This window comes from Tenuifilum sp. (assembly GCF_037481895.1).
GTDB classification, from domain to species: domain Bacteria; phylum Bacteroidota; class Bacteroidia; order Bacteroidales; family Tenuifilaceae; genus Tenuifilum; species Tenuifilum osseticum.
Genome location: NZ_JBBFKU010000006.1, coordinates 57,672 through 106,711, shown reverse-complemented (window position 1 = coordinate 106,711; position 49,040 = coordinate 57,672). Strand labels below are relative to the sequence as shown.

Below are 49,040 nucleotides of genomic sequence, written 5' to 3'. Positions count from 1 at the left end.
CCAATATTTTATCTCAGCCTGTGACCCTCCCGCAACGCGGGATGCTCTGAACCAGCTGAGCTAAGCTCCCAATATTTTATCTCAGCCTGTGACCCTCCCGCAACGCGGGATGCTCTGAACCAGCTGAGCTAAGCTCCCAATATTTGGTCTTTTTATTGGTCATTCCCCGTTGGAAATGCGATGCAAAAGTATGCGAAAGTTTGAAATCTGCAAAATATTTTCGGAAAAAATTAAAGAAAAAATTTTTAAAATCTTTAATTCTATTGATAATCAGCAATCAAAAACTATACAACTTCAGCAACTACAAAAGTGCTTCCACCCACAAAAATTAAATCGTTTGGATTGGAGGCTTCCTTTGCTGCCGCTAATGCCAAAGCGACTTTTGAATATGAGTGACCGTATAGTTGATGTTCTTCCGCCCTCTTTTTTAATTCTTCGTGGTTTAATGCCCTTGGTATTGCAGCTTGGGTAAAGTAATAGGTTGCATTTTTAGGCAGTAGTGCCAACATTCCATCAATGTTCTTATCGGCGACTACGCCAATTACCATGTGCAAGTTATTGTGAGGAATGTGCCTGAGTTGCTTCACAACGTATTTAATACCATCCACATTGTGTCCTGTATCGCAATAGATGAGTGGATTCTCCGATAATTTTTGCCAACGTCCCATAAGCCCGGTAAGCGTTTGAACATTCCTTAAACCATCCATTAGCGCTTCGTTGGAAAGTAAAAACCCTTTACCGCTTAGTATTTCTAATGATTTTAGAACTCCAGGAATATTGTAACGCTGGTAATTGCCTAACAGGTCAATCTCAATTTTTATATCTCTGCCCTTTTCAGTTAGTTTTAATACCTGTAACCCCGTAGTATCTATGTACTGTTCGTAAACCTGAATTTCTTGATCAGCAAAATAGATAGGAGCATTCATTTCCTTTGCCTTTGCTATAAAGACGTTTTCAACCTCAGGTTGATACTTACTTACAACAACTGGTGTATCTGGTTTAATAATTCCTGCTTTCTCTGATGCAATTTTTGGTAATGTATCGCCAAGCAAGTCGGTGTGATCAAACCCAATATTTGTAATTACACTTAGAATGGGGTTAATAATATTTGTTGAATCGAGCCTACCTCCTAAACCCACCTCAATAACTGCAACATCAAGGTTCATTCGAGAGAAGTAATCAAATGCCAGCGCAACTGTCATTTCAAAAAATGACGGCATAATTTGATCAAAAAAATCCTTATGCTGTGAAATGAACTTAGCAACCTCATCTTCGGGAATCATTTCACCATTTACCCTTATTCGTTCTCTGAAATCCCTTAGGTGTGGGGAGGTGTATAACCCAACTCTATATCCAGCTTTTTGAAGAACGGCAGCCAGCATGTGCGATGTGCTTCCCTTTCCATTTGTCCCTGCAATATGTATTGTTTTAAATGTGCGATGTGGATGCCCAAAATACTCATCAAGTTTAAGGGTATTGCCTAGGTCAGCTTTGTATGCTGCTTTCCCAACCCTTTGAAACATAGGTAGATGTGAGTAGATGTAATCAAGCGCCTCGTTGTACGTCATTTTACTTGGTTTTGGGTGCAAGTTTAGTGATTTTCTCGCTCAAAACTTATTAGCTCTCGGTTAACAAATATTTAGGGTGATAATGATTGTTTTGATTGAGCTTTTCTTATATTTAGATGAATTTTTAAATCGCAAAACTATGGCAAAGAGTAAAGTGAATAAGATTTTCGTGATTGATACTAATGTCATTCTTCACGACTTTCAGTGTTTGTATAAATTTCAGGACAATGATATTGTTATTCCAATAGTAGTACTTGAGGAACTTGACAAGTTTAAGAAGGGGAACGAAATGATTAATTATCATGCCCGGGAGTTTGTTAGGGAGTTAGATAAAATTGCCGGCGATAAGCTTTTTAACGGGGGCTTGCCTTTAGGGAAAAATCTAGGGAAACTCAGAATTGAAACCGGTAAGCCAATGCCCCCTGAAATGAAAGAATCATTTGCTGAGTTCACGCCTGATAATAGGATTTTAGCCATTACCATTCATTTGGTTAAGCATAATCCTGATCGTCCGGTTATACTTGTTACTAAGGATATCAACCTTAGAATGAAAGCCAAATCGTTGGGCATTGTTGCACAGGATTACCTTAACGATAAGGTTGAGGATATTGATAGCTTGAAGAAAGAGATTGAGCTTATTGAAAAGGTTGATGATGCATTAATTCAAAAGCTTTACAATTCCGAGGAGAAACTTTTAGCAAAGGATTTAAAGTTAAAGCCTTACGCTAATCAGTACTATATTTTAAAAGGGAACAAATCGAGTGCACTTGCTCATTACGATAAGGCAACCGATACCCTTGATCGTGTTGAAAAGGTTAGAGCTTATGGTATTGATCCCAGAAATGCGGAGCAAACGTTTGCCCTGGATGCACTCTTGAGGCCCGAGATTCAGCTAGTTGCGCTTACCGGAAAAGCAGGGACAGGCAAAACCCTACTTGCGCTAGCGGCGGCATTACAACAGGAAGAGCAGTTCGATCAAATTCTACTTGCCAGACCAATTGTTGCGCTTTCCAATAAAGATATTGGCTTTTTACCGGGTGATGTTGATGAAAAAATTGGGCCATACATGCAGCCCCTATTCGACAACCTAGGTGTTATAAAAAATAGGTTTAAGCCAACAAGCAAAGATTACATGCATATTGAAGAGATGCAACGTGCCGATAAGCTTGTAATTACACCATTGGCATATATAAGGGGACGAAGCCTTTCAAATGTTTTCTTCATTGTTGACGAGGCTCAAAATCTCACGCCACACGAGATTAAAACAATCATTACCCGGGCAGGTGAAGGTACTAAGTTTGTATTTACAGGCGATATACATCAAATTGACCACCCTTACCTCGATATGAAATCGAATGGGTTAACCTATTTAAGCGATAGAATGCATGGCCAGGAGATATTTGCCCATATTAATCTTGTAAAGGGCGAACGTAGTTACTTGGCCGAGCTGGCTAGCGATTTGCTTTAACTTAAACCGGTTTATAAATGGCAAAAACGTTGCTCATACTCCGTCATGCCAAATCCTCCTGGGCCGAGGCCGATAAAGCAGATAAGGATAGGGCATTAAAAGCCAAAGGTATAAGCGACATTGTTAACACCGCGAGGGCTATTGCACCCAAGGTGCAAGGGTTAGATCTGATTATTACCAGTTCTGCTAACCGTGCGGTGCATACAGCAATACTTTTTGCCGAAACCATTGGGTTTCCGCATGATAAAATCCGGATAGAGCCAATGGTTTACCAGGCCGATGAAAGAGAGTTGGTGGAGATGATTAAATCATTACCCGATGAATACAAAAGTGTAATGGTGGTAGGGCATAATCCAACACTTACCTATTTGGTAAACACTTTTGTAGCCAATCGCATTCATGAACTACCAACATCGGGACTTGTTGGGGTTAAGTTTGACATTAACAGGTGGATAGAACTTTCTACTGAAAAGGTTTGTTCTGTTTTTCAGAGCTTTGATTGGTAGTTTAACAATTTCTTAACATCAGTGTTTAACCTGTAATCGGTTAATCAATTAATATTGCCCGAAATACTAGATTTGAATGGCACCAAAAAAAATTCCTCTTGTTAACCGTGAGCTAAGCTGGTTGGCATTTAATGGCAGAGTGTTGCAGGAAGCCGCAAATCCATCAGTCCCGTTAATTGAACGTATTCGTTTTCTTGGAATTTTTTCGAACAACCTCGATGAGTTTTTCCGTGTGAGGGTTGCCACCCTACGCCGTTTATTGGTAGTTGAAAAGGGGGCAAAAAAGATTATGGGCGATAATCCCCGTAAAATTCTCGAAAAGATCCAACGGATAGTCATTGACTATCAGAAAAAGTTTGACAATACATTTCAGGAAATTATTGATGAGCTAAGAAAGGAGAATATCTATCTCATTAACGAAACACAACTGTCAGCTGGGCAAATTGATTACCTTAACAGCTATTTCGACGATTACATCTCGGAATTTGTGGCACCGGTAATTTTAAAGCGGAACAATAAATTCCCTGAACTGGTCGATCAATCCATTTACCTAGCGGTTAAGCTTACTAACAGTCAAAAACCCAATACAAAGGAGTTTGCACTCATCGAAATTCCTTCGAGGTTTGTAAAGCGTTTTATACAGTTACCGAACGAAGGCGATAAAAGTTATATTATCCTCCTCGACGATGTAATCAGGCTTTGCCTATCCAAGGTATTCAAGATACTTCCTTTTGATACTTTTGAAGCATACACAGTAAAAATTACCCGCGACGCAGAGCTTGACGTGGATAACGATATTTCTGAGAGCCTTTTGGAGAAGATATCAAAGGGAGTTAAGAATAGGAAACGTGGCGAACCGGTAAGGCTTGTTTACGATGAGAAAATTCCTACTGACTTACTAAAGTTCATTGTGAAAGGACTTAATTTGGACGAGGATGATTATGTTATTCCGGGAGGTCGGTATCACAACTTCAAGGATTTTATCCGATTCCCCAGCCTGGGACGAAACCACCTTATAAATTTACCGCTTGAGCCCGTTAGTGTCAAGGAATTAGATGAGGCTGTTCGTATTATGGATGTTATGTCCGATCACGATTTCATGCTTCATTATCCTTTCCATAGCTTCCAGTATTACATTCGCTTGTTACGTGAGGCAGCCCTCGATCCTGCCGTTAAATCAATTCATATTACCCTTTACAGGGTTGCCACTGAATCGCGTGTTGTGCATGCATTAATCAATGCTGCTCAAAACGGTAAAAAAGTTACAGCCATAGTTGAGTTGCGCGCCCGTTTCGATGAGAATGCTAATATATATTGGTCTAAGCAAATGCAAGAGGCCGGCGTTCAGGTGATATTTGGGGTGCCCGGTTTAAAGGTGCATAGTAAAATGACACTTATTACCCGTCAGGAAAAAAACAAGGAACGTAAATATGCAGTGGTGAGCACCGGTAATTTTCATGAGGGGAACGCAAACATCTATACTGATGTTAACCTTTTTACTGCCGATTCAAGAATAACCTCTGAAATACTTAAGGTTTTTACTTTTCTTGAAACAAATTACAAGACATTTTCATACAAGCATTTGCTAGTTGCTCCATTCAACATGCGTAGGCGCTTATACTCATTAATTGATACTGAAATTGAGAATGCTGCCAAAGGACTCCCTGCCTACCTTATTGGAAAAATAAATAACCTGGTTGACGAGGAGATGATAAAGAAACTATACCAGGCGAGTAAGGCAGGTGTAAAGATTAAACTTGTGGTAAGGGGAACATGTGCACTTGTGCCAGGCGTAAAGGGCATTAGCGAAAATATTGAGGTATATGGGATTGTCGATAGGTTTTTGGAGCACTCTCGCATTTTCATATTTGCTAATGGGGGTAGTGAAGTATGCTATATTTCATCGGCCGACTGGATGACCCGTAACCTTGACTACCGCATTGAAGTGGCAACCCCTATTTACAGTAAACCCCTAATTGAGGAGATGAAAACGGTGGTTAACTATGCGCTTCGCGATAATGTGAAAGCCCGTTTGGTTAACCAAGGCGGTTGCAATGAGTTTAAGCCATGTAAAGAGGGAGAACCCGAGTTTCGTTCACAACTGGAACTTTATAGTTATTATCATAATATTGAAAGGCACAAGAACGGAGAGGTAAAATGAAGATACTAAAGTTTGCCGCAATTGACATAGGTTCAAACGCAGCCCGATTGCTACTTACAAACGTGGTGGAGGATGGAGAAACTGTAGTTTTTAGCAAGTCCTCGCTGGTGCGAGTTCCTATCAGGTTAGGCGAGGATGCTTTTTCTATTGGTTATATCAGTGAACATAGAGCTCAGAAACTGCTCAAAACCATGATTGCTTTCAAAAACCTGATGGAAGCGCAGGATGTGGTTGCCTATAGGGCATGTGCCACATCGGCAATGCGCTCGAGCAGCAATGCGCCTGAACTTGTTAGTATGGTTAAGCAGCATGCAAACATTAACATAGAGATTATTGATGGATCACGCGAAGCCGAAATAATTTACGCTAATGGTATTGCAGAGATGCTTGACCATGATAGACCTTATATATATGTTGATGTGGGTGGTGGTAGCACTGAAATTACTGTTTTTGAAAAAGGTGAAATCAAGGCATCAAACTCTTTTAATATTGGAACTATTCGCATTCTTAAGGGAATGATTGGAAAGCCCGATTTTGATCAGGTACGCGACTGGATTAAAAGCATAGTAAAAAAGAAGAACCAACCAAAAATTATTGGGTCAGGTGGAAATATCAATAAGCTTTACAAACTTGCACGTAAGCCAATAGGGGAGCCTTTATATCACAAGGAAGTGAAAAATCTATACGATTCTTTGGACAGTTACTCTGTTGACGATAGGATTAAGTTACTTGGCTTAAACCCTGACCGTGCAGATGTTATTATACCGGCAACCAAAATATTTCTCAAGGTGATGAAATGGTCTGGTGCAAAGGAGGTGATAGTTCCTACAATTGGTATTTCCGACGGTATTATTCGTACGCTTTACGCTGATTATAAGCAGAGTCTTGCGTTGCAACAATAGCACCATCTGTTACAATCTAATATTCATTTGGTGTAAACCTTAATGGTTTTCATTTGTTACCTTTGCAAAAATTTTTTACAATGAACCAGGGGAGAAAGCGTGTTGCATTCTACACGCTGGGGTGCAAGTTGAATTTTTCAGAATCATCTACCATTGCCCGTCAGTTTGCCGATATGGGCTACGAGCGTGTTTCGCCCGATTCGGAGGCCGACGTTTATGTAATTAATACCTGTTCAGTAACCGAGCATGCCGATAAGAAATGCCGTCAGGCAATCCGGAAGTTCACAACCAAATCGCCCAACGCTATGGTTGCAGTGGTGGGTTGCTATGCTCAGCTCAAGCCCGATGAAATTGCACAAATAGATGGGGTTGACATTGTGCTTGGAGCAGCTGATAAGTTCAACCTCCCTCATCTGATTGGGAATGATGCTAAAAAGACAAATGTAAAAGTTTATAGCTGCGATATCGATTCGGTAAGTGATTTTTTCCCGGCATACTCAACTGGCGATAGAACACGATCGTTCCTGAAAGTACAGGATGGTTGCGATTACCATTGCAGCTACTGCACAATACCCCTTGCGCGAGGGAAAAGCCGCAATATGCCCATTAGTCAAATAGTGGAGCAGGCCAAAGCTATAGCCAGTCAGAATGTTAAAGAGATTATTCTTACAGGTGTCAATACAGGCGATTTTGGCAAGTCCACTGGCGAAACATTCCTGGAGCTCATCCAACAGCTCGATAGGGTAGAGGGAATTGAGCGCTTCCGAATTTCGTCCATTGAGCCAAATCTTATTACCCCTGAAATTGTCGATTTTGTGGCAAAATCGGCTAAGTTCCTTCCCCACTTCCATATACCGCTTCAATCGGGTTCAAATAGGATACTTGCGCTTATGCGCAGGCGCTACCGCCGCGAACTTTTTGCTGAACGCATTGAACTGATCCGAAGTCGAATGCCCGATACCTTTTTCGGTGTAGATGTAATCGTTGGCTTTCCAGGCGAAACCGACGACGATTTTAGCGATGCATTCCGTTTTATTGAGCAGGTGAAACCATCATTCTTACATATTTTCCCTTATTCAGAACGTCCAAATACCCCTGCCACCGAATTTGAAGGTAAGGTAAGTCCAAAGGTGGTTAAGCAAAGGGTAACACTTTTAGCCGAGCTATCCGATAGGTTACATAAGGAATTTTTCCTGAAACATATTGGTCAAATCCGTCCTGTCCTTGTGGAATCGTCACGTAAAGGCGATTACATGTTCGGTTTTACCGATAACTATATTAAAGTAAGTATTCCTTTCGATAAAGGGCATGCAGGCAAAGTTGTAAAAGTGCGGTTAGAAAAGTTTACCCCCGATGGGTTTGTTGAAGGTTTAGTGATTTAGTGTTGCCAATCCGTTTGGAATAAAAGCAAAGAGCCGGAGTATCTCCGGCTCAAATTTTTAAAGAAACAAGTATTGGGTTAAAGATCGAAATTACCGGAGTATGAATCAACATACGATGGGGCAACAGTTAGTCCCCTAGCCGATGCCCAGCTTTTCATTTGTGTGCAAGCGTAGCTGCAATCAGGCTCAAGGTAAATGTAACCCTTATAGTCAAAGCCATACATCTGGTAGTAGGTAAATACTCCGTTCTTCATGGTAGCATCTCCATCGTAGGAGTATGTAGTGGTGCTTGAAGCCACAGCAACAACTCTACCAGTAGCATTAAGGGCGGTTTTCATTGCACCTATTTGGCAAGCATCAAAGCAGAACATCATCTTGGTGCTCTTGGCTGTTGAGAATTTTGTTTTGAACCATGAGCTGCTTATGTAGTAAAGGTCAGTGGTAACAATATTACCGCTACTGCCGTGACCTGAGTAGCAAAATGCAATTTCAGTACCTGCAGCAGCCTTGCTAACCAAACTGTTAATTGCCGATTGAATATTGGCTGAGGTTGCATTGCGATCAAGAAGAATGGTAACTGAGTATCCTTCCTTTACAAGCCTGTTTTTCCAGTCGGTTGCGTCATCGTCGCAGTATTGAAGGTCATACTGAGTTCCAGAGTAATCGGAAATACCAATAACCAAGGCATACTTTGCACCTTTAGGGGTGTTTTCATCAACTTTAACAAGATCAGCATCCTTCTCGGTTAGGGTGAACTGCTCAATAATGTCCTGTGGACGTGTGTCGAGCGTAGCAAAATCGGGGCGAACTGTCCATTGACTTTCATTGGGTTTCTGAACCAATTCGTCATCTTCCTTTGAACAGCTTACAGCAATTGCTGAAGCAAAAATTGCCAAAACGGCAAATCTTAAAATTTTGTTTCTCATAGGTTTTGGTTTAGTTGGTTTGTTATTTTTTTAAAGGCAAAGGCAAGTTAAACCTTGTTTTACCTGAAGTCAATTAAAGTCGACAAAAAGCTGATATTGAAGCATATAAAGCAAACAACAACCAACCAACAACCTATTCTTATGTTTTTTAGTGGAATAACCAGAAAATTACTCAAGTGCAAATTTTACTTTTGTAGAAAAGCCCTAATTGGCGCTTACTAAAATATGTCTTTACTGTTGTTGTAATAAAATCTTAGTTCTTGTACCGGCTGTTCACTCCATTCAGCCCTACTAATCGCCAATACCTTACCCCTTGCGATTTGTAGTAAACAAGAATATTGTAAGCGTTTTCAGTTTCAAAAAAATTCGCCTCAATGCGGTTAAAGTCAGCTGTAACCAAAACTTGGGAAACAAAAACATACTTGTAGTTATAAAAGCCTTGTTTTAAAAGCAATCGGGTTTCGTAGCAGTTGCATTCCGGATTAAATTTCAATTTGAAATTTGGGTTAAGCTCCCAACCGCTTAGCTCGCCAAATATATAGATATCGCCATCGAACTGAACGTCGTTGCTGAGGGTGAAATATACCCATGTGTAATCGGCCTCAACTTGGCTTTCTGCAACATCATCGCATTTAACTATGAATTTACCGTTAATATCAGCGCTTTCGCTATAACGGTAGGTTTTTACTCTTTTATCGGGCGAAAGTATGGTATGGTAAACACCATCGTATTGTTGTATGCCTTGTATTTCGGCAACCTGATAATGAAACGATTTTAGGTTTAGCTGCCTGAACTCATTCCCCCCTTCAAATATGGGTGATGTTGGGGTGTGGTAAATCAACATATGGCCATCGCTGAAATGTGGAGTTTTAAAAGTCAGCAGGTTGTAGGGTTGGTTGTTTTGGTTTAAAAGAACAACCACATCGTTATTAGGGTCAACCTTTCCAAGTAGAGCAGTATTAACCGTTAGTTCCATTTGCTGGTGGGTGCTTTGAATACTTGGTTCAATGGGTTGACGAATAAGGGCATCAACTTTAACCAGTGGCTCATACACCCTAAACTGTTGTTGAAGAACAATTTCGCTCCTATTGCTTTGCCTAACAACTTGCACGATGTAATTTCCCGAAAGCTTAAGCTTAAGGTTACTATTCGGTATTGTAAGGGTATAGTGCCTATATTGCACCAACGTTCCGGAAGAATACCGATAATCGTTAATGGGGTTAAAGTCAAAACCATCGGCATACTCTATGAACACCATATTTGTAGGGTTCCAGCTATAGTCGCAATGAATTACGGTGTATTCGTATTGCTCCGTTTCATCTGATAAGTCGTCGAATTCCAAAGTTATAGTTTCGTCGGTATTCAACTCTATTATTGGTTGAGTTAGCTCAAAACCGGTTTTGTAGGCTTTAACCGATTTTATGTTTGTTTTCCATTGGTTCGATAATTTTTCAGGTTTTCCAAAAACATTTTCAGCCACTTCTCTGTTATTTGAGTAACAAAGCAGAGGGGTTAATATGGATATGATAAAAATAGATATATTAATATCTATATATCTGGTAAATTTGATATACATCAATAAATATTTTTGTTAACGTGTTATCAAAGATACTACATTTGTGGCTGAGTTTTTTTAAACAGGAGTTCAAAATTCCTTAAATTTGTTTTAGCAAAACATTAAAATAATGTCTAAGCCAATTAAAATCAAACGTGGATTGAATATCCCGTTAAAGGGTTCAGCTGAGAAGGTGCTGGTTCGCCTCGATAAGGCTGAAACTTACGGGGTTAAGCCAACCGACTTTCCCGGGCTTGTGCCCAAGCTCAATGTTGCGGTTGGCGATAAAGTCAGGGCGGGTTCGCCATTGTTTCACGACAAGTATAGGCCTAACATAGTATTTTCAACGCCTGTTAGCGGTGAAGTGGTTGATGTTAGGCGTGGTGAACGCAGGGTTATACTGGAGGTAGTTGTAAAGGCCGATAGTGGCGAGGTGGTTTATGAGGACTTTGGTCCTGCATCGCCCGAAACGCTTACCCGCGATGAGGTTATTGCAAAGTTGCTCAAAGCAGGGGCTTGGCCCTACATTAGGCAAAGGCCTTTTGGCATTATTGCCAATCCTGCTGATTCCCCTAAATCAATTTTCATTTCTGGCTTTGATACCTCACCGCTTGCTCCCGATTTAGATTTTGCAGTTCAGGGTGAGGAGGAGAGCTTTCAGACAGGCGTGGATGTGCTTCGTAAGCTAACCACCGGGAAGGTTCACTTGGGGTTAAGTTCCGATTTTCCACCCGCAAAAGCTTTTGCCAATGCAAAAGGAGTGGAGTTCCACTATTTTACTGGGCCTCATCCTACTGGTAATGTTGGTGTTCAAATTCACCATATCGACCCAATAAATAAAGGAGAGGTAGTATGGGTAGTAAATCCTCTGGATGTTATTATTATTGGACGCCTTTTCCTTAAAGGTATCTACGATGCAACCAAGGTAATTGCTCTGGCTGGCTCCGAGGTTATAAAACCCCGATACTATAAGTTGATTTCCGGCGCAAGCATTGAGAGTATTATTAAGGATAATGTTAGTACACAGGCTCAAGTTCGTATCATAAGTGGAAATGTGCTTACCGGTACGCGTGTCGATAAATTGGGATACTTAGGTTTTTATGATAACATGGTAACCGTTATTCCTGAAGGGAATAAGTATGAGTTTTTCGGATGGATTGCTCCGGGAGTCAATAAGCATAGCGCTTCACGTACCTTTTTATCGAAATTAATTCCGGGCAAGAGGTTTACCCTCGATACCAATATGCATGGTGGTCATAGGGCAATGGTGGTTACCGGCCAGTATGAGAAGGTTATGCCAATGGATATTTACCCAATGCATCTAGTTAAAGCCATTCTGGCTAATGATATCGATAGGATGGAGCAACTTGGGATTTACGAAGTTGTTGAGGAAGATATGGCGCTTTGCGAGTATGTATGCCCTTCAAAAACTGAGGTGCAGGCTATTCTACGCAAGGGCATTGAAATCATGATTAAAGAGTTAAGCTAACAATAATATCATTGTAATGAAAGCGTTACGAAATTACCTGGATAAGATTAAGCCGCACTTCCAGAAAGGTGGGAGGTTTGAGATGTTTCACTCAACCTTTGATGCGTTTGAAACTTTTCTGTTTGTGCCCAATACGGTTACTACCAAGGGAAGCCATATACGCGATTCGCTGGACTTGAAACGCACTATGTCCATTGTGATTATCGCATTAATGCCTGCCATGCTTTTTGGAATGTGGAATGTTGGTTACCAGCATGCTCTTTCCATTGGTGCAAGCTGGAGTTTTTTAGAGACATTCTGGTATGGTTTTCTTAAAGTTTTACCATTAATTGTGGTAAGCTATGGTGTGGGACTTTCCATTGAGTTTGCATTTGCCCAGTCCAGAGGCCATGAGGTTAATGAGGGATTTTTAGTTAGCGGCTTGCTTATCCCGCTAATCATGCCTGTTGACGTTCCTCTCTGGATGCTTGCCATTGCGGTTGCTTTTGCAGTAATAATTGGTAAGGAGGTTTTCGGGGGAACAGGTTACAACGTATTCAACCCGGCTTTACTGGCAAGGGCGTTCCTTTTCTTTGCCTACCCTTCGCACATGTCGGGCGATAAGGTTTGGATTGCCGGGCTGACTCAGGGGCAAGGAGTAGTGGATGGTTTTTCAGGCGCCACCCCTCTTGCCAAAGCAGCAGCCTACCAAATTGACCAGTTGCCTTCAGTATACGATATGTTCATGGGCTTTATTCCTGGCTCAGTTGGTGAAACATCTACTTTAGCAATTCTTATTGGTGCTGTCATACTTATAGTAACAGGAATTGGCAGTTGGAAAATCATGGTTTCGGTATTTGGAGGTGGCTTGGCAGCAGGTTTACTTTTTAATGCCTTTGCAGTTAACCCCTACATGGAGATTCCAGCATGGCAGCACCTAGTTATGGGAGGCTTTGCATTTGGTGCTGTTTTTATGGCTACCGACCCTGTGAGCGCATCGCAAACCGAGAAGGGTAAGTGGATATATGGATTTCTGGTAGGTTTTCTGGCCCTGCTTGTCAGAGTGCTTAACCCCGCTTATCCGGAAGGTATGATGCTTGCCATCCTGCTAATGAATGCATTTGCTCCACTAATTGATTACTACGTGGTTGAAGCCAACATTCGCCGAAGAATGAAACGCGCCAAAAAGGTTGCTAACGTCTAAACTTTGAAAAGCTATGAGTTTACTGGATAAGATAAAAAGCATGGACCGAAACAGCAATGCCTATACAATTATGTATTCTTCGGTAATGGTTATTGTTGTAGCCATGCTGCTGGCTATTGCCTCAACGGCTTTAAAACCGGCACAAACCAAGAATATTGAAACGGAAAAGAAAATCGATATACTTCGCTCAATAGGCAAGGCCGATGGGGTTGAACAAGCCGCCAACAAGCATGCATTTGTTTCTGAAAACTTCAATAAGTATATCCCTGAGCAGGTTGTTGTTAACTCAAAAGGCGACACCATAACCGGTGTAGTTGCATTTAATGTAGATTTGAAGGTTGAAATGTCCAAGCCCATTGAGCAGCGAAACCTTCCGGTTTACAAGGCTAAACTCGATGATGGTAGCACAAAGTATATCATTCCCCTTCGTGGACGTGGCCTATGGGGGCCTATTTGGGGCTATATCGCTTTAAACGATGATTTGAATACCATTTACGGTGCCACTTTTGCCCATCAGGGCGAAACGCCAGGATTAGGCGCTGAAATCTCCACTCCCGAGTTTCAGGAGCAATTCAAGGGAAAATCAATTTTTCAGGGCGACTACATTTTAACCTTTACTTCCGTAAAGGTGGTAAAAGGTGGTGCCGCACCCAACGATCCCCATGGGGTTGATGCCATTTCGGGTGGTACCATTACCAGCAAAGGGCTCGAAAATATGCTTTTCGATTGCCTAACTGCCTACCAAAGCTATTTTCAAAAAGTAAAAAACAGTATTAGCCATGAGTGAAGTTAAGGAAAGGGAACCATGGTTCTCCCCAAAGAACATTAAGCTGCTTACCGAGCCAATTGACTCTAAAAACCCAGTGACTGTTTTAGTATTGGGTATTTGTTCAGCCTTGGCTGTTACCGTAAAGCTTAAGCCTGCCATTGTGATGGCCATTTCCGTTACAGTAGTAACCGCTTTCTCAAACCTGATAATTTCTTTAATCCGGAATTCAATTCCTAACCGTATCCGTATTATTGTGCAGCTGGTTGTTATTGCCGCGCTGGTAATTCTGGTCGATCAAATACTGAAAGCTTATGTTTACGATGTAAGCAAACAGCTATCGGTTTTTGTAGGGTTAATTATAACAAACTGCATAATCATGGGACGTCTAGAGGCTTTTGCACTAGGTAATAAGCCCTGGCCATCGTTTCTCGATGGAATTGGTAATGGATTAGGTTATGGTTTAATCCTGGTTATTGTAGCTTTTTTCCGTGAGCTACTTGGCTCAGGAACCATTTTTAACTATAGGGTTATACCCATTGATTGGTATATCAAAAACGGAGGTTTTTATGAGAATAACGGTATGATGATTCTACCTCCGATGGCGCTGATTACTGTTGGTATCATAATTTGGGTACAACGTAGCAGGAACCGGAAACTTATTGAGGATTAACCACAAAAAATTGACCTAAGGTATGGAACATCTAATCAACATATTTGTCAAGTCCATATTTGTCGATAATATGGTTTTTGCTTACTTTCTAGGTATGTGCTCGTACCTGGCCGTATCAAAAACAGTAAAGACGTCAATGGGGCTTGGCATTGCGGTAATATTCGTGATGGCTATTACTGTTCCCGTAAACTATTTAATGAACAAGTATTTACTACTACCGGGTGCCTTAAGCTGGCTTGATCCCGGTTTTGCAAATTTAGATCTAAGCTTCCTCTCGTTTATAATGTTCATAGCTGTTATAGCATCCATGGTGCAACTGGTTGAGATGGTGGTAGAGAAGTTTTCGCCATCGTTATACAACTCCCTTGGAATATTTTTACCCCTTATTGCGGTAAACTGTGCAATACTGGGAGGCTCATTATTCATGCAGGAACGTGAATACGAAACCCTTGCAGAGGCTACTGTTTTTGGAGTTGGATCAGGAATAGGTTGGGCTCTAGCAATTGTTAGCATTGCTGCAATCCGCGAAAAACTCAAGTATTCCGATATCCCTAAACCATTACGCGGGTTAGGTATTGCATTCATTCTTACAGGTTTAATGGGCATTGCGTTCATGACCTTTATGGGCATCAAGTTGTAAAAACTGTAAAAACTATTTAACCATGATATTACTTTCAGGGAACGGAACCATTATAATTTCAGCAATTGCAGTATTCCTGCTAATTATTTTGTTGCTGGTAGCGGTTCTGCTATACGCTAAAGCAAAACTTACCCCCCAGGGTAGGGTGAAGTTGATAATTAATGAGGAGAAGACTCTTGAAGTAGATCCAGGGGGAACAATTCTTTCAACCCTATCAAATAACGGAGTTTTTCTTCCATCGGCATGTGGTGGAGGCGGAACTTGTGGCATGTGTAAGTGCAGGGTTTTGGAAGGTGGTGGCAGTATTTTACCAACCGAGGTGGGATTTTTTACCCGTAAGCAGCAGAACGATCACTGGCGACTGGGTTGTCAGGTAAAAATTAGAGAGAACATAAAAATTGAGGTGCCCGAAGAGGTTTTAGGTATTAAGAAATGGGAGTGTGAAGTGGTATCGAACCACAACGTGGCAACTTTTATTAAGGAGTTTGTGGTTAAGCTACCCGAGGGTGAAAAGTTACATTTCCGTTCCGGTGGCTATATACAGATTGATGTGCCTAAGGTTGAGGTAGATTTTGCTAGGGATATCGATGTTGAACCTGAATACCGCGACGAGTGGGATAGGTACAAGATGTGGGATTTGAAGATGAAGAATACCGAGGAAACATTCCGCGCATACTCCATGGCAAACCACCCAGCGGAGGACAATATAATCATGCTTAACGTTCGTATTGCTACTCCGCCCTGGGATAGGGAGAAAAATGCTTTTATGAACGTAAACCCCGGAGTTTGTTCAAGTTTCATTTTTTCGCGTAAACCCGGCGATAAGGTCATGATTTCAGGACCCTATGGCGAGTTCTTCATAAAGGACACCCAGAATGAGATGATGTTTATTGGTGGTGGTGCTGGAATGGCTCCCATGCGCTCGCATATATTTGATCAATTCCTAACCAAACGTACTACCCGGAAGGCTACTTTCTGGTATGGAGCCCGTTCAAAACGAGAAATTTTCTACGAGGAGCACTTCCGTAAAATTGAGCAGGAATTTCCTAACTTCAAATTCACCATTGCCCTTTCAGAACCCAAACCAGAGGATAACTGGACAGGCTATGTAGGATTTATCCATCAGGTTATATACGATAATTACCTTTCAAAACACGATGCTCCTGAGGACATTGAGTACTACCTCTGTGGTCCGCCAGCCATGAACGATGCCGTTCAAAAAATGTTGTTCGATTTAGGCGTACCTGAAGAGATGATTGCTTTTGACGATTTTGGTGGATAAAACATTGTTTAACTAAACTTAATATTCCTTTAACCCGCATTAGCTAATGCGGGTTTTATCTTTGCAGTGTTATTTGAAACAGAAAAGAGTTAGTTTTCTCATAGGCTTTTGGTTTTTGAGTTAGGTTTAGGTTTGGTTTTAGGTTAAAGGTAACAAAATGGGGCTGTAAAGCCCCTTTTGTTTTTATATTGATATTTAGTTTTTACTCAAGGGCGGATAGGGTGGAGTGGAAGCTAATTTTTCATCCACAATATCTGATAGTAGAATACTTAGCTCATTAATAGTTTTTTTGTCTTCAATTATCTCTATAACTTCTTCCTTATTTAGAAAATTAAGAATAAAAAAGGAATCAAAGTCGATGTTTAATCTCAAATACTGATAGAATCTTTGGTTTTCAAGTTCAAAGCCCATTGATTTTGCGTACTTCTTCAATCTTTTTTCCAATTCTTCTTTTGTAAGTTTAGCCATGCCTTTTTGTATTTCAAAACAGAATCTAATTTAATTGATAATTCTGATACTTGCAAGTTGGATTATCATATACTCCCTGATTTCATTTGAAAATTGAGGGGTAACAGTGCATAATTCCTAAGCACTGAATCAAAAGCATGTTGGTTATATACATAAAAAAAGCGCCTAAAGGCGCTGTTAAAATAAAAACCAAATAAAAAAGATTATGGTTTAGTATCATTTAACTGCTACTCATCGTTGCTATTCAGCAAGCCGATATAGTATAGCAGGGTGGCAAGTGAACCAAGTGCTGCTACAACGTAAGTAAGCGCAGCCCATTTAAGGGCATCGCGGGCATACAGAGCGCCCTCGCCATAGGTTAATCCCGATGAGTTGAGCCACGCAAGCGCCCTGCGCGAGGCATCCATTTCAACTGGTAGGGTAATAATGCTGAAAAGGGTTGTTAAACCGAGCATAATTACTCCTATAAGTAAGATACTAGGCATGGTTTGGAGCAGAATAACACCTGCCAGTAAGACCCATTGAACCCAACGCGAGGCTACGCTCACGACAGGAACCAAAGCCGAACGCATCTGCAGGAAAGCATAGCTCTGGGCATGCTGAATGGCGTGCCCGCATTCGTGAGCTGCCACAGCTGCAGCAGCAATGCTGCGTCCGTGGTATACATCGGGGCTGAGGTTTACGGTTTTATTTGCCGGATTGTAGTGGTCGGTTAGCTCACCATCTACCGATATTACTTTTACATCGTAAATACCATGGTTGTGGAGCATAAGCTCGGCCACCTCCTTTCCGCTAAGTCCCCGGGGTAAGGCTATGCGCGAGTAACGCGCAAACTTCGACCTAAGCTGCATGGAAACCATGAAGCTTAGCACGAAAAAGATTATCATTATCAGGTAGATTCCCATAACGAGTTTATTTATTGTTTCTTTTCACGTATCAGCTAGTTAAGACAAATTGCTTACACGTTTCGATTCACGTAGTAGGCGTTAGCCTGAGCCACTGGTGTTACCTCTAAATCGTTAATGCAAACATGGGGTGGGCGAGTTAGCACAAAGTGAATGGCATCGGCAATATCCTCGGCAAATAGCGGGGTTAGTCCAACATAGGTGTTTTTGGCTTTCTCGCTATCGCCCTTAAAGCGAACAATGGAGAACTCGGTTTCCAGTAATCCGGGGCGAATTTCGGTAACCTTGATATTATGCTTTAGCATATCCTGCCGCATACCCTGCGAGAGTGCATGCATGGCATGCTTGGTGGCACAGTAAACGTTTCCGTTCTCGTAAACCTGTGTTCCAGCAATCGAACCAATATTTACAATGTGGCCTTTCCCCCGTTCAATCATCATGGGGGCAACCTTTCGGGTGATGTAAAGCACTCCTTTGATATTAGTGTCAATCATTCGTTCCCAGTCATCAATAACTCCGTCCTGTATGTGGTTTAGTCCAACTGCCAAGCCTGCATTGTTTACCAGAACATCAATTTTTCGCCAGCGCTCAGGGAGTGAATCAATGGCACTGTTAACCTCATCCAGGTTACGGATATCAAAGTTCAGGATATGAACATCTTTCTTATACTTTACTTCAATCTCTTTTTTTAGCTCTTCAAGCCTTTCAAGTCTTCTGCCAGTAATGATAAGGTTAAACTCATCCATGGCCAACCTGAGGGCAGTAGCTCGTCCAATACCGGAGGTAGCACCAGTTATCAATGCAATTCTCATAATATCAATAGTATAGGTGTGTTAGTAAGCGTTTCATGTTAACTCAAAATTAGAATATAAGTCAGTAATTACACAATGGCTTAAGGTTTTTTAAAACTTTTTTGGTAAAACATCGATAATGAATGTTTAACTGCTATTTTTTCGATTTCAGCTTATGTTACTTGAGTTAATGTTCGTATTTTTGGCAGGAAATTTATAAAGTAGAAAAATTAGAAAGTTATGCCAAACCGAACAGTTACCGTTGAAACCGCCCGCGAGCTAGGGCTTCTTCCTGAAGAGTTTGAGATGATTAAGAACTACCTGGGACGCACCCCAAACTACACTGAGTTAAGTATATACTCGGTAATGTGGTCGGAACACGCATCGTATAAGAATTCCATTAAGTGGCTAAAAACATTACCCCGTAAAGGTTCAGCTATACTGGCAGAGGCCGGAACGGAGAATGCGGGTTTGGTTGATATTGGCAATGGTTTGGCATGTGCATTTAAGATTGAATCGCACAACCACCCTTGTGCTGTTGAACCCTACCAGGGTGCTGCTACAGGAGTTGGAGGTATTAATCGCGATATTTTCACCATGGGCGCACGCCCGGTGGCCCAGCTAAACTCATTACGATTTGGCAACCTTAAGCTCGATAGAACCCGCTGGTTAATTAAGGGAGTGGTTAAGGGTATTGGCGATTATGGCAATGCCTTTGGAATTCCTGTGTTGGCAGGCGAAGTTTTCTTCGACGATTCATTCAACATGAATCCTCTGGTAAATGCCATGTCGGTGGGGTTGGTTGAGAAGGATAAGGTAGTTTCGGCTGTATCAAAGGGTAAGGGTAATCCGGTTTACATTGTTGGTTCAGCCACCGGAAAGGATGGTATTCATGGTGCGACATTCGCATCGGCCGATATAACCGAGGATTCAGCCGAGGATATCCCTTCAATTCAGGTAGGCGACCCCTTTCAGGAAAAAATCTTGCTGGAAGCAACCCAGGAGGTGATCAGGACTGGTGCACTGATTGGTATGCAGGATATGGGTGCTGCCGGTATCATTTGTTCCACCTCGGAAATGTCCGAAAAAGGTGGACATGGCATGCGAATCGATTTGGATAAGGTTCCTTTAAGGCAGAAGAACATGGAGGCCTGGGAAATCTTGCTGTCCGAATCGCAGGAGCGAATGCTCATGGTGGTTCAGAAGGGTCGAGAGGCCGATGTTGAGGCTGTACTTAATAAGTGGGATATTAGCTACGCCATTATTGGTGAGGTTACCGAGGGCGATACCCTAGAGTTTTACTACCATGGAGAACTGGTTGCCAAGGTTCCCGCTTCATCGCTGGTACTTGGGGGGGGCGCTCCCGTTTACGATAGGGAATACCGTGAACCAGTTTACTACAAGGAGTATAAAAAGTTCGATATCAATAAAGTTCCTGAACCTGCCGACCTGATTGATGTAGCCCGTTTTCTGGTTGCTCACCCCAATATTGCATCGAAACGTTGGGTATATGAGCAGTACGACACCATGATTGGCACTGGGAATATGACTACCAACTTCCCCTCCGATGCGGGTGTATACAACCTGAAGGGCACCAATAAGGCGCTTGTGATGACTGTTGACTGCAATTCGCGTTACGTTAAGGCCGACCCCATGGTTGGAACCATGATTGCAGTATCCGAGGCAGCCCGTAACATCTCCTGCACTGGTGCTAAACCCTTGGCTGTTACTAACTGCCTCAACTTTGGTAACCCATATAACCCTGAAGTTTACTGGCAGTTTGTACAGGCAGTTAAGGGGATGGGTACTGCTTGTGAAAAGTTCGACACCCCTGTTACCGGCGGTAATGTTAGTTTTTACAACCAAGCATCAATTGGAGGCAAGGAGGAGGCAGTTTTCCCCACACCAACCATTGGTATGATTGGTTTACTTGAAAATAAGAATCACCATACAACGCTGGCTTTCAAGGAGAAGGGTCATATGATTTATTTGATTGGAAAGTCAGTAAACGATATCGCTTCGTCCGAATACCTTTACAGCTACCACGGTGTCAAGCAGTCGCCTGCGCCTTACTTTAACCTTGAGGAGGAGTATGAGGTTCAACGTGCGGTTCGCGAGCTTATTGCACGTAACCTGATTCAATCGGCACACGATGTTTCCGATGGAGGACTATTCATTGCGCTTCTTGAAAGTGCCATGCCTCGCAACTTAGGTTTCGATATCACTACCGATGCCGAAATTCGTACCGATGCCTTCCTGTTTGGTGAGGCCCAAGGGCGAATTGTGGTTTCGGTATCGCCATCGCGCGAAACCCAGTTTATTGACTTTATGGTAGCAAGCAAGGTGCCTTTCTCAACCCTTGGTCATGTTACCAAGTCGGAAATTAGAGTCGATGATGTTTCGTTTGGCTTTGTAGCCGATTTAAAGAAAATTTACGACTCCTCGCTTGAGCAGCTGATAAATGGGTAAAAGTCCAAATACTGTTGTTGATAAACGAACCAGTAGCGTTGCGGCAATGTTTAATAGCATTGCGCCAAGCTACGATTTTCTTAACCATCTGCTTAGCCTTGGCATTGATAAGTTTTGGAGGCGACGGCTTGTAAAAAGGCTGCTACTTAACAATCCTGGGGAGGTTTTGGATGTGGCAACCGGAACTGCCGATCTTGCATTTGTAATGGCTAAAAAATCCCCTACTGTTAAGATAGTTGGTATCGATATCTCTGAATCGATGCTTGCCATTGGAATGGTGAAGGTGAAAAAATGGAAGTTTCTGGAGCGCATTACCCTTAAAAAGGCCTCGGCGCTCTGTATTCCCTCACCCGATAACCATTTCGATGCTGCCATGGTTGCATTTGGTGTGCGAAATTTTGAGGATTTAGCCCAAGGACTAAAGGAGATTTGTCGTGTGCTTAAACCCGGCGGCGAACTGGGTGTTTTAGAGTTCTCCATGCCCCGCCACTGGCCGTTTAATGCTTTATATCGATTTTACTTTCTAAAATTCTTACCGTGGGTTGGTGGCAAGGTGTCGGGCAACCGACAGGCATATACCTATCTCCCTGAATCGGTGCTTTCATTCCCTCAGGGTGAAGCTTTTGCCCAGATAATTAAGTTAGCGGGTTTTAACGATGTGGAAATCAGGGTTCAAACCTTTGGTATTGCCACCCTTTATATTGCGAAAAAGAAAAATCAATAATATTTTTGACTGGTTACCGTTTAATCAGAGTCGTTACTAAAACTGTGAATCGCACTTGAAACGTTTTTTTGCATTACTATTACTTTGTTTTTTGGTAGTTGGCAACTCATTTGGTCAATTCAAACGGCCCACATTGCTAAACGACCCCGACTATGACGTAGGGAAACCGCTCAGGTTTGGTTTCTCTATTGGCGTTAATGTAATGGATTTTGATGCAGTTAACCGAACCGCTCAGTTCAATGCCGATGGCTCAAAGTACTTTGCAGAGGTAACCCATATTTCGGCAGGTCTTAACGTAAATGCCATTGGCGACCTCCGTATTGCCCGCGATATTCATCTACGTTTTCTGCCTGGATACTCTTTTGGCCAGCGCGATGTAAATTTTTTTAAGGTTGATGCCGACAGTAGCGTTTCGCTGGCTACAACCATGAAGATGGAGTCGAACTTCATCGATTTGCCTGTTGGAATTAAGTTCTTATCGGAGCGCAACAGTAATGTCCGCCCCTACTTGTACCTGGGAACTGACGTTAGAATTGATTTAGCCGCATACAAGCGCCTCAAGGTTGAAAAGGGCGTTCTGTTAAGGCTACAAAAGTTCGACTACTACTATGAGGTTGGCTTTGGTGTCGATTTCTTTCTCCAATACTTTAAGTTTTCGGCAGAGATTAAGTGGTCGGCCGGCTTGCTTAATATGTTATCGAGCGATTATGTTGATGAAGGAAAGATTTACCACGATGCCCTGGGAAGTTTAAGATCGAAGTTCCTGATTGTTTCATTCCACTTTGAGTAGGTTTAAACCTTTTCGTCCTTATCCGTGTTAATGCTTTCTTATTAGAGTTTTTCCTTATGCCACATGAAATATCTATTGTGTTAAGGCCCGATGAGGCGGCAAATGAAACAGCAGTTGTTAGAGCAATTGCACGGAAAATTGATATACCAACCGATTCAATTCGGCATTACTACATAACCCGCAAATCAATAGATGCCCGTAAGGGTAAGGTTCTGGTTAACCTTGGCGTTAGGGTTTTTATTGGCGAGGAAAAGATTATTGATGAACGACCGGTTTTCAATTACACTGATGTTCGTAATGCAATGCCGGTTATTATTGTTGGGGCGGGTCCAGCAGGATTATTTGCTGCATTAAGGTTAATTGAACTTGGTTTAAAACCTATAGTAATTGAGCGTGGCAAATCCGTAAGCCACCGTAAGCGCGATATAGCTATGCTGAATCGGGAACATCAGCTTAATCCCGACTCAAACTACGCCTTTGGCGAGGGTGGTGCCGGAACCTTTTCCGATGGCAAGCTGTACACCCGTTCCAAAAAGCGAGGTGATTACAGGCGCATTCTTCAGGCTCTGGTTGATCATGGAGCCGATCCGGCAATACTATACGAGGCTCACCCGCATATTGGAACCAACAGGCTACCCGGAATTATAACTCGTATAAGGGAAACTATTCTTCAGCATGGGGGTGAAGTGCTTTTTAGTAGCAGGGTTACAGAGATAATTTTAGATTCTGGTCAAGCGGTTGGTGTTAAACTTGCCGATGGGCAAAGGATAAATGGTAAAGCCGTAATACTTGCCACTGGGCATTCGGCTCGCGATATTTTTCACATGCTTCACAATCAAAGTATTGCCTTGGAGGCTAAGCCGTTTGCCATGGGGGTGAGGGTTGAACATCCACAAGCACTTATCGATGCCATTCAATACCATGGCATACCCCGAAGCGAGTATTTACCTGCTGCTGCTTATTCACTGGTACATCAGGTTGAGGGACGGGGGGTTTACTCATTCTGCATGTGTCCCGGTGGTTTTATTGTGCCTGCCGCTACAGGAACCGATGAGGTTGTAGTCAATGGAATGTCACCCTCAAATAGGAATTCACGCTGGGCAAACTCAGGAATAGTTGTTGAAATCCGTTTAGATGATTTGGCTGACTATGTTCAGCATGGCATTTTTGCCGGACTAGAGTTTCAGGCAGAATTGGAGCGTCTTGCTAAACAGCATGGGGGATATGGAGTTCAAGCTCCCGCTCAGCGTTTGGTTGACTTTGTAGAAGGGCGTTTCTCATCAAACCTTCCTGCCTGCTCATACCATCCCGGGTTAAACTCGTCGGAGATGCACCTTTGGCTACCCGAGCATATCGGTTTTAGGCTCAGGGAGGGTTTCAAAGCTTTTGGTAAAAAGATGAAGGGTTTCCTAACCAACGATGCTGTAATACTGGGAGTAGAATCGCGGACATCGTCGCCTATCCGTATTCCTAGGGATCCTGAAACCCTTCAGCACATTCAGGTCAAAGGGCTTTTCCCTTCGGGTGAGGGTGCAGGCTATGCCGGCGGTATAGTGTCATCGGCCTTGGACGGCAGTATTGTAGCCGATGCAGTTTCCCGGTATGTTAGCTAGAGGAATTGATTTTTGCGATTTTTTACTCTCAACACCTATGCTAATTCTGAAAATCTTAATTGTTTGTCAATTTATCATCCAAAAAAATCAATCAAACGTTTTAAATCATTTTAATTTAGCGTAACTTGTATCGGTTTAAAAACAATCCTATGGAAACCGATGCACTAATTGTTCTCCTAACAATCCTACTTCCGTTAAGTTTTATTGCCGAACGTATCACAAACCTGATAAAGCTGTTTATACCCGATGGCTTTCTGGGACTAGGTAATGTTCGGTATAAGGAGGATGATCCAATTATGGAGAAAAAGCGTGAACGCCGAATTTTCGCTATTAGCCTTATCTCTGGCGAGTTAGTATCATTTTCGCTTAAGGCTGATCTTTTTGCAATTATCAACCAGGGAACTTTTGGATGGACAACGCCAACAACTGGTTATTCATGGATAATTGGATGTTTATTTACTGGCTTTTTCCTGAGCTGGGGAAGCAAGTTCTGGCACGATTTGCTTGAGATACTCCTCGAAATGAAAAACATCCGCAGGGTAAATGTAAAAGCCAAAACGCTTGAGGTAAAACAGAAGGAGGTTGAGGTGGCTGAAAAAGCCTCGGAACAGCCTGTAACCCTGCCAGTTGAGGCTAAGCCCGAAGTTAAGGAGGATAAACTGTCGCTCAACCGAATCAAAATGCTCCATCCAAAGCTCAGGCAGGAAGTGGAGCAGATTTACCGTGAACTGGTTAAACAAAGAATACCAGTAAGAATAACCGATACCCTACGCACTTTCAAGGAGCAGGAAGCACTTTACGCCATTGGACGTACCAAGCCTGGTAGTATAGTAACTAAGGCTAAACCTGGTCAATCCTATCACAACTATGGGTTGGCTCTGGATTTTTGCTTGTTAACAAACGACGGACGTGAAGCCACCTGGAACCGGGCAGCCGATTTGAACCTTAACCAGAAAGCCGATTGGGACGAGGTTGTTGCACTATTTAAACACTATGGCTGGGAGTGGGGTGGCGATTGGGCATCGTTTAAGGATTATCCGCACCTGCAAAAAACTTTCGGCTTTTCTACTGCTAAACTACTCGACATGCATAGCAATGCAAATGTCGATTCCGAAGGATATGTAAAAATTTAACCTTATGCAAAAATCATCAAAGTGGCTTACTGTTCTAGCAGCAATAGTTTTGCTGCTGTTTGCCTACCGAGTAATTATTGAGTTCGATAAGCATTGTAGCAAAAAACCGAACCCAGAGTTTAAAAGATACATTGAGCTGCAGCAAAAGCAGTTGGATAGTGTGCTAACCCGACTGGGCGAAGAGGGAATTATTTCAACATCCAAAATTGAATTGCAGTCGCCCAGCAGGTGTTTTACATCAAACTTTGAGGGGGCTGAGGTGCTTGTAGTTGGACTTCAGCATCACGATAGTATTTATGGTACCGAATCCCGAAAACCATACTACACTTACGGCTGCAACTACGTTTTGTTTGATCCCGATCACCCTATTTACGGATTACCTGATATTGAAATGAGGGTTGGCCCCGTAGGTTTTTACCAACCCGAACTCAATGGTTTGGAAAAGTTGGCAGGTTTGGGGATTAACTCAAAACCACGCCCTTATAGGGTATTCCGAAAGCCGGTTTACGATAGCACCGGAAAAAAATTAAATGTTTTTGAAATGCAGCTCTGGCTTACCCAGTTTAAGGTTGCATTAACGGTAGTAAGCGATAGGGACAAACCTCAGGTTAGTCCTGACAATGAGTCGATGAAAGTAAAAAAATATCCGGGTAAGTGGTATTCCGATACCAGACCAATGATTTGTATAAACGACCTTAAGGATAAAGAGGAGTACATGAATCACCGTTACGGTGATATCACCTTTATTCTTGAGGTAAACCCCAATGCATCGCCTTGGTACATTAAAGGGAATAATCAACAAACTTTAAGACCCGATATTGCTGTTGGGGCTATTGTATGTAACGAGATGGTTAAACGGCCCGAAAAGGAAAATCAAATCCATATCAACATCCAAAAGGGAATGCTTGCGCCCCTTTACCTTGACCCATTTGAAACCAATGCAAACCTAAACGATTTGAATAGCGATGAACTACAACTTGCCGAGAAACTAGAAGAATACAGGAGGTTTAACATTTGGAACAGAAAGTACTACTTTAAGATCCATTCAAAGAATATTGGTGCAAGGAAAACAGGAATACTATGGAATGCAAAGACCTTTGACGAGCAAATTGAATTTACATTTCTGTTACCATTACTTGTTGTGGGCAATTGGGATGTTCAGCTACCCTGGGAGGTTATCCCCACCATGGAAGCACCCCAGCCTTATTACAAAAGTTTTAGCATTAAAAATCTTTTACCCGACTGGGGTTTAGGAGGAATTGGTAAAGGTTTAAGCAGCCTGATATTAGTAGGTTTAGCTGCATTATGTATTTTCTGGCTTTTACCATTCTTCCGCAGGTAGGTTTATCGATGTAATGCCCCTTTAAATTCTGAAAGTATTATGGCTGTAGCCATGGCTACATTCAACGATTCTACTTTCTGGCGCCCCCTAGCGAATGTTGGTATGTGTATACGATGTGTGATTAGCTTGTCAACAGCGGGGCTGATGCCGTTACCCTCGTTACCCATTACAATAATACCTGCATGTTCTTTCTTTGCCTTGTAAATATTTTCACCATCCATACATGCACCAAAAATTGGGCAGTTTACAGTTTGCTGGCTAAGCCAGGTAATCAGATCGGTATAATGAACCTTAACATGGGCTATGGCACCCATGGTTGCCTGAATGGCTTTTGGTGCAAAGGCATCGGTGCATCCATGGGAGCAAACAATATTATCAATCCCAAACCAATCGGCTAGCCTAATTATGGTGCCCATGTTACCCGGGTCCTGAATGGTATCTAGGGCAAGAACCAGCTCTTTACTTGGGTCAACATCCAGTGTATATGTTGGGAAACGAACTACGGCAAGCACTGGGCTTGGTGTAACAAGCCCGCTTATCCGTTCCATTTCGGACTGACTTACTGTGTATACCAAGCAATTAACATTTGTTACTAAATATTGCTCGGTATGATATATTTCCTCAATTTCAAAATTGCTACTGATGAGCTCATCTACAAGTTTAGTACCTTCGGCTATAAAAAGGCCAAGCTCATTCCTGAATTTTTTCTGTTGTAACGATTTTAACCTTTTAATGCTATTTCTTGATAACATTTACCTGAATTTTAGGGCAAAATAAAACATTTTTCTAATACTATCAGCATTTTCAAATTCTTAGCATCCCATGTGCGAATTTTATTTTGGCCCTGATTTTGATGAATTTGGTCATAAATCGATAACTATTGCTGTAAAAAATAGATAGCGAATTGCTGTTATAATTACATTTGTATAGTTCATAATACCTAACTCTGATTATGCCTGTGACTTTCAGTTTTCAGAAAATTAGTTGGCCTTTAAGGTATATACTGTATTTTTCCTCCCTTTTATTAGTTACAGGTTGTTCCGTAACCAAGCATGTGCCGGAAAATATGCACTTGCTCAACAAAGTACAAATAAAAACGAGTTCAAAGCAGGTAAAACCCGACGATTTATTACCTTATGTAAAGCAAAAGCCAAATAAGAAGATACTGGGATTTAGGTTCCACCTAAGGGTTTATAGCCTATCAAATCCCCGAAAATCGGGTTGGCTTAACAGTGGGCTAAGAACCATTGGTGAAGATCCAGTACTTTTCGATAGTAATGCAGTTTCAGGAAGCTCAAGAAATATCAAACTTTACCTTCAAAGTAAGGGCTACTACAATGCAGTGGTAACCGATTCGGTTTGGATTCATGGGAAAAAGGCCGATGTTTTTTATACCATCCATCCTAATTTGCCCTATAAGGTGAGGAGAGTTGGCTATTTCATTGAGGATACCCTTATCCGCCAGCTTGTGTTGGCCGATACCGTGAACAGGATAATTAAAAGAAACGATTTATTTGATGTGGATATGCTCCAGACCGAAAGGGAGCGAATTGAAACAATGCTAAAACGAAATGGCTACTTCACTTTTAGTAAGAATTTCATAACCTTTACAGCCGATACTAACTTCAGGAACAACAGGGTTGACCTTAACCTTATAATAAAAAATCCACTTCGGGCCGATGAGAATGGGAAACTGAAACCCATAAGGTTTAAGCGATACAAGTTTCGGAATGTTTTTATTTATCCGAACTATGACCCATTCAGGTTTAGCTCGTACCGTGATAATGGTGAGCTTGATACAATTTGTAGGGCTAACGTGTACTATGTTTTTCACCAGAACCCGGGTGTGAAGCTCGATGTAATTGAGGCATTTAACCAGTTAAAACCAAACGAAATGTATTCTGTTGACCAAGTCAACAGAACTCAGCAGAATCTGAGTCAAATTAGGTTATTTAAGTTTGTTAATATTGAACTGGAAGAAGTAGAAGCAAAGAAACAAACCGGTGAAATTGATTTCTCTGATATAGATTCAGGCTCTGAATCGGAGGAGTTTGGGTATCTTAACTGTTATATTCAGCTGGTTCCGCATACCCTGCAGAGCTATCAGGTGGAGTTGGTAGGAACAAATACTAGCGGATCGCTTGGCGCTGAGGGCACGTTAAACTACCAGCATAAAAACCTATTTAAAGGCGCAGAGGTATTTGATATTAAGTTCCGAGGACTTGTTGAAACCGCCCAGCAAAAAATCAACCTGAATAATACCCTTGAGCTTGGAGGTTCAATGGGGCTTACTACCCCAAAGTACATAGGGCCTTACACTTCGCATGTTAGGGTCGATAAATATGCTCCTAACACCCAGCTTACTGCCTCGTACAGCTTTCAGCGCCGCCCTGAGTACACCCGTATGATAGCCGGGTTACAGTTCGGTTATGTTTGGAAAAGCTCACGCTTTATGCTACATACCCTTAACCCAATTGAGCTAAATGCCATTTCAATTCAAAAGATTAGTCCAGAGTTTCAGGCTCAGATTGATACCACCTTTCTTAAATACAGCTACATAAGCCAAATAGTGACAGTTTCAAGCTACAACCTGGTTTACAGTAACCAAAACGTTAAAAAGGCAAGCAGCTACAGCTACATTCGCTTTAATCTTGAAGTGTCCGGGAACGCTCTTCAAGCAATATCGAAGCTGAGCGATAGACCAAAAAATTCAAACGGGGCGTATACGTTTTTCAATACCGAGTTCTCACAGTTTGTTCGGAGCGATATAAATCTCACATACCATCAGGTTGCCGATGAGAACAACTCCTTTGCATATCGTTTGTACATTGGGGTTGGTTATCCTTACGGAAACTCAAGGGCATTGCCCTTTGAAAAGCGCTTCTTTACGGGTGGCGCCAATGGCGTACGAGCATGGCAGGCGCGCTCATTAGGCCCAGGCTCATACTATCAACCCGCTGAGCGCTTCCCAAACCGCACTGCCGATATAAAGCTGGAAGCAAATTTTGAGTACCGCTTCCGTATGGTTTGGAAGCTGGAAGGGGCTATGTTTATCGACTGCGGCAATATTTGGTCGATGCCCGGACTTGACGATAGGACAGGGGCTACCTTTGAATGGAATAAATTCTATGAACAGATTGCTATTGGTAGCGGATTGGGGATAAGGATGAATTTGGGTTTCTTTATTTTACGAACCGATTTTGGTTATAAGATATTCGATCCGGCAATAAATCCGAACGAGCCCTACAAACCCTGGGTTCCCCTTAACCGAAAATTTAGCATCAGCGATATAACCTTTAACTTTGGTATTGGATATCCGTTTTAGCTTTACCCTACTTGACTTAAATCAATATTTATCGTAGGTTTGTATAGAAACGATTAAATTCTAAATCTATGAACTACGATAAAATAGTAGAGCTGCTTGGCGATAATGCCAATTATCTTCTTGAACATAAGTGCAATACCGTATCGAAGGAGATGCTTCACCTTCCCGGCCCCGACTTCATGGAGCGAGTGGTTTATCACAGCAACCGATCACCACAGGTAATGCGAAGCTTGCAGGCTATGTTCAACCATGGACGCCTGGCTGGTACAGGCTACCTGTCAATCCTGCCTGTTGATCAGGGAATTGAACATAGTGCAGGTGCATCGTTCGCCCCAAATCCCATATACTTTGATCCTGAAAACATTGTTAAGTTGGCCATTGAGGGTGGTGCTAATGCGGTTGCTTCAACATTTGGGGTGCTGGCATCGGTAGCCCGTAAATATGCCCACCGCATACCTTTTATTGTAAAGATTAACCATAACGAGCTGCTTACCTATCCCAATAAGTACGATCAGATTATGTTTGGATCGGTTGATGAGGCATGGAACCTAGGTGCAGTAGCAGTTGGGGCTACAATATATTTTGGTTCCGAGGAGAGCAACCGGCAAATCATTGAAGTTGCCCAGGCGTTTGAGCGTGCCCATGAGTTGGGAATGGCTACCGTTCTTTGGTGCTACCTGCGAAACAATGGTTTCAAAAAAGATGGCGTGGACTACCATGTAGCTGCCGACTTAACCAGCCAGGCAAACCATTTGGGGGTTACCATTCAGGCCGATATTATTAAACAGAAAGCCCCTGAGAATAATGGTGGCTTTAAAGCTATAAACTTCGGTAAAACCCACGATAAGGTTTACTCACAGCTAACTACCGATCATCCCATCGATTTGACCCGCTACCAGGTAGTAGGTTGCTATAACGGACGGGCTGGTTTAATTAACTCGGGTGGTGCCTCCTCGGGAGCAAGCGATTTGGCCGAGGCTGTTTATACCGCTGTAGTTAATAAACGTGCAGGTGGAATGGGACTCATTAGCGGTCGCAAAGCTTTTCAACGCCCTATGGATGAGGGTATTAAAATTCTGAATGCCATACAGGATGTTTACCTTGAAAGTAAGGTCGACATAGCTTAACAAATGCTTTTTGCAAAACATTGCCCATTCTGGAGTCCGGGATGGGCTTTTTTTACGCTAACACTTGTTTTAGTGTCCATTTTTTTCCAAATTGGTGCGCCAAAATTTATAACCTAAACCTAAACTCAAAACCTATGTCAGTTTCTAATAATCGCGATAGCTTTGGAAGCAAATTTGGTATTATTGCAGCCGCTGCCGGCTCGGCAGTAGGATTAGGAAACATTTGGAAGTTCCCATATATAACAGGGCAGAATGGAGGAGGAGCTTTTTTGCTTATCTATCTTCTGTTTGTGTTCCTATTGGGAATCCCTGTTATGATATCTGAATTTTCAATTGGCAGGCGTGGTCAGCGCAATGTATTTGGTTCATTTAAGGCAATTTCGCCTGGCACTCCATGGTATTTTGTGGGTATAATGGGGGTGGTGGCCGCCTTCGTAATCTTATCGTTTTATAGTGCTGTGGCTGGTTGGACACTGGAGTATATAGTAAAATCAGTATCTGTTGGATTTGGTAATCAAACAACGCAGCAACTGGGTGATGCTTTTCAAAATTTTTTGGTTCATCCTGTTCGTCCCATTATCTGGCAGTTAGTATTTATGGCACTTACTGCATATATTGTAATTGGAGGAATAAAAAATGGCATTGAGAAATATAACAAGTTCTTAATGCCATTGCTAGTAGTTTTTCTTTTAATACTATGTGTACGATCTATTACCTTACCCAATGCATTAAAAGGATTGGCGTTCCTGTTTAAGCCCGACTTTTCCAAGGTAACCATAAAGACATTTCTATTTGCCATGGGGCAGGCTTTTTTCTCACTTAGTCTTGGAATGGGTGCTTTAATTACTTATGCTTCATACTTCCGAAAAACTGACAATTTAGGTAGAACGGCATTAAACGTATCATTAGCCGATACATTTGTTGCAGTATTAGCAGGAGTTGTAATATTTCCTGCTGTATTTGCTTTTAACATTGAACCTACTGCAGGTCCAAGTTTGGTTTTTATAACCCTACCCGAGATTTTTAGCCACATACCAATGGGGAATCTTTTTGGGCTTATTTTTTTCATTTTACTTGCTGTAGCTGCGTTAACTTCAACGGTATCGGTGCTTGAAGTGGTTGTGGCATATTTCTCGGAGGAGTTGCGTATCACTCGCCTTAAGGCAACCATTTTAGCTTCGGTTTCCATATCGGTTTTGGGTATTTTGGCATCACTGTCGTTTGGGCCTTTGAGTAATATCAGGCTCTCGGGCAAAACCATTTTCGATATGCTCGATTTTCTGGCCTCTAACATCTTACTTCCACTCGGAGGAATGCTAATAGTGATTTTTGTTGGGTGGTATCTAAAAAAATCAACATTATTCGATGAGATTTCAAATGGAGGTGAACTAAAGGCAGGTTACTTCCCTGTATACCGTTTTGTAGTTCGTTTTATTGCACCGTTAGCCATAGCTGCCATTTTTATCTATTCAGTATTTTACGGTTCACTTGGATAGACTAATGGAATGGATGAGCTAATTAATTCCATATTTGAGCCACTGGTCAGGGTACTATCAAGTTTTCTGTTCTGGGACCCGTTTAGATCTTTTGGGGTTGAAATAGGTTTTCGGTTTCCCTTTGTAGTAATGTGGCTAATGGTTTGGGGAGTTTATTTTACTTTCCGCATGGGATTTATCAACATCCGGGCTTTTTGGCATTCAATCGAAATTACCTCGGGTAGGCTCGATAAGAATAGCAAAAAGGGAGAGGTATCCCATTTTCAAGCCTTAACAACCGCTCTTTCAGCAACTGTTGGTTTGGGAAATATTGCGGGTGTTGCTGTTGCCATAAGCGTTGGGGGGCCCGGGGCAACATTCTGGATGATAATGGCTGGGCTGCTGGGCATGTCGCTTAAGTTTACCGAGTGCACGCTAGGGCAAAAGTATAGATTGATTGACTCAAAGGGTAGGGTATCGGGAGGGCCCATGTACTACTTGAGCCAAGGGCTTGCCAAGCGTAACATGAAAACATTAGGTAACATACTGGCAGTAACCTTTTCGGTTTTAGTAATTGGTGCATCGTTTGGCGGTGGAAATATGTTTCAGGCCAATCAGGCATTTTCGCAAATGGCTTTCATCATACCCTGGTTAAATGGCAAGGGAGCCTATTTTGGTATTGCCATGGCCTTGCTGGTGGGTTTAGTAGTCCTGGGGGGAATAAAAAGCATTGCCAGTGTTGCCTCGCGGATAGTTCCTTTCATGGTTATCCTCTACATTTCAGCATCCATGGTAATTATTTTTCTAAACATTTCCCGGGTGGGGGAGGTTTTCAGTCAAATCATTGTGCAGGCATTTGGACTAAAATCCATTGCTGGTGGTTTTTTTGGTGCGTTTATTGTTGGGTTTCAACGGGGAGCATTTTCCAACGAGGCAGGGATAGGTTCCGCTTCCATTGCGCATTCAACTGCCCGAACCGATGAGCCTGTTAGCGAGGGTATTGTAGCCTTACTTGAACCATTTATCGATACTGTAGTGGTGTGCACCATGACCGCATTGGTCATAAATTTCACAGGGTTAGCCGGCAGCAACACTGGTTTACAGGGGGCCCAGCTAACTTCAGCCGCATTTGCCACTGTATTACCCTGGTTCCCATATTTGCTGGCTATCGCTATCTTACTATTCGCCTTTTCAACCATGATCAGCTGGTCATACTATGGCCTCAAAGGCTTTAACTACCTTTTTGAGAAACGTTTGAACGGGATTATTTCTGTACCTGAGGCATCTACCAAGCTATACTACATCATTTTTTTACTTTGTATTGTTGTGGGTAGCGCTTCGAACCTTTGGGCTGTCATGGATTTTTCCGATATGATGATCTTAGGGATGGCTTTCCCAAATATTCTTGGAATGATTTTTATGGCTAAAGAGGTGCGGGCCGATTTGGATAGCTACTGGAATAGATGGAAAACAGGGAGATTGTATAGGTAGCGTAAACTTATTGTTTCTTTTATCATTTTTTTCGCGACATTTGGTATTAGTAGAACTGGTTGCTAAAAATGAAGCGGATTTGGGGTAGCGTTAAAAGCTTCTTATACTTTTCAAGGGGCGAACGAAATGGAACCATTATTCTGGTTCTATTACTTTTGCTCTTTGCTGTGGCTCCGTACCTGTATAAAAAGTATTTCAATGTTGTTTCCCCTCCCGATCCCATGCTTGTTCAAAAAGCCGATAGCTTCTTTTTAACCCTCCAGTACCATGAGCCCGAGAAAGTTATTGAGCCCCCTTCGGGTATTGAGGCCGAGATGGAACTTCCCCGAACTAAAAAATCATTTTTATTTGATCCCAACACCGTAAGCCTCGACAGCTTAATGGAATTGGGGTTAAGCAGGAAGCAAGCCGAGGTACTTGTTAAGTATAGGTCTAAAGGGGGGCGTTTCAGGACTCCTGACGATATCGATAAAATTTTTGTTATCGACTCGGCTACAAAGGCAAGGCTAAAGCCGCTGGTACGTATAGCTCCGGTTACTGATACTATTAGCCATGATAGGGTTATTGATACCAAGTCCATTCTTGTGGAGCTCAATGGTGCCGATACCCTCTCGTTACTAAAACTTAAAGGTATAGGAAGTAACTACGCAAAGCGGATTGTGGGTTACAGGAACCTACTCGGTGGATTTTATAGTATTGATCAGCTTGGCGAGGTTTATGGATTTACTCCGCAACTGGTTGACCAGCTAAGGCCAAATATATATATTGACACAACCCGTATTCGAAAAATCAACATAAATCTAATTAAGTACGATGACCTGAGAACTCATCCCTATGTGAACGATTATCAGGCTAAAGCAATTATTTACTACCGCTCACAAAAAGGTACCATTAAAGCACTTGATGAGCTATGGCAGAACAAGCTTTTACCCCGCGACCGGTTCGAAAAGTTAAAACATTACCTTGATTTATAGTAAAATTGATACTTCACAAACAATTGGAATAATTTCCAAAAAAAAGACTAAAATATTTTGTATTAAAATCAAAACATTATAATTTTGCAGCTCATAAAATTCGATAAACATGATTATAGTACCAGTTAAAGAAGGCGAAAATATTGAAAGAGCTCTAAAAAAATTCAAGCGTAAGTTTGAAAAAACCGGTATTATGAGGGAGTTACGTTCCCGTCAAGCTTACGTTAAACCTTCGGTTGCTCGTAGGGAGCAGATCAAAAGAGCCATTTACATTCAGAAGTTACAGCAGCAGGAAGAATAGAAGCTGATGTTCAGTTGAATGCGTAATCAGGCTATTTTTGCCTGATTTTTTTTTTGCTTTTTAGCTTGAAAAAAACTATATTGCATTCAATGGATATGCTGGCCTCATTTCTTAAATACCTTGATATAGAGAAGGGTTACTCATCGCACACCATACGCTCGTATGGCGATGATCTGCATTCCTTCTTCAGCTATTCAGGAGTCAATCCCGCAAGTACCGAAGCTATTGAACACATTAGCCATAGGACTATCAGGGCATGGATGTCGAGCTTAGTTAGCCAAGGCCTATCAACCCGTTCGGTTAACCGTAAGCTTTCATCGCTTCGTACTTTCTTTAAGTACCTATTACGCCAAGGCGTAATTGCAAACAATCCCATGAAACGTGTGGTTTCGCCCAAAACCAGTAAGCGCCTACCTGAGTTTGTCCCTGAAGCCGACATGGTAAAACTTAATACCAACGACCTGTTTGGCGATGATTTTGAGGGCTTACGTAACCGGCTAATAATAACCATGTTCTATTTTACCGGTATGCGCCTATCGGAACTAGTTGGGCTTACCCTCCAATCGGTCGATGTGGATTCAATGACCATTAAGGTAATGGGGAAAGGTAGCAAGGAACGTATCATTCCCATTCATCCGGAACTTAAAGATTTGGTTGTGGAGTACCTTGAGGAACGAAACAAAAAATTTTCCGATACTGTTAGCTTTTTTGTTACGCCAAAAGGTAAACCGGTTTACCCAAAACTCGTATACAGAGTAGTAAACCACTACTTAACCTTGATTACACCACTTCAAAAAAGGAGCCCCCACGTGCTAAGGCACAGCTTTGCAACCCATTTGCTAAATAAGGGGGCCGATTTGAATGCCATCAAAGAGCTGCTTGGCCACTCAAGCTTACTGGCTACCCAGGTGTACACCCACAGCACATTCGAAAAACTTAAAAACAATTATAACCAGGCTCATCCACGAGCCTAAAACCAAAAGGAGGATTTATTATGAACGTTAAAATTCAATCCATCAAGTTTGATGCTGACAGGAAGCTTCTTGATTACGTTGAGAAGAAAGCAGCAAAACTTGAGCGCTATTTTGACAACATCGTGGAAACCGAGGTGTTCCTAAAGTTGGAAAATAGCCAGGACATGGAAAACAAGATTGTTGAATTCCGCCTTAAGGTGCCTGGCAACGATTTGTTTGCCCAACGTAAAGGGAAAACCTTTGAAGAGGCTACTGACCTATGTATTGATGTGCTGAAGGGTCAAGTTAAAAAGTTTAAGGAAAAGCTAAGAGGGGTATAGCAAACCCAAAAAATAGACTAAAAACAAAGCAGATGAAGCCCGAAAGGGCTTCATTTTTTGCTGTAACAGGTCAAAACAGACAGATGGATTATGAAAATTGTACTAAAAAAGGTTACATAAAAAGATAAAAATTTTTGCAGATAATTAAAATTGTTATACATTTGCAATCCGATTTCAGGAGGTAAACGTTCCTTAAAATAGTGCAAAAACACTTTGATTGCCGATGTAGCTCAGTTGGCCAGAGCAGCTGATTTGTAATCAGCTGGTCGGGGGTTCGAATCCCTCCATCGGCTCAAAGCAAAACAGGTTGGGGAGATACCAAAGTGGCCAACTGGGGCAGACTGTAAATCTGCTGGCTTATGCCTTCGTAGGTTCGAATCCTGCTCTCCCCACAAAACAGGGTTGACACCAGTCCTGCCGGGTTGGTGGCATGCGGGAGTAGCTCAGTCGGTAGAGCATCAGCCTTCCAAGCTGAGGGTCGCGGGTTCGAGTCTCGTCTCCCGCTCTACCTGTAAGCCGATGTAGCTCAGAGGTAGAGCACTTCCTTGGTAAGGAAGGGGTCACGAGTTCAATTCTCGTCATCGGCTCAACTTTTTGTGTTGTATAAGACAATCAAGTTTTTAATACTAATTTTAAATTAATACCAGAAAACTATGGCTAAAGAAAAATTTGATAGGTCGAAACCGCACGTGAACATCGGTACCATTGGCCACGTTGACCATGGTAAGACTACCCTTACCGCTGCTATTACCAAGGTATTAGCTGAAAAGGGTCTTTCCGAATTCCGTTCATTCGACTCTATCGACAACGCTCCAGAAGAAAAAGAGCGCGGTATTACCATTAACACCGCTCACGTTGAGTATCAAACTGAGAACCGTCACTACGCTCACGTTGACTGTCCTGGTCACGCTGACTATGTTAAGAACATGGTTACTGGTGCTGCCCAGATGGACGGTGCTATCCTTGTTGTAGCTGCTACTGATGGTCCTATGCCTCAAACCCGTGAGCACATCCTACTCGCTCGTCAGGTAAACGTTCCTAAGATCGTTGTGTTCCTGAACAAGTGCGACATGGTTGACGATGCTGAAATGCTCGACCTCGTTGAAATGGAAGTACGTGAGCTCCTAAGCTTCTACCAGTTCGATGGCGATAACGTACCCGTTATCCGTGGTTCAGCTCTTGGTGCCCTAAACGGTGAGGCTCAGTGGGTTGAAAAGGTAATGGAACTCATGAAAGCTGTTGATGAGTACATTCCCATTCCTCCACGTGACAACGAAAAGCCATTCCTAATGCCTGTTGAGGACGTATTCTCAATCACTGGTCGTGGTACTGTTGCTACCGGTAGAATTGAAACTGGCGTTATCCACACTGGCGACGAAGTTGAAATCGTAGGTTTAACCAACGACAAGCCTATGAAGTCAGTAGTTACCGGTGTTGAAATGTTCCGTAAAATCCTTGATCAGGGTGAAGCTGGCGACAACGTAGGTCTACTACTCCGTGGTATTGACAAGAAGGATATCAAGCGTGGTATGGTTATTGCTAAACCAGGCTCTATTACTCCTCATACCAAGTTCAAAGCTGAGGTTTACGTGTTGAAGAAAGAAGAAGGTGGTCGTCACACTCCTTTCCACAACCACTACCGTCCTCAGTTCTACCTACGTACCCTCGACGTAACCGGTGAAATTTTGCTTCCCGAAGGCGTTGAAATGGTAATGCCTGGCGATAACGTAACTATCACCGTAGAACTTATCTACCCAGTTGCTATCAACAAGAACCTACGCTTTGCTATCCGCGAAGGTGGTAGGACTGTTGGTGCCGGTCAGGTAATTGACATTATTGAGTAATTCAATAAAACCCCGAACGGGTTCAACGGAATCCGTTCGGTTTCTCACACGGGTGTAGCTCAATTGGTAGAGTAGTGGTCTCCAAAACCATTGGCTGGGAGTTCGAGTCTCTCCACCCGTGCTAAACACAAACTGTTGACATGAAAATTACACAGTACTTGCACGACGTTTACACCGAGATGGTGCAAAAAGTTTCGTGGCCAACATGGAAAGAACTTCAGTCCAGTGCATTAATTGTTATGATTGCTTCCCTTTTAATCGCACTGGTTGTCTTCGTTATGGACTTCTCATTCGAAAGATTGATGGAGTTTGTTTACCGTGTACTTAGCTAACAATAGAACGGCCTAAGAAGGAGCTGTAATGGAAGAGAATGTTAAAAAATGGTATGTTCTTAGGGCCATTGGTGGTAAGGAGAAGAAGGTAAAGGAGCTGGTGGAAAACGAAATTAAACGTTTGAAGCTTGACGACTTTATCTCTCAGGTTCTTATTCCTACTGAGAAAGTTTACCAGATTCGAAATGGCAAAAAGATCAGCAAGGAAAGGATTTACTACCCTGGCTACGTTCTTATTGAAGCTGCACTGGTAGGTGAAATTCCTCACATCCTACGAAACATTCCCAATGTCCTTGGTTTTTTAGGTGACCCCAAAACCGGCGATCCAATCCCTCTGCGCCAAGCTGAGGTTAACCGAATACTTGGCAAGGTTGATGAGCTGGTGGACAGCGAGGAAGAGTTGAATGTTCCATTCTACGTAGGTGAAACAGTAAAAGTAATTGATGGACCATTCAATTCCTTTTCTGGAGTAATTGAGGAGGTTAACGAAGAGAAGAAGAAGCTGAAGGTTATGGTGAAAATCTTCGGCCGTAAAACTCCACTGGAGTTAAGTTTTATGCAAGTTGAAAAGGAGTAATAATTAAAGAGCAAACGCACTATGGCTAAAGAAGTAGCTGGATTTATTAAACTCCAGATTAAAGGTGGTGCTGCTAACCCATCACCACCCATTGGTCCTGCTCTTGGCTCCAAGGGGGTAAATATTATGGAGTTCTGCAAGCAATTCAATGCCAGAACTCAAGCACAGGCAGGCAAGGTTCTACCTGTGGTTATTACATATTATACCGACAAATCGTTCGATTTTGTCGTAAAAACCCCACCGGTATCCGTAACTTTGCTTGAGATAACCAAGCAACAAAAGGGATCGGCTGAGCCAAACAGGAAAAAGGTTGCCTCTGTAACCTGGGAGCAAGTTCGACAAATTGCCCAGGAAAAGATGCAGGATCTGAACTGTTTTACCATTGAATCAGCAATGAAGATGGTGGCAGGTACAGCCCGCAGCATGGGTATCACTGTTACCGGAGAGTTTCCGGGGAATTAACATTTAACCTCATTTGCGCAATGACTAAACTGACAAAAAACAGGAAGCTTGCTCTGTCGAAAGTAGAGCCCGGTAAGACTTACAAGCTATCGGAAGCAGCCGCACTGTTGAAGGAAATTACATACACCAAGTTCGATGCATCGGTTGATATTGATATTCGCCTAGGGGTTGACCCCCGTAAGGCCAACCAGATGGTTCGTGGTGTGGTAACCCTTCCGCATGGTACCGGTAAGAACGTTCGCGTTCTGGTACTCTGTACTCCCGATAAGGAGGAGGCTGCTCGCCAGGCTGGCGCCGACTACGTAGGCCTTGACGATTACATCGAGAAGATCAAGGGCGGATGGACCGATGTGGATGTTATTATTACCATGCCCTCGGTTATGGCTAAGCTAGGTCCTTTAGGACGTATTCTTGGCCCCCGCGGTTTGATGCCAAACCCCAAGAGTGGTACGGTTACCATGGAAGTTGAAAAGGCTGTTAAGGAGGTAAAGCAGGGTAAGATTGACTTTAAGGTTGACAAGTTTGGTATAGTCCACTCATCAATCGGAAAAATTTCATTCGAGCCTGACAAGATTGTTGATAATGCGCTTGAGTTTATCAATACCATCATTAAGCTCAAACCTACGTCGGCTAAAGGTACCTACATTAAGAGTGTATACCTTTCCACTACCATGAGCCCCGGTATTGCTATTGACACCAAGTCGCTCACGGCTTCGAATTAATAACGTTTACACAGACCCAATTTGTTATGAGAAGGGAAGATAAAAACGCACTGATTGATAAGCTGACCGAGCAAATTAACCAGTACCCCCATTTTTACCTTACCGATACCTCGGAACTTAACGCAGAGGTAACTCACAAGTTACGTAAGACCTGCTTTGAGAAAAAGGTAAAGCTGGTAGTGGTTAAGAACACATTGCTGAAGAAAGCCCTTGAGAGAAGCGGCAAATCAACTGATTTCTCGCCAATCTTTGAAGCATTGAAAGGCTCAACCTCAGTAATGTTTACCGAAACAGGTAATGTTCCGGCTAAGCTTATCAAGGATTTTCGCAAGGCTCATCCAAAGCCTCTATTTAAGGCTGCCTATGTTGAAGAATCGATATATGTTGGCGAGAGTCAACTTGAAGTGCTGGCAACCCTGAAGAGCAAGAACGAGCTTATTGCCGACGTTATTGCACTACTCCAGTCGCCCGCAAAGAACGTTATCGGTTCGCTACAATCTGGCGGTCAAAAATTATCGGGTGTTATCAAAACACTCTCTGAAAGGGAAAAGTAAAAATTATTTTGAGAACAAATTAAACACTTACTAAAATGGCAGATCTTAGAAAATTTGCAGAAGATTTGGTTAACCTCTCAGTAAAGGAAGTTAACGAATTGGCTAAAATACTCAAGGAAGAGTATGGTATTGAACCTGCTGCTGCAGCTGTAGCTGTTGCTGCTGCTCCCGCTGCTGGTGGCGAAGGTGCTGCTGCTGCTGAAAAAACTCAGTTTGACGTTATTCTTAAGTCAGCTGGCGGTGCTAAATTGCAGGTTGTTAAGCTTGTAAAGGAACTTACCGGTCTTGGTCTAAAGGAAGCTAAGGATCTAGTTGATGCTGCTCCTAAGGCCGTTAAGGAAGGTGTTTCTAAAGAAGAAGCTGAATCATTAAAAGCACAACTTGAAGAGGCAGGAGCAGAAGTTGAACTTAAATAGTCCTAACCTATAGTGGTTCTAAGGTTTAGAATCTATCCTGATAGATTCTAAGCCTTTTTCTTGTTATGTTTATTTTATAGTTCAACCAATTCGTTCGCAATGTCTCAAAATAAAACTAACAACGCACGTATCAATTTCTCCAAAACAAAGAGCCTATACGAGTATCCCGATTTTCTGGATATTCAGCTAAAGTCGTTTATGGAGTTCTTCAAGCTGGGTTCAACCCCCGAAGAGCGTAAGAACGAAGGCCTGTTCAAAGTGTTTCAGGAGAATTTTCCTATTACCGATACCAGGAACAATTTTGTACTCGAATTTCTCGATTACTACGTTGATCCTCCCCGCTATTCCATAGAGGAATGTCTGGATAGAGGGTTAACCTATAGCGTACCACTAAAGGCAAAGTTAAAGCTATACTGTACCGATCCCGAACATGAGGATTTTGATACGGTAGTTCAGGATGTATACCTGGGAACAATTCCCTACATGACACCCCGTGGTAGTTTTGTAATTAATGGAGCTGAACGAGTAGTTGTTTCGCAGCTTCATCGCTCGCCCGGTGTGTTCTTTGGCCAAAGCGTACATCCTAACGGTACCAAGCTCTACTCCGCACGTATTATCCCCTTCAAGGGATCGTGGATTGAGTTTGCCACCGACATCAATAACGTGATGTATGCATACATCGATCGTAAAAAGAAATTGCCCGTTACTACACTTTTGCGCGCCATTGGATTTGAGACCGATAAGGATATCCTGCAGATATTCGACTTAGCAGAAGAGGTAAAGGTTTCAAAAGCCACTCTCACCAAGGTAGTGGGGCAACGTTTGGCCGCTCGCGTTCTCAAGAGTTGGATTGAGGACTTTGTTGATGAAGATACCGGCGAGGTGGTTTCAATTGAGCGTAACGAGGTTATCCTAGACCGCGAAACCGTCATTGAAAAGGACCACATCGATTTAATTATCGACTCCGGTGTTAAGTCAATTCTTGTTCATAAAGAATCACAGAGCATTTCCGATTATGCCATAATCTATAACACGCTGCAAAAAGACCCCAGTAACTCTGAGAAGGAGGCTGTGGTACACATTTACAGGCAGCTCCGTAACTCCGAACCACCCGATGAGGCTACTGCCCGCGACGTTATCGATAAGCTATTCTTCTCCGATAAACGTTACGATTTGGGTGATGTAGGACGTTACCGTATCAACAAAAAGCTTAACCTGAACACCTCGTCCGATATTAAGGTGTTAACCAAGGAAGATATCATTGAGATAATTAAGTATCTCATTGAGCTGGTTAACTCAAAGGCTGAGGTTGATGATATTGACCACCTAAGTAACCGTAGGGTGCGAACCGTGGGTGAACAGATGGCTGCTCAGTTTGGCGTTGGTTTAGCCCGCATGGCCAGAACCATCCGTGAGCGTATGAACGTTCGCGATAACGAGGTGTTTACTCCTATCGATCTGATTAACTCCAAAACACTCTCGTCGGTTATCAACTCGTTCTTCGGAACAAACCAGCTTTCGCAGTTCATGGATCAGACCAACCCGCTGGCCGAAATGACCCACAAGCGTCGTTTATCGGCTTTGGGACCTGGTGGTCTTACTCGCGAACGCGCCGGTTTTGAGGTTCGCGACGTTCACTATACGCATTACGGACGCCTCTGCCCCATTGAAACCCCTGAAGGGCCTAACATTGGTCTTATCTCATCGCTTTGCGTTTATGCAAAGATCAACGACCTTGGGTTTATTGAAACCCCTTACCGCAAGGTTGAGAATGGCAAAGTTGGCCTGACCAGTAACGATATTGTTTACCTGAGCGCCGAGGAAGAGGAAGCAAAAATTATTGCACAGGCAAATGCTCCCCTTACCGATGACGGTACTTTTGTAAACAACAGGGTGAAAGCTCGCTACGAGGGCGATTTCCCGTTATCCGAAAGTGAATCGGTTGACCTAATGGACGTTGCTCCAAACCAGATTGCGTCAATAGCTGCATCGCTAATTCCGTTCCTTGAGCACGACGACGCTAACCGTGCGCTCATGGGATCGAACATGATGCGACAAGCTGTTCCCCTTCTCCAGCCTGAAACCCCAATTGTTGGTACAGGCTTAGAGGGTCAGGTTGTTAAGGATAGCCGAACTCAGATTGTAGCCGAGGAGAATGGTGTTGTTGAGTATGTTGATGCCGACGAAATAGTTGTTCGTTACGATAAAACCGAAGAGGAACTCTTTGTAAGCTTCGATCCCGAAATTAAACGCTACAAGCTACCTAAGTTCAAAAAAACCAACCAGAACACCTCCATTACGCTTAAGCCCATTGTTACAAAGGGACAACGTATTGTAAAAGGACAAGTTCTGACCGAAGGGTATGCAACCAGAGATGGAGAGTTGGCCTTGGGTAGAAACCTTAAGGTTGCATTCATGCCTTGGAAAGGCTACAACTTTGAGGATGCTATTGTAATCAGTGAGCGTTTACTCCGCGACGATGTGTTTACATCAATTCATGTTGATGAGTACATCCTTGAGGTTCGCGATACCAAGCGAGGCATGGAAGAGCTTACCGCCGATATTCCTAACGTTTCCGAAGAGGCTACAAAGAACCTCGACGAAAACGGTATGATTAGGATTGGCGCTAATGTTGTTCCGGGTGATATCCTTATTGGTAAAATTACTCCTAAAGGCGAATCGGACCCAACCCCTGAAGAGAAACTTTTAAGGGCTATCTTCGGCGATAAGGCTGGTGATGTTAAGGATGCCTCACTAAAGGCTTCACCTTCGCTTTACGGGGTGGTTATTGATAAGATGCTGTTCTCACGTTCCATTAAGGATGGTAAGGAGGCTAAAAAGGCCAAGACTAATGAGAAGGCTCTGCTTGAGAAACTCGACAATGAGTTTAATAAACAGGTTGCTGAACTTAAGAACCGTTTAGTCGATAAGCTTTTCTCACTAGTTAACGGTAAGACCAGCCAGGGTGTTTACGATAATTTCGATCAGGAAATTGTTGCTCGTGGTGTTAAGTTCACCCAGAAAATCCTTTCGGACATTGATTACATGAACGTAAACCCCAACAAGTGGACTACCGATAAGGCTAAGAACGACCTAATTAAAGCAGTAATACAGAATTACATCCTTAAGTGGAAGGAGTACGATGCTGAATTCAAGCGTAAGAAGTTCAACGCAACAATTGGCGATGAACTTCCTGCTGGAATAATGCAGCTGGCCAAGGTTTACATCGCCAAGAAACGTAAAATCACCGTAGGTGATAAAATGGCTGGTCGACACGGTAACAAGGGTATTGTAGCAAAAATTGTTCGCGATGAGGATATGCCATTCCTTGAGGATGGTACCCCTGTGGACATAGTGCTTAACCCCCTTGGTGTGCCATCACGTATGAACCTCGGTCAGATTTACGAAACCGTACTTGGATGGGCAGGTCAAAAGCTGGGCATTAAGTTTAGTACCCCCATTTTTGATGGTGCTACCCTTGAAGATATTACCAAGTACACCGATATGGCTGGGCTACCCCGTTTTGGTAGAACATACCTTTACGATGGCGGAACAGGTGAAAGGTTCGACCAACCTGCCACTGTAGGGGTTATTTACATGCTTAAGCTCGGTCACATGGTTGACGATAAGATGCATGCCCGTTCCATTGGACCTTACTCACTCATTACTCAGCAACCCCTTGGTGGTAAGGCTCAGTTTGGTGGTCAGCGTTTCGGTGAAATGGAGGTGTGGGCACTGGAAGCATTTGGCGCTTCGCACATCCTTCAGGAAATCCTTACCATTAAGTCCGACGATGTAGTAGGTAGAGCTAAAGCATACGAGTCGATAGTTAAAGGAGAACCAATGCCTGAACCGGGCATTCCTGAATCGCTTAACGTATTGCTTCATGAGCTCCGTGGTTTAGGCTTGAGTGTAAATCTGGATTAATCAATATGCCGTGGAAAGGGCAATAGCCCTTTCCGGATTGGCATAACAAACTTATAACACGAATAATATGTCGTTCAGAAGGGAGAATAAGGTTAAAAGCAACTTTTCAAAAATCACCATTAGCTTAGCATCGCCCGAGGAGATTTTGGAGCGTTCAAGCGGTGAGGTGCTTAAACCTGAAACCATTAACTATAGAACATACAAACCCGAACGCGACGGTTTGTTCTGCGAACGCATTTTTGGTCCTGTGAAGGACTACGAGTGCCATTGCGGAAAGTACAAGCGTATCAGGTACAAGGGGATAGTTTGCGACCGATGTGGGGTAGAGGTTACCGAGAAGAAGGTACGCCGTGAACGCATGGGCCATATCAGCCTTGTTGTTCCTGTTGCTCATATCTGGTATTTCCGTTCACAACCCAACAAGATTGGCTACCTGCTTGGACTACCAGCTAAAAAACTCGATGCCATTATATACTACGAGCGTTACGTGGTTGTTAATCCAGGCATTAAGGCTGCCGATGGTATTAATCAGTTTGACTTTTTAACTGAAGAAGAATACCTCGATATCCTCGATACACTTCCAAAGGAAAACCAGTACCTCGACGATAGCGACCCCAACAAGTTCATTGCAGCTATGGGAGCTGAGGCTCTTTACATGCTCCTGCAACGCATTAACCTCGATGAACTTTCGTACGAGTTGCGCCACAAGGCAAGCACTGAGTCGTCGCAGCAGCGCAAGAGCGAAGCTCTTAAAAGGCTGCAGGTAGTTGAAGCATTCCGCGAATCGGCTCATATAAACAAGCCTGAGTGGATGATACTAAAGGTGATTCCTGTAATTCCACCCGAACTACGTCCTTTGGTACCCCTCGACGGCGGTCGTTTTGCCACATCGGACTTAAATGACCTTTACCGTAGGGTAATCATCAGGAATAACCGCCTAAAAAGGCTAATCGAGATAAAGGCCCCTGAGGTGATTTTACGTAACGAAAAACGTATGCTTCAGGAAGCCGTAGATTCGCTATTTGACAACTCGCGCAAATCGAACGCAGTTAAAACCGAGGCTAACCGTCCTCTTAAATCGTTAAGCGATAGCCTTAAGGGTAAGCAGGGACGTTTCCGCCAAAACCTCTTGGGTAAACGTGTCGACTATTCTGCACGTTCGGTTATTGTTGTTGGCCCGGAGCTAAAGATGCACGAGTGCGGATTGCCCAAGGATATGGCTGCAGAGCTTTACAAGCCTTTTGTAATCCGTAAGCTTATTGAGAGAGGTATTGTTAAAACCGTAAAATCGGCCAAAAAGATAGTTGACAGGCGCGATCCAGTTGTATGGGATATCCTTGAGAACGTGATGAAGGGCCATCCCGTTCTACTGAACCGTGCTCCAACCCTTCACAGGCTAGGTATTCAGGCTTTCCAGCCCCGTCTTATTGAGGGTAAGGCCATTCAGCTCCACCCACTGTCATGTACTGCGTTTAACGCCGACTTTGACGGTGACCAAATGGCTGTACACTTACCCCTTGGAAACGAGGCCATTCTGGAGGCCCAGATACTCATGTTGGGTTCCCACAACATTTTGAACCCTGCAAACGGTGCTCCTATCACTGTACCCTCGCAGGACATGGTACTGGGACTATACTACATAACAAAACCCCGTAAGGGTGCCAAGGGCGAGGGAACAATTTTCTACTCACCCGAGGAGGTTATCATTGCTTACAATGAGAAAGCCGTTGACCTACACGCTATTATCAAGGTTAGGTTAAATACTTTGGATGAAAACGGTCAACCTAAGCAGCAAATAATTGAAACTACAGTAGGACGCGTAATATTTAACCAGTACGTTCCTGCTGAGATGGGCTTCATTAATGAGCTACTGACCAAGAAATCGCTTCGCGATATTATTGGTAAGGTTCTTAAGAAGACCAGCGTGTCCAAAACCGCTCAATTCCTCGATGATATCAAGGACTTGGGATACTACATGGCATTCAAGGGAGGTCTATCATTCAACATCGACGATGTTATCATTCCCGATGAGAAAGCCGAATTGGTTGAAGAAGGATACGCACAGGTTGACGAGGTTATGTCCAACTACAACATGGGTCTCATAACCAACAACGAGCGTTACAACCAGATTATCGACATCTGGACACATACCAACGCCAAGTTGACTTTGATGCTAATGAAAAAGCTCTCCGAGGACAAGCAAGGATTCAACTCAATTTACATGATGCTCGACTCCGGTGCTCGTGGTTCCAAGGAGCAGATTCGTCAGCTTTGCGGTATGCGTGGTCTTATGGCTAAACCGCAAAAATCAGGTGCCACTACCAATGAAATTATTGAAAACCCAATTCTTTCGAACTTTAAGGAGGGTCTTTCGGTACTTGAGTACTTCATCTCAACCCACGGTGCCCGTAAGGGTCTTGCCGATACCGCTCTTAAAACAGCCGACGCTGGTTACCTTACCCGTCGTTTAGTTGACGTATCGCAGGATGTAATCATTACCGAGAGTGACTGTGGTACACTTCGTGGGCTTGTGGCTACTGCCATCAAGAAGAACGAGGAAGTGGTTGAAACCCTTTACGAAAGAATTCTTGGTAGAACCACGGTACACGACGTATTCCATCCGCTAACCGGCGAGCTTATTATTGCAGCTGGAGAAGAGATTACCGAGGAAATTGCTCAAATTATTGAGGAGTCGCCCATCGAGCAGGTTGAAATTCGTTCAGTGCTTACCTGTGAATCGCGCAAGGGTGTTTGCGCCAAGTGTTATGGCCGCAACCTGGCAACCGGTCGAATGGTTCAGAAAGGCGAGGCAGTTGGTGTTATTGCAGCTCAGAGTATCGGTGAACCTGGTACTCAGCTTACACTACGAACCTTCCACGTTGGGGGTACTGCCGGTAGCATCATTTCTGACTCAAAGATTGTTGCCCGTTTCGATGGACGTGCCGAGATTGAAGAGCTAAAAACAGTTCAACGTCAGGATGAAAGTGGCAACAACTACCATATAGTTATTGGGCGTTTGGCCGAGATGCGAATTGTGGATTCCAACACTGGAATTACCCTTTCCACAAATAATGTGCCTTACGGTTCAAAGCTATACATCAACAATGGTGATACGGTGAAGAAAGGACAACTCATCTGCGAATGGGATCCATGGAATGCCGTTATCATCTCCGAGGTTTCCGGTAAGGTTGGATTCGACGCTCTCATCAAGGAGGTAACCTACCGCGAGGAAAGCGACGAGCAAACCGGTTACCGTGAGAAAGTGATCATTGAATCGCGCGATAAGAGTAAGAACCCCGCTGTAAAGATCCTTTCCGATAACGAGGAGGTAATTAAGCTTTACAACTTACCTGTTAGCGCTCACCTAACCGTTGAAGATGGTGCAACCATTCAGGCAGGTGATATTCTGGCAAAGATACCACGCGCTGTTGGTAAAGCAGGCGATATTACCGGTGGTCTGCCGCGCGTAGTTGAGCTTTTTGA

At 43.0% G+C, this 49,040-nt stretch carries 41 protein-coding genes and 5 tRNA genes (1 of these 46 only partly in view); 39 read left to right on the top strand and 7 right to left on the bottom strand.

Features of this window, described 5'->3' with window-relative positions:
- Positions 1 to 284: 284 nt before the first annotated feature.
- Complete coding sequence (locus WHS63_RS03180) at positions 285 to 1,568, bottom strand: bifunctional folylpolyglutamate synthase/dihydrofolate synthase (RefSeq protein WP_445203855.1); 1,284 nt, start codon at positions 1,566 to 1,568, stop codon at positions 285 to 287.
- Between the two features lie 139 nt (positions 1,569 to 1,707).
- Here WHS63_RS03180 and WHS63_RS03175 point away from each other — a divergent pair, with 139 nt between their 5' ends.
- The 5 genes from WHS63_RS03175 (at position 1,708) to mtaB (ending at position 7,987) form a co-directional block, all read left to right on the top strand.
- Positions 1,708 to 3,036 carry a PhoH family protein gene (locus WHS63_RS03175; protein ID WP_445203854.1) on the top strand — a complete coding sequence of 443 codons (1,329 nt, stop codon included), beginning with the start codon at positions 1,708 to 1,710 and terminating at the stop codon, positions 3,034 to 3,036.
- A gap of 17 nt (positions 3,037 to 3,053) precedes the next feature.
- Positions 3,054 to 3,542 (top strand): SixA phosphatase family protein, encoded by a 489-nt coding sequence (locus WHS63_RS03170; protein ID WP_445203853.1) that lies wholly within the window; start codon positions 3,054 to 3,056, stop codon positions 3,540 to 3,542.
- Positions 3,543 to 3,618: 76 nt separating this feature from the next.
- Positions 3,619 to 5,703: an RNA degradosome polyphosphate kinase gene (locus WHS63_RS03165; RefSeq protein ID WP_445203852.1), complete on the top strand. Its 2,085-nt coding sequence runs from the start codon at positions 3,619 to 3,621 to the stop codon at positions 5,701 to 5,703.
- The gene (locus WHS63_RS03160; RefSeq protein ID WP_445203851.1) at positions 5,700 to 6,605 is read left to right on the top strand and encodes a Ppx/GppA phosphatase family protein; all 906 of its coding nucleotides are present in this window, start codon (positions 5,700 to 5,702) and stop codon (positions 6,603 to 6,605) included. The genes WHS63_RS03165 and WHS63_RS03160 overlap by 4 nt, the downstream gene beginning before the upstream one ends.
- An 80-nt stretch (positions 6,606 to 6,685) precedes the next feature.
- Positions 6,686 to 7,987, top strand: coding sequence for a tRNA (N(6)-L-threonylcarbamoyladenosine(37)-C(2))-methylthiotransferase MtaB (gene mtaB, locus WHS63_RS03155; protein WP_445203850.1), 1,302 nt, complete (start codon positions 6,686 to 6,688; stop codon positions 7,985 to 7,987).
- Positions 7,988 to 8,064: 77 nt separating this feature from the next.
- Here mtaB and WHS63_RS03150 read toward each other — a convergent pair whose 3' ends face one another.
- The gene (locus WHS63_RS03150; RefSeq protein WP_445203849.1) at positions 8,065 to 8,913 is read right to left on the bottom strand and encodes a caspase family protein; all 849 of its coding nucleotides are present in this window, start codon (positions 8,911 to 8,913) and stop codon (positions 8,065 to 8,067) included.
- A 253-nt stretch (positions 8,914 to 9,166) separates the two neighbouring features.
- Entirely contained in the window at positions 9,167 to 10,393 is a 1,227-nt protein-coding gene (locus WHS63_RS03145) for a type IX secretion system plug protein (protein WP_445203848.1), read from the bottom strand.
- A gap of 205 nt (positions 10,394 to 10,598) precedes the next feature.
- Between WHS63_RS03145 and WHS63_RS03140 the strand changes: the two genes are divergently transcribed.
- From WHS63_RS03140 to nqrF, 6 genes are read left to right on the top strand one after another with little or no spacing between them, the layout of a single operon-like run.
- On the top strand, positions 10,599 to 11,957 hold the full coding sequence (locus tag WHS63_RS03140) for a Na(+)-translocating NADH-quinone reductase subunit A (RefSeq protein ID WP_445203847.1): 1,359 nt from the start codon (positions 10,599 to 10,601) through the stop codon (positions 11,955 to 11,957).
- Between the two features lie 16 nt (positions 11,958 to 11,973).
- Positions 11,974 to 13,140, top strand: coding sequence for an NADH:ubiquinone reductase (Na(+)-transporting) subunit B (locus WHS63_RS03135; RefSeq protein ID WP_445203846.1), 1,167 nt, complete (start codon positions 11,974 to 11,976; stop codon positions 13,138 to 13,140).
- Positions 13,141 to 13,153: 13 nt separating this feature from the next.
- On the top strand, positions 13,154 to 13,927 hold the full coding sequence (gene nqrC / locus WHS63_RS03130) for an NADH:ubiquinone reductase (Na(+)-transporting) subunit C (protein ID WP_445203845.1): 774 nt from the start codon (positions 13,154 to 13,156) through the stop codon (positions 13,925 to 13,927).
- A complete protein-coding gene (locus WHS63_RS03125) occupies positions 13,920 to 14,579 on the top strand; it encodes an NADH:ubiquinone reductase (Na(+)-transporting) subunit D (RefSeq protein ID WP_445203844.1) in 660 nt (219 codons plus the stop codon). The genes nqrC and WHS63_RS03125 overlap by 8 nt, the downstream gene beginning before the upstream one ends.
- Positions 14,580 to 14,601: 22 nt before the next feature.
- Positions 14,602 to 15,219: an NADH:ubiquinone reductase (Na(+)-transporting) subunit E gene (gene nqrE, locus WHS63_RS03120; RefSeq protein WP_445201095.1), complete on the top strand. Its 618-nt coding sequence runs from the start codon at positions 14,602 to 14,604 to the stop codon at positions 15,217 to 15,219.
- Positions 15,220 to 15,241: 22 nt separating this feature from the next.
- Positions 15,242 to 16,501 carry an NADH:ubiquinone reductase (Na(+)-transporting) subunit F gene (nqrF, locus tag WHS63_RS03115; RefSeq protein ID WP_445203843.1) on the top strand — a complete coding sequence of 420 codons (1,260 nt, stop codon included), beginning with the start codon at positions 15,242 to 15,244 and terminating at the stop codon, positions 16,499 to 16,501.
- 195 nt (positions 16,502 to 16,696) lie between these two features.
- Here the strand turns inward: nqrF and WHS63_RS03110 are convergent, their stop codons facing one another.
- The 3 genes from WHS63_RS03110 to WHS63_RS03100 form a co-directional block, all read right to left on the bottom strand.
- Positions 16,697 to 16,969, bottom strand: coding sequence for a hypothetical protein (locus WHS63_RS03110; RefSeq protein WP_445203842.1), 273 nt, complete (start codon positions 16,967 to 16,969; stop codon positions 16,697 to 16,699).
- A gap of 227 nt (positions 16,970 to 17,196) precedes the next feature.
- Positions 17,197 to 17,874 carry a zinc metallopeptidase gene (locus WHS63_RS03105; protein ID WP_369489613.1) on the bottom strand — a complete coding sequence of 226 codons (678 nt, stop codon included), beginning with the start codon at positions 17,872 to 17,874 and terminating at the stop codon, positions 17,197 to 17,199.
- A 53-nt stretch (positions 17,875 to 17,927) separates the two neighbouring features.
- Positions 17,928 to 18,689 (bottom strand): SDR family NAD(P)-dependent oxidoreductase, encoded by a 762-nt coding sequence (locus WHS63_RS03100; RefSeq protein ID WP_445201066.1) that lies wholly within the window; start codon positions 18,687 to 18,689, stop codon positions 17,928 to 17,930.
- Between the two features lie 216 nt (positions 18,690 to 18,905).
- Here WHS63_RS03100 and purL point away from each other — a divergent pair, with 216 nt between their 5' ends.
- From purL to WHS63_RS03070, 6 genes are all read left to right on the top strand, one after another.
- Positions 18,906 to 21,134, top strand: a complete 2,229-nt coding sequence (gene purL / locus WHS63_RS03095; RefSeq protein WP_445203841.1) for a phosphoribosylformylglycinamidine synthase subunit PurL — start codon at positions 18,906 to 18,908, stop codon at positions 21,132 to 21,134.
- Positions 21,127 to 21,858 (top strand): bifunctional demethylmenaquinone methyltransferase/2-methoxy-6-polyprenyl-1,4-benzoquinol methylase UbiE, encoded by a 732-nt coding sequence (gene ubiE / locus WHS63_RS03090; RefSeq protein ID WP_445203840.1) that lies wholly within the window; start codon positions 21,127 to 21,129, stop codon positions 21,856 to 21,858. Before purL ends, ubiE begins: the two co-directional genes overlap by 8 nt.
- A gap of 55 nt (positions 21,859 to 21,913) precedes the next feature.
- Positions 21,914 to 22,648, top strand: a complete 735-nt coding sequence (gene porT, locus WHS63_RS03085) for a type IX secretion/gliding motility protein PorT/SprT (protein ID WP_445203839.1) — start codon at positions 21,914 to 21,916, stop codon at positions 22,646 to 22,648.
- Positions 22,649 to 22,704: 56 nt separating this feature from the next.
- A complete protein-coding gene (locus tag WHS63_RS03080) occupies positions 22,705 to 24,261 on the top strand; it encodes an NAD(P)/FAD-dependent oxidoreductase (RefSeq protein ID WP_445203838.1) in 1,557 nt (518 codons plus the stop codon).
- A 149-nt stretch (positions 24,262 to 24,410) separates the two neighbouring features.
- Positions 24,411 to 25,394 carry a M15 family metallopeptidase gene (locus WHS63_RS03075; RefSeq protein ID WP_445203837.1) on the top strand — a complete coding sequence of 328 codons (984 nt, stop codon included), beginning with the start codon at positions 24,411 to 24,413 and terminating at the stop codon, positions 25,392 to 25,394.
- A gap of 4 nt (positions 25,395 to 25,398) precedes the next feature.
- A complete protein-coding gene (locus tag WHS63_RS03070) occupies positions 25,399 to 26,736 on the top strand; it encodes a hypothetical protein (RefSeq protein WP_445203836.1) in 1,338 nt (445 codons plus the stop codon).
- Between the two features lie 2 nt (positions 26,737 to 26,738).
- On the opposite strand, the gene WHS63_RS03065 is transcribed toward WHS63_RS03070, so the two are convergent.
- Positions 26,739 to 27,488, bottom strand: a complete 750-nt coding sequence (locus tag WHS63_RS03065) for a TrmH family RNA methyltransferase (protein WP_445203835.1) — start codon at positions 27,486 to 27,488, stop codon at positions 26,739 to 26,741.
- Positions 27,489 to 27,688: 200 nt separating this feature from the next.
- On the opposite strand from WHS63_RS03065, the gene tamL reads away from it, so the two are divergent.
- From tamL to rpoC, 22 genes are all read left to right on the top strand, one after another.
- Entirely contained in the window at positions 27,689 to 30,061 is a 2,373-nt protein-coding gene (gene tamL / locus WHS63_RS03060) for a translocation and assembly module lipoprotein TamL (RefSeq protein WP_445203834.1), read from the top strand.
- 68 nt (positions 30,062 to 30,129) lie between these two features.
- A complete protein-coding gene (locus WHS63_RS03055) occupies positions 30,130 to 31,188 on the top strand; it encodes a class I fructose-bisphosphate aldolase (RefSeq protein ID WP_445203833.1) in 1,059 nt (352 codons plus the stop codon).
- A gap of 134 nt (positions 31,189 to 31,322) precedes the next feature.
- Complete coding sequence (locus tag WHS63_RS03050) at positions 31,323 to 32,684, top strand: sodium-dependent transporter (protein WP_445203832.1); 1,362 nt, start codon at positions 31,323 to 31,325, stop codon at positions 32,682 to 32,684.
- Between the two features lie 9 nt (positions 32,685 to 32,693).
- Positions 32,694 to 34,154: an alanine/glycine:cation symporter family protein gene (locus WHS63_RS03045; protein WP_445203831.1), complete on the top strand. Its 1,461-nt coding sequence runs from the start codon at positions 32,694 to 32,696 to the stop codon at positions 34,152 to 34,154.
- A 68-nt stretch (positions 34,155 to 34,222) separates the two neighbouring features.
- Entirely contained in the window at positions 34,223 to 35,128 is a 906-nt protein-coding gene (locus WHS63_RS03040) for a ComEA family DNA-binding protein (RefSeq protein ID WP_445203830.1), read from the top strand.
- A 109-nt stretch (positions 35,129 to 35,237) separates the two neighbouring features.
- Positions 35,238 to 35,429, top strand: coding sequence for a 30S ribosomal protein S21 (rpsU, locus tag WHS63_RS03035; protein WP_369489624.1), 192 nt, complete (start codon positions 35,238 to 35,240; stop codon positions 35,427 to 35,429).
- Positions 35,430 to 35,518: 89 nt separating this feature from the next.
- On the top strand, positions 35,519 to 36,403 hold the full coding sequence (locus WHS63_RS03030; RefSeq protein ID WP_445203829.1) for a tyrosine-type recombinase/integrase: 885 nt from the start codon (positions 35,519 to 35,521) through the stop codon (positions 36,401 to 36,403).
- A 20-nt stretch (positions 36,404 to 36,423) separates the two neighbouring features.
- The gene (gene hpf, locus WHS63_RS03025; RefSeq protein WP_445203828.1) at positions 36,424 to 36,723 is read left to right on the top strand and encodes a ribosome hibernation-promoting factor, HPF/YfiA family; all 300 of its coding nucleotides are present in this window, start codon (positions 36,424 to 36,426) and stop codon (positions 36,721 to 36,723) included.
- A 219-nt stretch (positions 36,724 to 36,942) separates the two neighbouring features.
- Positions 36,943 to 37,016: transfer RNA gene (locus tag WHS63_RS03020), tRNA-Thr, on the top strand.
- A gap of 16 nt (positions 37,017 to 37,032) precedes the next feature.
- Positions 37,033 to 37,115 (top strand) — tRNA-Tyr (locus WHS63_RS03015).
- Positions 37,116 to 37,155: 40 nt separating this feature from the next.
- Positions 37,156 to 37,228 (top strand) — tRNA-Gly (locus WHS63_RS03010).
- A gap of 10 nt (positions 37,229 to 37,238) precedes the next feature.
- A tRNA-Thr gene (locus WHS63_RS03005) sits at positions 37,239 to 37,310 on the top strand.
- Between the two features lie 66 nt (positions 37,311 to 37,376).
- Positions 37,377 to 38,567, top strand: a complete 1,191-nt coding sequence (gene tuf / locus WHS63_RS03000) for an elongation factor Tu (RefSeq protein WP_445203827.1) — start codon at positions 37,377 to 37,379, stop codon at positions 38,565 to 38,567.
- Between the two features lie 48 nt (positions 38,568 to 38,615).
- Positions 38,616 to 38,688, top strand: a tRNA-Trp gene (locus WHS63_RS02995).
- A 19-nt stretch (positions 38,689 to 38,707) separates the two neighbouring features.
- On the top strand, positions 38,708 to 38,899 hold the full coding sequence (gene secE / locus WHS63_RS02990; RefSeq protein ID WP_369489628.1) for a preprotein translocase subunit SecE: 192 nt from the start codon (positions 38,708 to 38,710) through the stop codon (positions 38,897 to 38,899).
- 28 nt (positions 38,900 to 38,927) lie between these two features.
- A complete protein-coding gene (nusG, locus tag WHS63_RS02985; protein WP_445200606.1) occupies positions 38,928 to 39,476 on the top strand; it encodes a transcription termination/antitermination protein NusG in 549 nt (182 codons plus the stop codon).
- 21 nt (positions 39,477 to 39,497) lie between these two features.
- Positions 39,498 to 39,938: a 50S ribosomal protein L11 gene (rplK, locus tag WHS63_RS02980; protein ID WP_445199661.1), complete on the top strand. Its 441-nt coding sequence runs from the start codon at positions 39,498 to 39,500 to the stop codon at positions 39,936 to 39,938.
- Positions 39,939 to 39,958: 20 nt separating this feature from the next.
- The gene (rplA, locus tag WHS63_RS02975; RefSeq protein WP_369489631.1) at positions 39,959 to 40,660 is read left to right on the top strand and encodes a 50S ribosomal protein L1; all 702 of its coding nucleotides are present in this window, start codon (positions 39,959 to 39,961) and stop codon (positions 40,658 to 40,660) included.
- Between the two features lie 26 nt (positions 40,661 to 40,686).
- Positions 40,687 to 41,214 carry a 50S ribosomal protein L10 gene (rplJ, locus tag WHS63_RS02970; RefSeq protein WP_445203826.1) on the top strand — a complete coding sequence of 176 codons (528 nt, stop codon included), beginning with the start codon at positions 40,687 to 40,689 and terminating at the stop codon, positions 41,212 to 41,214.
- Between the two features lie 35 nt (positions 41,215 to 41,249).
- On the top strand, positions 41,250 to 41,630 hold the full coding sequence (rplL, locus tag WHS63_RS02965) for a 50S ribosomal protein L7/L12 (RefSeq protein ID WP_445199659.1): 381 nt from the start codon (positions 41,250 to 41,252) through the stop codon (positions 41,628 to 41,630).
- A 99-nt stretch (positions 41,631 to 41,729) separates the two neighbouring features.
- Positions 41,730 to 45,557: a DNA-directed RNA polymerase subunit beta gene (rpoB, locus tag WHS63_RS02960; protein ID WP_445199658.1), complete on the top strand. Its 3,828-nt coding sequence runs from the start codon at positions 41,730 to 41,732 to the stop codon at positions 45,555 to 45,557.
- A 67-nt stretch (positions 45,558 to 45,624) separates the two neighbouring features.
- Positions 45,625 to 49,040, top strand: the 5' portion of a protein-coding gene (rpoC, locus tag WHS63_RS02955; protein ID WP_445203825.1) for a DNA-directed RNA polymerase subunit beta'. 859 nt of this gene lie beyond the right edge of the window; 3,416 of the gene's 4,275 nt are visible here — the first part of the coding sequence; it begins with the start codon at positions 45,625 to 45,627; its stop codon lies off the right edge, out of view.

Coding starts and splice junctions, on each gene's coding strand:
- WHS63_RS03075 (WP_445203837.1), top strand. CDS start 24,411: ATGGAAACCGATGCACTAATTGTTCTCCTAACAATCCTACTTCCGTTA.
- purL (WP_445203841.1), top strand. CDS start 18,906: ATGCCAAACCGAACAGTTACCGTTGAAACCGCCCGCGAGCTAGGGCTT.
- WHS63_RS03125 (WP_445203844.1), top strand. CDS start 13,920: ATGAGTGAAGTTAAGGAAAGGGAACCATGGTTCTCCCCAAAGAACATT.
- WHS63_RS03050 (WP_445203832.1), top strand. CDS start 31,323: ATGTCAGTTTCTAATAATCGCGATAGCTTTGGAAGCAAATTTGGTATT.
- mtaB (WP_445203850.1), top strand. CDS start 6,686: ATGAACCAGGGGAGAAAGCGTGTTGCATTCTACACGCTGGGGTGCAAG.
- WHS63_RS03135 (WP_445203846.1), top strand. CDS start 11,974: ATGAAAGCGTTACGAAATTACCTGGATAAGATTAAGCCGCACTTCCAG.
- rplK (WP_445199661.1), top strand. CDS start 39,498: ATGGCTAAAGAAGTAGCTGGATTTATTAAACTCCAGATTAAAGGTGGT.
- nqrF (WP_445203843.1), top strand. CDS start 15,242: ATGATATTACTTTCAGGGAACGGAACCATTATAATTTCAGCAATTGCA.
- nqrC (WP_445203845.1), top strand. CDS start 13,154: ATGAGTTTACTGGATAAGATAAAAAGCATGGACCGAAACAGCAATGCC.
- ubiE (WP_445203840.1), top strand. CDS start 21,127: ATGGGTAAAAGTCCAAATACTGTTGTTGATAAACGAACCAGTAGCGTT.
- WHS63_RS03105 (WP_369489613.1), bottom strand. CDS start 17,874: ATGGGAATCTACCTGATAATGATAATCTTTTTCGTGCTAAGCTTCATG.
- secE (WP_369489628.1), top strand. CDS start 38,708: ATGAAAATTACACAGTACTTGCACGACGTTTACACCGAGATGGTGCAA.
- hpf (WP_445203828.1), top strand. CDS start 36,424: ATGAACGTTAAAATTCAATCCATCAAGTTTGATGCTGACAGGAAGCTT.
- tuf (WP_445203827.1), top strand. CDS start 37,377: ATGGCTAAAGAAAAATTTGATAGGTCGAAACCGCACGTGAACATCGGT.
- tamL (WP_445203834.1), top strand. CDS start 27,689: ATGCCTGTGACTTTCAGTTTTCAGAAAATTAGTTGGCCTTTAAGGTAT.
- WHS63_RS03140 (WP_445203847.1), top strand. CDS start 10,599: ATGTCTAAGCCAATTAAAATCAAACGTGGATTGAATATCCCGTTAAAG.
- nqrE (WP_445201095.1), top strand. CDS start 14,602: ATGGAACATCTAATCAACATATTTGTCAAGTCCATATTTGTCGATAAT.
- WHS63_RS03150 (WP_445203849.1), bottom strand. CDS start 8,913: ATGAGAAACAAAATTTTAAGATTTGCCGTTTTGGCAATTTTTGCTTCA.
- WHS63_RS03165 (WP_445203852.1), top strand. CDS start 3,619: ATGGCACCAAAAAAAATTCCTCTTGTTAACCGTGAGCTAAGCTGGTTG.
- rplJ (WP_445203826.1), top strand. CDS start 40,687: ATGAGAAGGGAAGATAAAAACGCACTGATTGATAAGCTGACCGAGCAA.
- WHS63_RS03175 (WP_445203854.1), top strand. CDS start 1,708: ATGGCAAAGAGTAAAGTGAATAAGATTTTCGTGATTGATACTAATGTC.
- rpoB (WP_445199658.1), top strand. CDS start 41,730: ATGTCTCAAAATAAAACTAACAACGCACGTATCAATTTCTCCAAAACA.
- rpsU (WP_369489624.1), top strand. CDS start 35,238: ATGATTATAGTACCAGTTAAAGAAGGCGAAAATATTGAAAGAGCTCTA.
- WHS63_RS03070 (WP_445203836.1), top strand. CDS start 25,399: ATGCAAAAATCATCAAAGTGGCTTACTGTTCTAGCAGCAATAGTTTTG.
- nusG (WP_445200606.1), top strand. CDS start 38,928: ATGGAAGAGAATGTTAAAAAATGGTATGTTCTTAGGGCCATTGGTGGT.
- rplL (WP_445199659.1), top strand. CDS start 41,250: ATGGCAGATCTTAGAAAATTTGCAGAAGATTTGGTTAACCTCTCAGTA.
- WHS63_RS03030 (WP_445203829.1), top strand. CDS start 35,519: ATGGATATGCTGGCCTCATTTCTTAAATACCTTGATATAGAGAAGGGT.
- WHS63_RS03065 (WP_445203835.1), bottom strand. CDS start 27,488: ATGTTATCAAGAAATAGCATTAAAAGGTTAAAATCGTTACAACAGAAA.
- WHS63_RS03040 (WP_445203830.1), top strand. CDS start 34,223: ATGAAGCGGATTTGGGGTAGCGTTAAAAGCTTCTTATACTTTTCAAGG.
- WHS63_RS03170 (WP_445203853.1), top strand. CDS start 3,054: ATGGCAAAAACGTTGCTCATACTCCGTCATGCCAAATCCTCCTGGGCC.
- WHS63_RS03180 (WP_445203855.1), bottom strand. CDS start 1,568: ATGACGTACAACGAGGCGCTTGATTACATCTACTCACATCTACCTATG.
- WHS63_RS03080 (WP_445203838.1), top strand. CDS start 22,705: ATGCCACATGAAATATCTATTGTGTTAAGGCCCGATGAGGCGGCAAAT.
- WHS63_RS03045 (WP_445203831.1), top strand. CDS start 32,694: ATGGATGAGCTAATTAATTCCATATTTGAGCCACTGGTCAGGGTACTA.
- WHS63_RS03055 (WP_445203833.1), top strand. CDS start 30,130: ATGAACTACGATAAAATAGTAGAGCTGCTTGGCGATAATGCCAATTAT.
- WHS63_RS03110 (WP_445203842.1), bottom strand. CDS start 16,969: ATGGCTAAACTTACAAAAGAAGAATTGGAAAAAAGATTGAAGAAGTAC.
- rplA (WP_369489631.1), top strand. CDS start 39,959: ATGACTAAACTGACAAAAAACAGGAAGCTTGCTCTGTCGAAAGTAGAG.
- WHS63_RS03160 (WP_445203851.1), top strand. CDS start 5,700: ATGAAGATACTAAAGTTTGCCGCAATTGACATAGGTTCAAACGCAGCC.